The following is a 56,754-nucleotide window of genomic DNA, read 5'->3' on the forward strand; positions in this document are numbered from 1 at the left end:
CGAGGGGCTCAGAAGTTTCCCCGCGCAGCCTCCGTCAGGATCAGCTTGTCCAGCGTCAGATCCGCCACCGCCTTGCGAAGCCGTTCGTTCTCCTTCTGGAGATCCTTCAACTGCCGAAGCTGGTCACGGCTCATGCCGCCATATTGCTTACGCCACCGGTAGAACGTCAGCTCGGAAACGCCGATCTGGCGAACGGCATCCGCCATCGCCATGCCTTGGCCGCGCAAAACCTCAACCTGCCGAAGCTTCGTGACGATCTCGTCGGGCTTGTGTCGCTTGTTTGCCATTGTGGTCCTCCTTCAGGGTCAAAACCATACTTCAAGGTGGACCCGTTCAATGGGGGTGGATCAATCTTGGCAATACGGCTGGACGAAGCCAGCGCGTGGCCAGCTTCGGCGCCGGTGCCGTTGACGATGTTGAGCACGCCTGCGGGGAGCAGGCCGCCAATGAGTTCAGCCAGCAACAGAATGGCCGCCGGGGTCTGTTCGGCCGGTTTCATCACGATGCAGTTGCCCGCAGCCAGGGCCGGAGCCAGCTTCCAGGCTGCCATCAGGATGGAGAAGTTCCACGGAATGATCTGGCCGACGACGCCCAGCGGCTCATGGAAGTGATAGGCGACCGTGTCATGGTCGATTTCGCTCATGGTGCCCTCCTGCCCGCGCAGCACACCGGCGAAATAGCGGAAGTGATCGACGGAGAGCGGAATGTCGGCGGCGGTCGTCTCGCGGATCGGCTTGCCGTTGTCCCAGGTTTCGGCGGCGGCCAGCACGTCGAGATTGGCCTCCATCACGTCGGCGATCTTCAGAAGGATGTTGGCGCGGTGGGCGGCAGAGGTCTTGCCCCAGGCCTCGCGCGCCGCATGGGCGGCATCGAGCGCCGCGTTGATGTCGGCGGCATCGGAACGGGCAACCTCGCAGATCCTGGCGCCGGTGATCGGGGTGATGTTGTCCATGTAGCGGCCGTTGACCGGCGGCACGAACTTGCCGCCGATGAAATTGTCATAGCGCTCGCGGAACGGTGAAACGGTGCGGAAATCCGCCTGTGCCTGAATGTTCATACTTGTCTCCTCCAACGGGCCGCCCCCTCGCGGCCATGGGAAGAGCTTGACGCACGGCGGACGGTCTGAGGAGCCATGGCCGGGAACGGCTGCCCGCGCCTGTCGCAGTTCTGCGACAGATGATGGCGGGTATGTGGGAGGTGTCAGATGGAAGCACAGTCGCGCCCCATATCCGGCGTCACCCCGGGCGGAGCGAAGCGCAGACCCGGAGCCGACTCGCTTGCAGAGCAAGCATGGGGACGGCGAAAGCTGAGACAGGCGCAGGAGGCTGCCCGTATTTTACCGCCAGTGGACTGCGGCACCTCTCTGCAAATGAGTGGGCCCCGGATCTTCGCTTCGCTCCGTCCGGGGCGACGCTGCGGTGAGGGGCAAATCCATGCCCGCCTGACAGGCCCCGGCCTATCCTTGGTATTTTGGACCGGGGCTGAGCGTGGCAAATGCCCGAGCGCGCTCGCCCCCTCACTCCTTCGCCAGTTTGCGGTGAAGCGTCGCGCGGGAGAGGCCGAGGGCGCGGGAGGCGGCGGAGACGTTGCCGGCGGCCCGCGCCAGCGCCCGGTGCAAAACGGCGCGCTCCGCATCCTCCAGCCGCTCATGCACCGGCAGGCCGAGAAGATCGGCGAGCGGGCGCGGGTTTGCAGCAGGATCGGCAGTCAGCCCCAGCAGCGCACGGGCACCGCGTGTTGCGCCGATGACGAGATCATCCTCATCCACCGCCACAAGCGCGGCGAGGCTGTGATTGCCACCGCCCGGCACCAGCACCACTCGGGCTTTCGGGAAGGCGGCGTGGAAAAGATCAGCCTCCACCTTCTGCGCCGTATTCTGCACCGTCTGGCTGATCAGGCCGAGAACGGCGGAAGACACATCCTGCTCTGCCGTCGAGACGTCGATCACCGCCGCAAGCTGACCGTTTGCATCATGCACGGGGGCAGAAGTGCAGGTCAGGCCGATGTTGCGGGCAAGGAAATGCTGGTCGCGGTGGATCGTCACCGCCCTGCCCTCGGCAAGGCAGGTGCCGATGCCATTGGTGCCAGCTTCCGCTTCCGACCACACGGCCCCGGTCCACAGGCCGGATGCAGCAAAGTCGCGGTCTTCGGAAGGATTGCCGCGCCGCTCCACCGCGATGCCTTCCGCATCGGCCAGAACAACACAGGCGCCAAGGCCGCCGATGGTCTGGAACAGCCAGTCGAGATGGGGCGCGGCGGTGGCCACAAGCCCGCCCATGCGCTCGCGCACCAGGGCAAGCTCCTGCGCCGTCAGGCGCGGCTCCACCCGGCGTTTCACCGGATCAAGGCCATGAAGATGGGCCGAGCGGGCCCAGGATGCGGCAATGGGCGAGCGCGCCGCCTGCCCGCTGGCAAGCGCCGCCTCGATACGGCTCTGATGCTGAGACGCCACCGTGGGCATGTCTGGCTCCTCCCGCAAGGCTCTGACAGCCTGCACCCAGCCCGAAGGAACAGGACACAGGCCGAAGCCCCTGAGGCGGCAGGCACCACTCCCTGCGGGCCATTGTTGCAAGGACGCGGATCTCACCCTTCCGCGAGCCTCAAGCCCCCGATGCGCACCATGCCGCAAGGAAAGACTAGCAGCTTCGCCGCACCCACGCCACCGGAGGATTACACGGCCGGGCGCACCCACACGGCGCAGTCATGGAAGGCGGCGCCGCCATAGGGGGCAATGGGCTCGGCTCCGATCAGCGTGTTGATGCCATTGCCGTTTTCAAAGGCCGTGTTGGGCCAGATGCCTTCCGACACCACCGTTCCGGGGGCCAGCCCCTCCACATGGCGCAGATGCAGCAGCACCTCGCCGCGCCGGTTTCCCAGGATGACGCGGGCGCCATCCTCCAGCCCCGCAGCGGCGGCTTCATCGGGGCGCATCCACACTTCCGGCCGGCCGCCTTCCTTCTTGGTGGAGCCCGGCGTTTCGGTGAAGCTGGAGTTGAGGAAGGAGCGGGCCGGCGCCGTCACCAGCCGGAACGGATGCTCCGCGTCGGCATTTTCCACCGCGTCCCAGTAATCCGGCAGGCGCGGCATGGCGGCGTGGGCACCAAAGGGCTTGCCGTCTTCCGGCCGGTTGGGCGCAGCGGTAAAGCCCCAGTCCACCTTGAAGTGATACTTGCCGTCCGCATGGCCGAAGCCATCGAGAAAATGGGCGGTGCGGAAGTCCGGCTGCAGATCCTTCCAGCGCCCGGCCTCCAGTTCGGCCAGCGTGCCATAGCCGGAATTGACGAGCATCCAGTCCACGTGCTCGCGGGCGCTCATGTGGAAGCCGGGATGATCCTTTGCGCCAAGACGCTTCGCCAGTTCGTTGATAACGAATATGTTCTCCCGCGCCTCGCCCGGCGCTTCCGTCAGCTTCGGGCCAAACAGCATGTACTGGTGGCCGCCGCCCCGGTAGATGTCGTCATGCTCCAGAAACTGGGTGGCAGGCAGCACGATATCAGCACAGCGCGCCGTGTCCGTCATGAATTGCTCATGCACCACGGTGAAGAGATCCTCACGGGCAAAGCCCTGTTTCACCAGTGTCTGTTCCGGCGCGACGGAGACCGGATTGGTGTTCTGGATCAGCAGCGCCGTCACCGGCGGGCCGCCGGCCAGCGCCTCCCTGTCCCCCGTCAGCACGCGGCCGATGAGGCTCTGGTCGAGGAACCTCGTGCCGCTGCGTAAGGAACTGCCCTCGATCATCGACTTGTCGAGCCTGTAGATCGCCCCGTTGTTGTGGAAGGCGCCGCCCCCTTCATACTGCCAGGAGCCTGCAACAGCTGCAATGCTGGCCGCCGCGTGCATGGAGACAGCGCCGTTGCGGCTGCGGGTAAAGCCATAGCCCAGGCGGATGAAGGTGCGCTTCACCTCGCCGATCATCCGGGCGAGCTGCGTGATCTCTTCAGCCGGAACGCCGGTGATCCCTTCCGCCCATTCCGGCGTGCGGGTGGCAAGATGGGCCTCCAGCTCATCCGGGCAATCGGTGTAGCGGGCAAGATAGTCCCGGTCGGCGAGTCCATCGCGGAACAGCACATGCATGATGGCACAGGCCAGCGCCGCATCGCTTCCGGGCTTCAGCACGATCCCGATATCCGCCTGCTTCATCGTTTCGGTGCGGTAGACGTCAACCACGATGATCTTCGCACCACGCGTCTTGCGGGCGGTGATGGCGTGGGTCATCACATTCACTTGGGTTGCCACCGCATTGGTGCCCCAGAGGATGATCTGGTCGGCCTTCATCATCTCGCGCGGATCCGGCCCGGCCAGAAGCCCGGTTCCGGCCACATAGCCGGTCCAGGCCGGATTGGTGCAGATCGAGGAAAACTGCTGCGAATAGCCCTTGGCATGGCGCAGGCGGTGGATACTGTCGCGCTGCACCAGCCCCATGGTGCCGGCGTAGTAATAGGGCCAGACCGTCTCCGGCCCATGCTTCGCCTCCGCCTCCAGGAATCGCGCGGCAATAAGGTCCAAGGCCTCGTCCCAGGAGATGGGCTCGAACCGCCCCTCCCCCTTCGCACCAACGCGGGCCATTGGCGTCAGCAGCCGGTCCGGGTGGTACAGCCGCTCGGCATAGCGGGCGACCTTGGCGCAGATGACGCCCGCCGTGTAGGGATTGTCCGCCGCCCCGCGCAGGCGGCCGATGCGGCCCTCTGCCGTCACCTCCACATCCAGCGCGCAGGTGGAGGGGCAGTCGTGCGGACAGGCGGAATGGGCGGTGATGGTGACAGGCTTGTTCATCTTCGGTCTTTTCGGGGTCCCGGTGGCGCCGCCCCAGAGCAGAATGCCGACTAAGGCAGGGTGAGGCCGCCTGCGGGGCGCAGGCAGCGCGGGAGCTGTGTTTTCTTCGTTCGCCAGCTTTCGGGACACAGGCGCATGAAGTCAAGCCGGGCCCGCAGGCAATTGTACACAAGGTACCGTTCTGCCGGCAAAAGGCGCAGCAGCGGTGTGTTGCCTTGAGTGCATGCGACAGGAACATCCCGCTAACCTCACCTTAAGACTTGTGGAACACAGTGAGAACAGCTAAGGTAAGTTCATGATTTGTACCAGACCCTCCAACGGGGACCTCACATGCTGACGCGCAAGCAACACGAATTGCTGATGTTCATTCATGAGCGCCTGAAGGAATCCGGGGTTCCGCCGTCTTTTGACGAAATGAAGGACGCACTGGACCTGCGGTCCAAGTCCGGCATTCACCGTCTGATCACGGCGCTGGAGGAGCGCGGCTTCATCCGCCGCCTGCCCAACAGGGCGCGCGCCATGGAAGTGGTCCGCCTGCCGGACTCGGTCACGCCGGGCCTGTCTTCGCCGCGCGGCAAGGGCTTTGCGCCGTCGGTTATCGAGGGATCGCTCGGCAAGGCCTCTGCCCCGGCCGCCGCTCCGTCCGCCCCGGTGGCGGAAACCGCACCTCACTTCACCTCCATCCCGGTCATGGGCCGCATCGCCGCCGGTGTTCCGATCGAGGCGATCCAGACCCACAGCCATTCCATCTCCGTGCCGCCCGAGCTGATCAGCCGCGGGGAGCACTATGCACTGGAGGTGCGCGGCGATTCGATGATCGAGGCCGGTATTCTGGATGGCGACACGGTGCTGATCCGCAAGACCGACACGGCCGAAAGCGGTGACATCGTCGTGGCACTGGTGGATGACGAGGAAGCAACGCTCAAGCGCCTGCGCAAGAAGGGCGCTTCCGTTGCGCTGGAAGCTGCCAACCCGGCCTATGAAACCCGCATCTTCGGCCCCGGCCGCGTGCGCATCCAGGGCAAGCTCGTGGCCCTGTTCCGCCAGTATTGAGCCGCTGCCCCCCTTTCAACACGCTTGAAGAATGCCGGAGACACTGTTTCCGGCATTTCTGTTTATGGCAGCACGCGGCACGCACCCGGCAGACTTGCCTCACCGGCAACTGGCTGGGCCCGCGCGGTCCCAGAGCACGTGTGATAACCATTCCAGCCAAGGCGGCACCGGTTTTGCATCCGGGATCGCATGAAAACAGGCAGCCAGAGCACGGCCGGCCGCTCCGTTTTCATCGAAAGGGTGCCAGGCATGTTGCGCCAGCCACTCAAAGCCTTGATACGGGCGGTGCAGAAGCGTCCGGACCAGGTTCCCGCCGGGCACAGGAATTGCTGACCTGCCCTCCCCTTGCCCCCTGCGTCAAAACGCATCTTGCTCCGGACGCGTCTGCGCCGCAGTTAGCGGGTAAGGAATTATCCTGATTTGCCGCAAGCCGGCCAGCACAAGGAGGCCCTCATGACCATCGAGACATCCGGCCAGTGGCCAGCCCAGTCACCCGCACATGTCGGTGTGCGTGGACGTTGCCCGCGCTGCGGTCAGGGGCATCTGTTCAAGGGCTTCCTCACCCTTGCCCCGTCCTGTGAAGTCTGCGGCCTTGACTACAGCTTCGCCGACCCGGCGGATGGCCCGGCCTTCTTCGTCATCTGCTTTGCCTGCGTTCCGAGCGTTGCCTTCGCCATGTGGCTGGAAATTGCCTACACGGCGCCCTATTGGGTCCACCTTTTCACAACGCTGCCGCTGCTGCTCCTCACCTGCATTCCGCCCCTCCGCCCCCTCAAGGGCTGGCTGGTAGCAAGCCAGTATATCTACAAGGCCGAGGAAGGCAGGCTGGTGACGGATACCCCGGCCGAAGACAAAACGGCGGGAGGAGCAAGGCCCGGTCCCGAAACCTGAAAAGGCCGGCTCATTCCAGGAATTTCGATACTCACACCTTACGCCTTGAAAAGGCTCTTGCGCCGCAAGGGTTTGTCCAACTCTCAATGAGTCAGGCGGATCGGGAACCGGCAGCAAGCTCCGGAGCAGACCGGACTGCTTCAGCCCGCCCTTTGACCATGAAGGGCACCGCTGTGAGGATCATCAGGCTGAACCACCAGCCCTGCCATGCCCCATGACTTACAACCGCGACACTGTAGGTGACGGCTAGAGTGACGGTTGCCGCCGCGAGGCTCGCGCCCTGAAGGTGGCCCGCGCGGCGGAACAACAGGGCAAGCGCTGCAGCGAACAAAGCCGCCCCAGCCAGCCCCAGTTCGAACCAGATTTGCAACGGCGCGTTATGGCTGTGCCCGAAACCAAGCAGGTATTTTCTCTCAGGTGAATATCCGGCAGCTTCGGGCAATTCGTCTGCCACTTTCGAGGCTTCCATCCCATATCCCAGCCAGACATGCCCGGGCAGCAAATTGGCATATTCCGTCCAGATGAGCCCGCGTATGGTCAGCGAGGTGTAGCCGACCTTTTCGTGGATGGCCTGAGGGATCATGTCATTCACATGGCCGACAATGAGCGGCATGAAGACAAAGGTCACAAGAGCGCCACCGGTCACGACCCTGTAGATAGCCCGCGGCCAGACGAAGGCCGGAACGGTCAGCAGCAGGATGACAAGCACGCCGAGCTGCGCCGACGAGCTGTCGGATTGAAAGCATGACACAGCTGCAAACACCAGCAGTCCGGCCAGGGGCAAGCGGCGGCGCTGTTTCAAGATCACGAGAGCTGCAAACGGCAGGAACATGGCGATTGCAACGGCTGCGCGGTTCAGAACGTAGTTGTCAGGATCGCCGCGAAGTTCTGCATTCAGCACGCCGCCGGTCAGGAAATGAACAAAAATCAGAACAGCCGTCAGCGGCAGAGAGATGGCAAGTGCGGCTCCGATCCGCCCTGCAAGACGCTCAAGCACCGGAACCGGCAAGGCACAGACACATAGCCACAAAAGGCCTGAGACCAGGACCGAGAAGAGGAAACCCCATGCCGAACTCAGCCCCCTCGCCTGTACCGGGACAGGCGTCCAGGTAACGGAGATCAGCATGAAGGCGGTACAGGTGAGGCCCGCCAGGAGCAAGGGAGACCGGATCTTCGAGCCCAGGCCCTCAAACATTGCCTGCCCGCGGTAACACCACGCAAGCCCGGCAAGAAAGACAGCGGCCAGCGCCAGAAACAAGGGCGGAGACACCCGGGCGACCGTCAGGACAGGCGGAAGCGCTGCAAATACCGATACGAAGAGGAATTCGAGCGCCTGCACCGGCTTGCCGCGGTTTCGCCCGGCCAGTTTTTGAGCAACCTCGGTCAAAACGGCAATTCCCTTTAAAAAAGTCTCTTAACTCAGGTCTTTCGATGCAGGCGCATCATGCTTTGAAATTGCCCAACCGCACCACAGCAGCCGCCACCCGGAGCTTGCAGCTTAACGCATTCGGGGCATCGCGGCCTGAACGGGGCTTCCGGCCTCGACTTCACCCAGCGCGGCGATCAGCATCGCCTTGCACTGATCTTCCCCACCAGCGGCCGCACTGTTGCCGAGGCGCTCAAGATGCCACATCAAACGCTCGAGCGGAATGATGCCGGCGGAGGCGACAAAGAAGCCCTCTGCATCGTGAGGGGCCGTCATCTCGTTGGCGTCAAACAGCTCTTCATAAAGCTTTTCCCCCGGACGCAGACCGGTGAACTTGATCGCAATGTCCTCATCCGGCCGCAGTCCCGCCAGGGAAATCATCGTTCGTGCCAGTGTCAGGATCTTCACGGGCTCGCCCATGTCGAGGACAAAGATGCGTCCGCGTGTCTCTTCGCGTCCGATTTCGGCCGAAGCGGCGTGCAGCACCAGTTCGGTCGCCTCCCGGATTGTCATGAAATAACGTGTCATTTCCGGGTGCGTGACCGTGATCGGACCGCCGGCGGCAATCTGCCGCTTGAAAAGCGGCACGACCGAGCCGTTGGATCCCAGCACGTTGCCGAACCGCACGGTGATGAACCGGGTGTCGACGCCGCTGATGTCCAGTGCCTGGCAATAGGCTTCCGCGATCCGCTTGGTCCTGCCCATCATGCTGGTGGGCCGCACGGCCTTGTCGGTCGAAATCTGAACCATCGCACGGGCACCACAGGCAACGGCCGCATCAGCCACATTGCGGGTCCCCAAGACGTTGGTCAGCACACCTTCACAAATATTGTTCTCCACCAGCGGCACATGCTTGAGGGCCGCGGCGTGGAAGACAACGGCAGGCCTGCAGGCCTGCATCACCTCATGCACACGCCGCCTGTCGCGCACGTTGCCGATGACGGCCTGCCGGGGCAGGTCCGGATTGAGTTGGGAGACTTCAAGATCGATTTCATAAAGAGCGTATTCGCTTGAATCGAACAGGATGATTGAAGCCGGGTTGCAGGCCACCACCTGCCGGACGATCTCCGAGCCAATGCTGCCGCCGGCGCCGGTGACAAGCACCGTCCGACCACCAATCAGGGACCTGATCGCCTCCAGTTGCAGTTGCACCGGAGGCCGGCCAAGCAGATCTTCAAGCGTGATACTGGCCAGATCCGGCTCAGTGCCCGTGAGCGGCCTGTTTACAACGCGGCGCAGGGGCAGCTTGAGCCGCGCGGCACTGGCGGCAAGAGACTGCATACCCGCCTCACCGGCGCGGGGCGTTGCCAGAAGCAGCGCCGAAACCGGGACACCGCCCATTGCAAGACGGCCAACAATCCGCTCCAACTCATCAGCCGAGCCGATAACCGGCACCCCCCGCACGGCTCTGCCGCTGCGCTTGCCTGCACCAAGCTCGACAATGCCTTCCACTTTGTAGAGGCGGGAGGACTCGAGCTTGTAATTGCGGATGACGTTGTCAGCATCGCCGACATGGCCGACGATCAGCACATGTTCGCGGTTCTGTATGTCCCGTTTCCGGAACCCGACCCCGCCAAGATGCCCGTCTTTATAAGCGCGGTACATGATGCGGGGCGCGCCCAGCAACACGATCAGCACGAACCACAGGATGAGCGGCGTTGCGCGCGGAAAGCCGGCCAGCCGGTCGACGAGGAAATGAAGAATCAGAAACGCGAAGATCGCGGCCGTACTGCTCAGCACGATGCTCCGCAGATCGCTCAGCGAGGCAAAGCGCCAGATTCCTCTCCCCAGACCGAAAAGAGCAAACATCACGCCGGCGATGGCCGCGAATGAAAGAACCCACCACGCGAGGCGGCTCATGGGCGGCAGGGACTGAAGATCGTACCGGGCCAGCAGCGCGATCGTCATGGCAAGGCCGGCCATGATCACGTCATGCAGGCGCGCGAGCAGTTGCTTCGTTGATGCCCGCGTTAACAGCACGCCTGGCCACTCCTGACACTTGAAGCCATATGGTTCTCTCCTGACCAGGCTTCATTAAACTGCTTCGCTTTTGCCCTGACCAGTGTCGCGGCGTCAAGGCCAAGACAGGTGGAGGCGCAAAACACCCCGGACAGACATTTAGCGAATGCACAATTTATAGGCGCGTTATCCTCTGCCTGCTCCAGAACCGCAGTCCCGCAAGCGTATCGGGTTAGACATCCCGGCGGATATTCAAAACATGATTAATTCAATACAGATTACGCACAATCAATATCTTGCGCGGAAGGGTGTCACTCTCAGATAAAAACTTCAACTTCACTTCTTCTCATGATTGAAGCGAAAGATATAACACCCACTTTCGAATGATTAATATTTTGTTAAAATTCAAGCCGTGGCCGCGCTTGTTCAGTGAGTGAACCGGCGGCTTCCAGACTTGCACCTCATTCAAATGCGTTTGCGGGGGCCAAATGCGTATCAACCGACTTTTCACCAAAGCCGGAGCGCCGGCATATTGCGATGTTCGTTTCCGCCAGCACCAGAGCGAAGTTCGCACACAAGGCGGCAAGGTTCTGTCGCGGCAGGCGGTATCGGAAGTGCCGGAGCGCTTTTCCCAGGTTGCCGCAGATGTGCTGTGCCAGAAATATTTCCGCAAGACGGGCGTTGCCGCCCGTCTGAAGAAGGTGCCGGAGGACGATGTCCCGGTCTGGCTGCAGCGGTCGGTTCCCGACGAGGAAGCGCTCAAGTCTCTTCCCGAAGAGGCGCGCTTCGGGCCGGAAACCTCGGCACGGCAGGTCTTTGACAGGCTTGCCGGGACCTGGACCTACTGGGGCTGGAAAACCGGCACCTTTGACAGCGAAGACGATGCCCGCGCCTTCTTCGACGAGATGCGCGTCATGATGGCGCTTCAGGCCGCCGCTCCGAACTCGCCGCAATGGTTCAACACCGGCCTTTTCTGGGCTTATGGCATCGAAGGCGCTGCACAGGGCCATTGGCACGGCGATCCCGTCTCCGGCGAAGTCGTCCCCTCCCGCACGGCCTATGAGCATCCTCAGGTGCACGGCAGCGTCATCCTCTCGGTGGAGGATGATCTGGTCAATGAGAACGGCATCATGGACCTGTGGGTCCGGGAGGCGCGGCTCTTCAAATATGGCTCCGGAACCGGCTCCAATTTTTCACGCCTGCGCGGCGCCGGCGAACCGCTGGACCATGGCGGCCGCTCTGCCGGGCTCCTCTCCTTTCTCAAGGTCGGAGATGTGGCAGCCGGATCGCTGAGACTTGGCAGCACGACCCGTGCCGCGGCCAAGATGGTCGTCGTGGATGCCGACCATCCGGATATTGAAGCCTTCATCGACTGGAAGGTGGCCGAGGAAGAAAAGGTCGCTGCGCTCGTTTCCGGCTCCCAGCTGGCCAGACAGTGCCTCAACCGGATCATTGCGCTGGTCGGGGCCATCAGCGGCCATCATACCACGGGCGAGCGGTTCAAGACGGAGCTCGACGCAGCCATCCAGGACGCGCGCGCCGTCCAGATACCCGACAGTTTCATCGACCGGATCCTGCGCAGCGCCTCGCAGGGGCACGAGCTGCCCGAGCTGAAAACCTACGACATCAACTGGGATTCGGAAGCCTACCGCACCGTCTCCGGCCAGAATGCGAACAACTCGGTCAGGCTTCCGGACAGTTTCCTGCATGCCCTGGAGACAGGCGGCGACTGGCACCTGTCTCCGCGCCGGAACACGGCGGCACAGGCAGGACAAGGCCGCAGCATCAAGGCCGAAGCGCTCTGGCAGCGGATTGCGCGCGCGGCCTGGACTTCGGCCGATCCCGGACTGCAGTTCGATACCACCATCAACGGCTGGCACACATGCCCGGCTTCGGGCCGCATCAATGGCTCGAACTCCTGCTCCGAATTCATGTTCGTGGATGACACGGCCTGTGTGCTCGCTTCCCTCAACCTCCTGGCATTCGTGCAGGAGGATGGTGAGATCTGTCTTGAGCTGTTCCGCCATGCGGTGCGGCTGTGGACGGTCAGCCTCGATATCTCCACCGCCATGGCGCAATATCCTTCGCGTGCCGTGGCGCATAACACGCTGCGGCACCGGCCGCTGGGCCTCGGCTTTGCCAATCTGGGCGGGCTCATCATGTCGCTTGGCCTGCCCTATGACAGTTCCGCCGCACGCAGCCTTGCAGCCGCACTCACCGCCGTTCTGACGGGCACCGCCTATGAGACATCGGCGGAACTTGCCAGAGATCTGGGGCCGTTCCCTGCCTTGGCAGAAAACCGGCAGTCCATGGAGCGGGTGCTGCAAAACCATGCGGCCTGCGCCAAAGGCCAGAGCGATCCGGCGCAATATGATGGATTGTGCCGGCCACCCTACTCGGCTGGCTTCGACATATGCCCGAGCCCGGACCTTGCCGCGGCTGCGGCCACGGCCTTTGACCGGGCGCTTGAGCTTGGCCGGCGCTTCGGCTGGCGCAATGCACAGGTCTCGCTGCTGGCCCCGACCGGGACAACCGGGCTGGTGATGGACTGCAGCACGACGGGCATCGAACCGGACTTTGCCCTCGTCAAGTTCAAGACACTGGCGGGCGGCGGCTTCTTCAAGATCATCAATGCGATGGTGCCGCTGGCCTTGCGCAGGCTCGGCTATGGCGAGGATGCCGTCACCCGCATCGTGCAGCACATCGTCGGACACGGGTCGCTCAAGGATGCGCCGGGCGTCAATCTGGACAGCCTGCGCCAGCGGGGGCTGACCGAAGCCTGTCTGACACGGATCGAGGCCGCGGTGCAGGGCGCAAGCCATATCCGCGATGCTGTAAGCCAGTGGGTCACCGGTCCGGAGGAACTGACCGGCTGCCTCGGGATCACGGCGGCAGAAATGGAGCAGCCGGGATTCGACCTGCTGAACTGGCTGGGCTACCTGCCGGAGGAGATCGAAGCGGCCAACGCCCATGCCTGCGGTGCGCTGACCATCGAAGGGGCTGCGGATCTGGCCGCGCAACATCTGCCGGTGTTTGACTGCGCGACGCCTTGCGGCCCCAAGGGCGTGCGTGCCCTCAGCCTGGAAGGCCACCTGATGATGATGGCTGCGCTGCAGCCCTTCCTCTCCGGTGCCATATCCAAGACGGTCAACATGCCGCGCGACGCCTCTGTCGCCGATTGTTCCGCTGCGTTTCTCAAGGCGTGGGAACTGGGCCTCAAGGCCATTGCGATCTACCGGGATGGCTCCAAGCTGTCGCAGCCCCTGTCGGCGGGCAGCCTGGACCAGCTTCCGGCCGTCAACACAGGCGGCAGCAAGGCGGACCGGGCGGAAATGCCCCGGGAGCCTACAGCCCAGTCTCCTCAGGATCAGGCCGCTTCTGCCGATGCCCCGGTTTCATCGCGCTCGCCCGTCAATGCCTGAGCGAGCTCGATAAAGAGTTTGCCGGGCAGCGGCGGCGCAAAAAGATAGCCTTGTGCCGCCGTCACTCCCAGTTCCCGCAGGCGCTCCACCTGCTCGACCTTCTCAACGCCTTCGGCGATGATGCCCATGCCGAGATTGTCGGCGAGTTCCACCATCGAATCAACAATCGTGGTGGAGCTGTCATCCGTGCCGATGGCATCGATGAACATCTTGTCGATCTTGATGATGTCGATGCCCAGCTTCTGCAGATAGGCCATGCCGCCATGGCCGGTGCCCACGTCATCCAGCGCCACACGCACGCCAAGGGCCTGGATCTCCGCGATCAGCTTGCGGGCGAGCTCCAGATCCTCCAGCGGCATGCGCTCGGTCACTTCCACCACAAGCTGCTGATAGGCGATGGCGGAGTTGCCGTAGATTTCCTTGATATCGTCGATGATCCGGCGGTCATTGAAGTGGCCTGCAAACAGGTTGATCGACAGCTTCAGATCCGGGTTTTCCGCATAGAGCGGCCCTACCTCGCGGACGGTCTCGCGCATCATGATGCGGGTCATTTCAAAGATATGCCCGGTGCTTTCGGCGTAAGGCATGAACTGCGCCGGCGGGATCAAGGTTCCGTCCCGGTTGCGCCAGCGCATCAGCACCTCGCAGCCGCGCAGGCTTCCGGTTTCGATATCCATGACCGGCTGGTAATAGGGAATGAACTCCTTGCGCCGGATGGCGGCGGCAAATTCGTCATCCGCATCCTTGTCGGGCCGCCAGAAGAACCAGACGCCGATCGCAATGAAAATGATGGCCAGCCCTGCGCAGACCACGGCCACCATCATCTTCAGCCCCGCGACCAGACTGATGGCGGCAGAGCGTGGCACCGCGATGACGGATTTCAGCGGATAGCGGTCCGAGCGCACCTCGACCGTCAGAATCTCGTCGCTCTCCAGGAGCTCGGAGCTGAAGCCGCCGGTGGAGAACCATGGCACATCATTGCCGAGCCGCAGTTCGGCACGGCGGAAGGCCCGCAGATACTCCGGCCCCGGATCGATCGACACCGCAGCCGGCGATATTTCGGCAAAGAGACGGGTCGAATTCATCAGGTCCCAGCTGACGATGGCAACATGGGTGCCCAGAAACTGGACGCCCATCACGCCGATGCCCACCAGCGGCGCATCCGGCTTGGCGGCCGGCAGGATCGCCTCGCCGTCGATCTGACCGTCGGGAACAACACACATGCGCACGCCGTTGCGGTCGACAAGGCCGATGCGCTGCAGAAAGCCAAGCTGGCCGACGGCGGCCAGAAGCATCTGCCTGTCCTCGCGCGAGCAGCTGGTGGCCGAACTGCGCTCGAGGCGCTGCAGTGTGGTCACCGCATCATTGATCGCGAACTCGCCGCGCATCACATAGCGTCTGGCCATCGCCTCCAGTTCGGTGCGGGCGTTGGTAATGGCATAATTGTCGAGGACGAAATTGGCTGCGACAAGGGGCGCCAGTGCCAGCATCAAGGCGACGCAGACAGCCCTGATAAAGATCATGTAGCGTCGTGTCATTGCGCGGCCTGATTCCCGAGGGGTTGCTGACCACAATGGTACAGGCCAGTAAAAAAGAACTGAACACTCCATACGCGGCCGAATGTGCCGGCCGCAGCGGATTACTGCCAGGAGGCGTACACTATGAAGGCACTTTTCATCGGGCAGGCCTATATCGACATCACGTTCCTGGCCGATCAGATCCCCACCGGCGACGAAAAAGCCATCGCGCAGGACTATGCCGTGAGCTTCGGCGGCAATGCGGTCACGGCCGCCTTCTGCTGCGCGAAACTTGGGACCGCTCCCGATCTTCTGTGTTCACTTGCCGATGACTGGCTCGCCCGGATGTTCCTCGACATGGCCGCGCGCTACGGCATCTCCGTGCATGGGCGCAAGGTGCGCGAGTCGTCCCTCTCCTTCATCATGCCGCATGACGGCAAGCGCGCCATCGTTCGCTGCCGCGACAATGACTTCCTGCATCCCTTCCCGCCGCTGAACCTCAATGGCTGCAAGGCGCTGCATCTGGACGGGCACATGCCCGATGCCGCGCTCCACTATGCAAAGACCTGCCGTGAAGCGGGCATTCTCACCTCGCTCGATGGCGGTGCCGTGCGGCAGAACACCGATGAACTTTTGCATTTCATCGACGTGCCCATAGTTTCGGAACGGTTCTGCGAACAGCTGAAGCTCGACATTCCCGGCACCCTCGCCTATCTGCGCGCCCATGGCTGCCCCGTGGGCGGCGTCACTGCCGGGCACCGCGGACTCTACTGGTACGAGGGCGATGGCCCGGTGCAGCACATGCCCTCCCTCGCCGTGCCGAAGGAGAAGGTCGTCGACACCAACGGGGCCGGCGACACATTCCACGGCGCCTATGTGGCGGCCTATCTGCAGAACCCGGAAGGCAGCTGGGAAGAGCACTTCCGCTTCGCCCGCGCCGCCTCGGCCCACGCCATCCAGCACCTTGGCAACGAGGCCAGCATGCCCACCCGCGAAGAAGTCCTAGCCGCCATGGCCACCTGGCCGGAGCGGGAAGAGTAAAAAGAACGCGGAAACCCCTCCGGGGCACACCTCCCTATGCTTCGGAGAGCCCTATTGAGACCGCGGCGGCCAAAGACTTTTTGACCCCAATAGGCACAGACTGCTTCCATTTTTAATGCCGGATTCTTTTGCTTTCGCAATTCAAATAAAAATGGTGAAGGCATTGCTCTTAATGCCATATCAACGCATATTGCTTTTGCTGATTTGATTGACATGGCTTTGCGATGCAAAAGCCTTGCTGTGTTCTCTCAAACTCCGGTGACTGGGCGCGCCTTGTGACGCATTCGGCGAACTGGCTTCAGGACCGGAACATTTTTCTGCGCTGACCACGGAGGTACTGGCAGACAGACAGCGTTCCGGCCTGGAATGGCACTCGCCAATCCGGCATCCGGGCCGTCCGGAGGCCTCACCTTCAGATAGACAAACTGTTCTATTTCCCCAGCACGCTGCCGGGCTGCGTCTTACGATGTGCGCATATGCCTGCGCTTTTGCCTTGCATGGCGGCGGTACAGCACTGATACCCGTCACCGGGGAACGGCGCAGCTGAAAGCTTCTTCGGTTGCCGGGTAGCGGGGCAAGTATGCTGCCAAGGCCCGATGCCTCTGCACCTGACGCAGTTTCCGGCCGGCATCCGGCAAGCTGCCGGGCAGATCCCTGAAAGCCTGATTGACCGGCACATGGTCAAGCCCGTGCGGCGTCTGAGCATTTTCAAGGCGTGATGCGTAAGCATCTCAGAGCCTTGGTATAATGCGTCAGCACCGGAAGGCTTGGTAGGAGTGATTGGGCGGGGCTGGATCAGCCGCCGCCCGGTCCTCCGGCTTTTGGCTTTTCTGCACCAGGCCCAGGCAGGTCAAGCGCCGACATCAGCACACCCTGCCCCCGGCGGTAAAGCGTGGCATAGGCTGCAGTTTCCAGAAGATTGGGCCATTGCACGAAACCGGAAACGACCTTGTTGAAGGGAATGGCGCCACAGCCCGGCGTCCCGCAATCGGGCTTGCCCTTCGGGCATTGACTGAAACTGCAGAGCCGCCCGAGATACCGGTCCGTCTCCGGCTCGAACAGGAAGACCTCGGCCTGATGACCGGTGACGGCCAGCGGAAGCGGACCAAGCCCTTCGCGGAAAAGGTTCCGCCCTGCGGCCGCAAGAGACTGATCGCGGGCCTGCCGCATCTTCTCCAGCCGCTCACACGAGGTCACCCACACAGCAAGATCCAGATCGCCGCATTCATGCCAGATCATGATCTGCTTGCGCCGGAAGACCCCGAACTGCGGCACTTCCTTCCACAATGGCCGGGCCACCGACCCGATAACCGCCACGGCCTCGACCTCGGCAAATTCCGACAGGGCCCCCGCCACAACATCGGCCGCCACACGGAAGGCCTGTTGCCGGCGGACCATGCGGAAGTCCTCCTCCTCAATCCGGGAACGGCGCATGTTGTCGCTCAGGTCTCTGCGAGACAGCCTGATGCTGCCTCTTCAACAAACTGATACGAAACCGCACCCAGTGGCAACCCGCTTCAGATCACTCCCACTCGATCGTGCCGGGCGGTTTGGAGGTGATGTCGTAGGTGACGCGGTTGATGCCTTCAACCTCGTTGATGATGCGGGTCGCGGTTTCGCCGAGGAATTCGTGGGTGAAGGGGTAGTAATCCGCCGTCATCCCGTCCACGGAGGTCACCGCGCGCAGGGCGCAGGCGTAGTCGTAGGTGCGGCCATCGCCCATGACGCCGACGGTGCGCACCGGCAGGATGGCCACGAAGGCCTGCCAGATCTCGTCATAAAGACCGTGCTTGCGGATCTGGTCGATATAGACCGCATCCGCCTTGCGCAGGATCTCCAGCTTGGCGCGAGTGATCTCGCCCGGGCAGCGGATGGCAAGGCCGGGGCCGGGGAACGGATGGCGGCCGATGAACTTCGCCGGCAGGCCAAGCTCGCGGCCGAGGGCGCGCACTTCGTCCTTGAAGAGCTCACGCAGCGGCTCGACCAGCTTCAGGCCCATCTTTTCCGGCAGGCCGCCCACATTGTGGTGGCTCTTGATCGTCACCGACGGGCCGCCGGAGAAGCTGACGCTTTCGATCACATCCGGATAGAGCGTGCCTTGCGCCAGGAACTCGGCGCCATCGATTCTACTGGCGTATTTCTGGAACACGTCGATGAACAGCTTGCCGATGGTCTTGCGCTTCACTTCAGGGTCGCTCACGCCTTCCAGCGCGCCCAGGAACAGCTCCTGCTCATCCGCATGGATCAGCGGGATATTGTAATTGTCACGGAACATGGTGACGACTTCTTCGGCCTCGCCCTGCCGCAGCAGGCCGTGGTCGACGAAGACGCAGGTGAGCTGGTCGCCAATTGCCTCGTGGATGAGAACGGCAGCCACCGAGCTGTCAACGCCGCCGGACAGGCCGCAGATGACCTTCTTGTCCCCCACCTGCGCACGGATCTTGGCAATGGCCTCGGCGCGGTAGGCGCCCATGGTCCAGTCGCCCTTGAAGCCGGCAAGGCGCACGAAATTCTCGTAAAGCGTCCGGCCATTCGGCGTGTGGTGCACTTCCGGGTGGAACTGCACCGCATAGAAATGCCGCTCCGGATCGGCCGTGATCGCAAAGGGCGCGTTCGGCGAGGTGCCATAGACCTTGAAGCCCGGCGCGATGCGGCTGACATGGTCGCCGTGGCTCATCCACACCTGCTCGCGCCCTTCGGCGAACCATCCGGCGATGAAGGCATCGCTCTGACCGGACGGGGTCACATAGGCGCGGCCGAATTCTGCCGTGCCACCGCCGCCGGAAATCTTGCCGCCATCCACCTGGCCGCCCAGATCCTGCATCATCACCTGCTGGCCGTAGCAGATGCCAAGGACCGGCACGCCGAGGGTGTAGACCGACTTCGGCGGACGGGGCGAGCCCTCGCGGGTGACCGAATCCGGCCCGCCGGAGAAGATCACCGCCTTCGGCTTGAAGGCCGCCAGAAAGTCATCCGTAACGTTCTGATAGGGGTGGATTTCGCAATAGACATTCAGCTCGCGCAGACGCCGGGCGATGAGCTGCGTCACCTGGGAGCCGAAGTCGATGATAAGAAGACGGTCGTGCTGGGTCATGAGCAGCTTCTAGCGGGTCAGAGGGTGGATTTGAACCGGAATCTTGTGCCTTGCAAAGCTTTTGTGAAGGGCAGCGCCCTGCCCTGTCCCGGCTCTTGAAACGGCAGCCGCAAGCGGCGCGGCGTCAGGTGTTTTCCCTGGCCTGCAGAGCGCCCAGAAGGCTGGCAAGGCGGATGCGGTCCGGCGTGCCGAGGCCTTTCATGATCTCCGCCTCCAGCGGCACCAGACGGGCGCCGATTTCATCGGCAAGGTCGCGGCCGGCCTTGGTGGGCTTCAGCACCACAAGGCGGCGGTCCTGCCGGTTTTCGCTCTTCTTCAGGAACTTACGGTCGGTGAGGCGCATGGCGGCACGGCTGATGGCCACCGCATCCAGCCCGGTCTTCGCCCCAAGATCGCGCACCGAGCCTTCGCCCGCCTCGATCAGCGCCGCCAGAACCAGCCATTCGGCCAGGGCCAGGCTGTGCTGGCTCTGCAGCGCCTTGACGAGGCGGCGTTCCACCAGCCTTGCAGCCGAAATGATCTTCAGCGGCAGAAAATTGTCGAGCCCGGTCTCGGGTACCGTGTCGAAAAGGCTGACCTGACCAGCCGCCTGCGCCTGCGCCGGTGCCGGCCTGGCTGCGGATTTGGCTCGGGGCTCTTTGCTGCCTGACTGTTTCATGTTCCGTGCCCTTCCGGCGCAGGCCGCGCGTCCTTGTGAGGATCCGTGAGAAGATCCGTGGGGCGGCCGGTGATGCAGCCATAGAAGGCCCCGAAGGCGGTTCTACGGCTTGCAGGCCGCCCGCTTAAAACAATTTCAGTTCATCTGAAAAGGCTTTGCGGCATGACCCGCCGTGCTCCTCCACAGAATTCGCGCAAGCTGTATTTCACGCGCGCAGCAGTGGTCTTTTTCATGCCGGACAGGAAAAAGCCGCGCCATGACAGGCAGTCAGGCGCTCAAGGGATCACAAATGCGGGTGGACAGGCACGCCTTGGCCCCGTTCCGCCTTTTGACCGCCTCAGAGTGAGTGCTTAGACTGAAGGCAGCTCATGCTTTTTGATTCGATGCGGAACGCATGGGGGTCAGGGGGCAGAAACAGGAATGGCAAGCAAACAGGAGCCAGACGGTGGCAGCACCGGTCAAGCTCCGGAAATGGTCGTCTGACATGACGGATGCGGAGGACACCCGGCAGAAGGAAGGAACAGCCACCGGCCGTGATACCGGTGGACGGGAGCCTGTGCCTGCAAACACGTCCTCCGCCGGCCCGCAAGGGGACGCCACTGGCCTTGGCCCGATCAGCGCCAGCAGCATCGAGAGCGCCCACCGGCTGGCGCGCCGCCTGCTGCGCGAAGGCCAGTTCGAGGAAGCGGCCACGCATCTGCGCAAGATCGTCTTTGCCGAACCTGCCAACACGCGGGCGCGCGCCAGCCTTGGCAACTGCCAGCTGATGACCGGCGACCTCGTCAATGCCGAAGCCTCCTTCCGTACCGTGCTGGAGACCGACCCCAAGGACCAGAACGCGCTTTATGGCCTCGCCACACTGCTTCTGCGCCGCGGCGCCTATGACGAAGCGGCCATTCATGCGGCGAAGCTGGTCGAAGTGCTGCCGGACAGTGCGGCCGCGCTGTCATTGCTGGCCGAAACCGGCTCCCAGGATGCACGCCCCGGTGCCGCCATTGCCAATTACCGCCATGCCCTCCGGTTTGATCCGGATTACCAGCCAGCTCTCCTTGGCCTTGCCAATCTTCTGTTGAAGCGCCACCGCTTCGATGAAGCGCGGGAACTGGCCGAGCGTGCTGCCCAGGGCGGCGCCGGACCGGTGGAAGCGCTTGTGGTGCTGGGTGACGTGATGGCTGCCCAGGGGGAGCTGGTCGGCGCCCGCCGCGCCTTTGAGGCTGCCCTTGGCCGCGATGCGCAGCATCATGCCGCCCGCGTGAAGCTCAGCTCGCTGGCGCGCCGCGCCGGTGACATCAAGATGGCCCTCCGGCAGGCGGATGATGCCTGGACCGAGGCTCCCGACTTCCGCGAGGCGGGCAATGCCGTGGGGGCAGCCCTTGCCGCGCTGGGCGAGCGGCAGGCGGCCCGCGAGGTGCTGACCAGCGTCGCCAATGGAAGGCAGGCACCCGACTGGGTGCGCCACGTCATCGAAACCCACCGCAAGGTGGACATGCCCTCCGTCGACTGGGTGGCCAGCGAGGAAGCGCTTCACGCAGCCAAAGCCAGCAAGACGGCAGCCATGGCCGCGCTGACGGCTGCCGCCGATGCCGGCAAAGCCGCCGCAATGGCCCGGGCAGCTGCCACAAAGGCACTCGCTAAGGGCGCCATTATGGCTGCAAGTACACAGCCGGACGAAGATCCTTTGCCGGCTGATGAAAATGATGAGCCGGCAAATAAAACTCCGGCAGAGACAGCCTTGGCCGGAGAAGCAGAGAGCGCTTCGGGTGCAGTCCATGGCGAAGACAGACCTGAGGAAAGTCCCGCAGAGCCCATGGCTGCCAGTGAAGCTGTCAGTGAAGCTGCCTGTGAAACGGTAGCGGAAACCGGCAGCGGCGGGCCGGAGGGTCTGGATTCAGGTCCTGCAGCGGAAGCGGAGGCCAAGCTGCCCTTCCCTGCCGATAACGCCGGGTTTGAAGCGGAAGCGGAGCTTGAGCTTTTGCCTGCGCCCCCGCCGGAGAAAGAGGCCGGGACGGACACCACGGCTGATGACGAGAACCAGCTTGAGACCGGCGCGGATCCTTCCGGCGGAGTGGTGCCCGTGCTGTCAGACGATGAGAGGCAAGAGGCTGACGTTGCGCGGGACGAGACAGCTGACGGCAGCACGGGCGCGCCGGAGCCGGATGAGCCGCTTGTCCTCTCAGAGGAAGTCCTGGAGAGCGAGCTGGTCTATGAGCCGGAGCCGGATGAAAGCTGGACAGACGAGGATGATCTGAACGACCTCAACCGTCTCGACGGCAGCAAGACCTGACGTTTGAGCACTTAGCCATCCTGAAATGCCAAAAGGCCGCCTGAGGGACATTCCCCGCAGGCGGCCTTTGTTTTCATTCCGGGCGGTTCAGATCAGTGCCAGCGAGAAGGCCGGCACGAAGGTGACCAGCAGCAGCGCCACCAGAAGCGTGGCGAGGAAGATCCAGCCGTCGCGCAGGAACTCGACCAGTTTGGCGCCCGTCAGGTTGCACACCATCAGCAGCACCGTTCCCACTGGCGGCGTAAGCGTGCCGATGGAGAGGTTGAGGATCATGACGATGCCGAAATGCACCGGATCGATGCCGAGCTGCATGACCACGGGCTTGAGCAGCGGCACGAGAATGATCATCAGCGCCGTGCCCTCGATGAACATGCCCAGCACCAGCAGCAGAACGTTGACGGCGATGAGGAAGACCCAGGGGTCGGTCGTCAGGCTGGTGATGATTTCCGCCATGGCAACACCGGCCCGCTCCACCGAGAAGATCCAGGCAAGGGCCGACGAGGTCATGATAACCAGCAGGATCGAGGCGGTCTGGCGGCCGGTTTCGGCAAAGGCGCGGCCCACATCCGAAAGCTTCATTTCCCGGTAGATCAGGAAACCGATGGCGAGGGTGAAGACCGTCGCAACGGCCCCGGCTTCCGTCGGCGTGAAGATCGACAGGCGGATACCGCCGACGATGACCAGCACCAGGAAGATGGCGGGCCATGCACCGATGAGCGTTGTCTTCGTTTCGGCGGCTGTGGGCCAGCTTTCACGCGACGGCTTCAGCCCCTTGCGGCGGGCGTTGATCCACACGGCCGTAATCAGCAGGACGGCGCAAAGCAGGCCAGGAATGATGCCGGCGGTGAACATGGCGCCGATGGAGACATCGGCCACCAGCGCATAGATGATCAGCGCGATGCCGGGCGGAATGATCGGGGTGATCAGCGAGCCGCAGGCGGTGATGGCAGCCGCCGCACCGGCGCTGTAGCCCTGGCGGCGCATTTCCGGCACCAGAATGCGGCACATCATGGCGGCATCAGCAAGGTTCGAGGCCGAGATCCCGCCCATCAGGGTGGAGAGCATAACGTTGGTGTGGCCGAGGCCGCCGGTGAGCCGCCCGACCATCAGATCCGCCAGCTTCATCAGGCGCCCGGCAATGCCGGTGGTGCCCAGAAGCGTGCCGAGCAGCACGAAGAAGGGGATGGCCAGCAGCGAGGGGTTCTGCGTCGGCGCAATGATCCGCTGCACGGAGATCTGCAGGGGCACCGAGGAGAAGAACACGAAATAGGCGACCACAGCCGCGAACATGGCGAGATAGATGCGCATGTTCAGGGCAAAGAGCGCGAACATGAGAGCAATGATGATGAACCAGGTCATGGACGTCTTTCTGAACGCGAATATGTGGCCGTCAGGAAAGGCTGCGGGCGGGAGGGATCAGGCCTTGTGCTCGGGACCGGCGGGCGGGCTTGCCGCCGCATCAGGCCGGTAGAGACGCCAGGCCATGACAAGCGCGGTGCCGCCGGCGCCGATGACTATGGCCAGATCCAGCCAGAACCACGAAATGCCAAGGATCTGCGTCTTCTTGAAAGCCGTGGCCTTTGCCAGCGCCCAGCCCTGCCAGGCCATGAAGGCAAGAAGCCCCACGGAGGCCAGATTGACCGCAAACACCATAAGACGGCGCGGCAGGCCCTTCAGCGCATTTTCCAGAAGATCGATGGTCAGATGCTGCCGGTTCGCCTCGCAGGCGATGGCACCGATCATGACGATCCAGATCATCAGGATGCCCGAGACCTCTTCGGTCCAGGCAAGGGGCGTTCCCATAAGATAGCGCGCGATGACGGCTGCAACGGTCATCAGCACGAGCAGGGCCACGCATACGGCCCCGAAGGCCGAGGCAGCACGGAAAATGAGGGACATGACAGTCTCCGCAAAGAAGAAGGACCGGCCGCTTGCGGGAAGCGGCCGGCCGGAAGGATCACTTGGCGAGTTCTGCCTGGATCATGTCATAGAGGCCAGGCGTCCATTCCGGGAACTGGGTATAGAAGGGCATGGTCTTCTCGCGGAAGGCTGCCACATCCGGCTGGGTGACGTTGACGCCGGCCGCCTTCATCTCGGAGAGAATGCGCTCTTCTTCCTCGGCTGCGATCTCCTGGCTGTAGAGGCCGGCCTCATAGCCGGTCTTGTGCAGCATTTCGAGAACCTGCGGATCGAGGGGGGAGAAGAACTCTTCACCGCCCAGCCACAGGGCCGTGTTGGTGAGATAGCCGATCATGGACAGTTCCTTGGCCGGCTCATGCAGCTTCTGGCCATAGAGCACCGGCAGCGGGTTTTCCACGCCGTCGATCACGCCCTGCGTCAGGGCCGGATAGACTTCGCCCAGCGGCATCGGCGTCGGGGTGGCGCCCATCAGCTCGATGGCCTTGATCTGCATCGGGTTGTTCGGAACGCGGATCTTCAGGCCCTTCAGGTCCTCCGGCTTTTCCACCTTCTTCGTCGCCAGCAGCTGGCGCGTGCCATAGAGGTAGTTCGGGATGACAATGTGGATGCCCTTGGCGCGCAGCTCCTGATCCTTCTGCTTGAACCAGTCGCTCTCATAGATCTTCAGCAGCTGCTGCGGATTGTCGGCGAGATACGGCCCGAACAGGATGCCCAGATCCGGATCGAAGTCGGTGAGGAAGCCGGCGTCGGCAATGGTCACCACGTTCACGCCCAGCATGGCCTGCTCGATCACGTCCTTCTTCGCCCCCAGCTGCGAAGACGGGAACAGCTCCAGCGCCACCTTGCCGCCGGAAGCTTCCTTCACGAGATCGGCCCAACGGTGCATCACCTTGTCGACCGGCTCGCCTGGATTGTTCTCATAGGCCACCTTGACGACCACTTCCTGCGCCGCCACCGGCAGAATGGCCGCGACGCCCATGAGCGCGGCAAGCGCAAGCGATTTCAATTTCATTGCAGATCCTCCACTTGGATGAGTTCAGACGGGATCGCCCGCCTGTTTTGCGAGGGCCGCGAAGACGGCGCCCGAATAGTCGAAATGGGTGTTGAGACTGGCCGTCAGCCCGGCGGCATCGCGGGCACGCAGCTTGGCGATGATGGCCTGATGCTGGGCATGGGACTCGACCGTCTGCGCCGAGCGGGACTTGCCCACCTCCATGTAGAAGCGCAGCGGCACCGACAGCACCCGGTACATGCGGATGAGCACCGTGTTGCCCGTCGCCTCCACCATGGCCATGTGAAAGTCGTAGTCGTGCCCCGCGGCTTCCGAAACGGTCATGGCCCGGCGCATGCGCTCGTTCGCCTCGGTCATCTGGTCGAGATGGCTGTCCGTCACGCCGATCGCGGCCAGAGGCGCTGCGCCGGTTTCCACGATGCGGCGGAAATTGAGCACGTCTTCCAGCGTCTTGGCGGAATTGTCGAAATGCTGGGCAAAGACGGAGAAGATCGGATCGAAATCCGGCTTGCGCACCTTTGCGCCGCGCCGCGTCTTCTCGATGAGGCCGAAGGCTTCCAGATGGATCATGGTCTCGCGCACCGTGTTGCGCGCCACGCCAAAGCGTTCGGCCAGATCCCGCTCGTTCGGCAGCAGATCCCCGACCTGCATGCGCTCCACGATCTCCCGGCGCAGAACCTCGCGAATGTCCTCGACTGCTGAAAGTCCCGCCATGGCCTCCCCTCCATTGGCACTTGGTCCTATGGTTGGACCAAACTCGGCGCTATGAATTCACCGGCGCGTGCCGGTTGTCAAGCCTTGTCAGACAAGCTGACCGGAGATTTCTGCAAGGACGCTCACGCCGGACCGGTGTCTTCCGGCCAGATCACCGAGGCCATCAGCGTGCGCCGGGCGGTGGCCAGATGGGCATCCAGCGCCGCCGCAGCCCGCTCTCCATCACCGGCCTGAACCGCCTCGATAATGGCCATGTGCTCGGAAATTGCAGCGCGGTTGCGGTGCTGTTCGTCACGCTTGTTCCAGCGGTAGTGGAAGTGCACGATGATGGAGATGGTGCGGCTGAAATCGATGATGAAGCGGTTGCCGGAGGAGGCGCAGAGCAGCTGATGGAAGGCTGCATCAAGCTGTGGAAAGGCATCAAGCCCCTCATCCGGCCCGGCCGCCAGAGCCTGATGCGCCAGCGACAGCGCCTGCAAATCCCCTGCCCGCGCGCCGCCCGGTCCGCAGACGCTCATCATGCCGGCCAGCGCCTTGCGCTCGAACATCTCGCGCACGGTGAACATTTCCTCGGCAAAACCACGGGTGAAGCCCTTCAGCACCCAATGCCGGTTCGGTTGCTTTTCGATCAGGCCAAAGGGCTCGAAGCGGATCAGGAATTCGCGGACGGAGGCCACATTCACCCCGAAGCGGCGGGCAAGCCCCGCCTCGCTCAGCACCGTGTTGGGCCGCGGATCGCCGCGCAGCACCCAATCGAGAAACTGGCTCTCCACATGCGCCTGATGGGAAAGGGTTTCTGATTCCTCGAACCAGTCGGCCGCTTCCGGCAGGCGGCGCAGGACCTTTTCGCGCCCGTCCCAGTCGAGAATCCCGGCGTCAGCCAGATGCGCCAGCACGGCGCGCACGGTGGTCCGGCTCACGCTGAGAGCCTCGGCCAGTTCTGCTTCCGAGCCCAGCCGTTCGCCGGGCGCCATCAGCTGCAAGCGGTCCAGAATCAGATTCACACGCAGTTTGAAGAGGTTGCGGTTGCGCGCCACGGACAGGCCTCTGGTTTTCAACCGGGATCAACCGGATTCAGTTTGACGGAAACGGATCTTTTTCAATAAAAAACCGTAAGCGATGCAAGCGCGCAGATCAAGAAACCCGGAAACTGTCCCATGTCCCTGATGAAGACCCTTGTGTGTGCCGAGCCTGGCAAGTTCGAACAAGCCCAGCGTCCGCGACCCGAGGCAAAGCCCGGCCACGTGCGGGTGAAGATCGGCCATATCGGCATCTGCGGCACGGATTACCACATCTATGGCGGTCATCAGCCCTTCCTCGCCTATCCGCGCGTCATGGGCCACGAGCTTTCCGGCACGGCAGAGGAAGCCTCTTCCGATGGCCGGATTGCCAAGGGCGATCTCGTCGTGGTGAACCCCTACATCACCTGCGGCAAGTGCCACGCCTGCACCATCGGTAAGCCCAACTGCTGCGAGGCCATCGCGGTGCTTGGCGTCCACACGGACGGCGGCATGTGCGAGGAAATCGTAGTGCCGGAGGGGAACCTCTACCCGGCGGAAGGCCTGTCACCCAAGGCTGCGGCCATGGTCGAGTTTCTGGCCATCGGCGCCCATGGCGTGCGCCGGGGCGGCGTCAAGCGCGGCATGAGCGCGCTGATCGTGGGCGCTGGCCCCATTGGCCTTGGCGCTGCGATCTTTGCCGCCATTGAAGGCGCAGACGTCACCCTGCGCGACACCTCACAGTCGCGGCTGGATCTTGCCCGCAAGGCGCTCCCGTCTGCCCGCTATGAATTGGTCGGCGAGGAGACCCCGGGCGCCTATGACGTGGTCTTCGATGCCACCGGCAACATCAAGGCTATGAATGCAGGTCTTGCCCACGTCGCCCATGGCGGCGCCTATGTGCTGCTGTCCGTGGTCAAGGGCGATCTGGTCTTTGCCGATCCCGAGTTCCACAAGCGCGAGACGACGCTCTTCGCCAGCCGCAATGCACTGAAGGAAGACTTCGAGCACGTGATTGCCAAGATCCGCAGCGGCGAGGTTCCGGTGGATGCCCTGGCAACCCATGAAACAAGTTTCGAGGACGCCGTGACCAACCTGCCGCTCTGGGCAGAGGACCGTGGCACTCTGATCAAGGCCATCATCAAGGTCTGATTCACACACCGCTGCGCCGGATCAGCCTTGCGATCCGGCGCGCCGCTTCCGGCACCGGCTCGATGATGGGCACGGAAAACTGTCCCGCCAGAGCCCGTGCCGCGACAGCCAGCGGCCCGCCGCCGATGACAATCGCCTCGGCCTCATCTTCCGAAATGGCGAAGCGGATGACCTCTGCCAGAGCCGCTTCCAGCCTTTCCGGGTCTGCCATCACCTGATGCACATCGCCCGCCGTCAACCGCACGGAGGTGAGGCTGTCCTCAAGGCCATAGGCTTCTGCCCGCGCCTTGATCGGCGCGGCCAGTTCCGGAGTCGTCGTCACCACGCAGAACCGCCGCCTGCCCTCAGCCGCTGCCAGCATGCCCGCTTCGGCAATGCCGGTAACGGGCACGGCGAGCGCTGCACGCAATTCCTCCAGCCCCGGATCGCCGAAGGCTGCCGTGATGACGCCGGAAATACCCTCCGGCAGATGATCCGCCAGCGCCGCCACATCCGCTGCCGCTTGCGCCAGCGCCTTTGGTTCCGTGATCACCGGCGGGCCTTTGGCAACGGTCACGGGCAGAAATTCGATCTCCGGCATGGCATCGGCCGCAAGCCGCACCATGGCCAGCGTCGTCGCCACGGTGGTGTTGGGGTTGATCAGCGCGACGCGCGGCTTCATGCCAGCCTCCTTATGCGGCGGACATGCGGCGGGCAAAGTCGAGGATCATCTCCTCCCCGCCCCTTGCGGCCACCAGTGACAGGCCGACGGGCGCGCCGTCCACGGTGGCGCCGGGAATTGTCAGCTCCGGCAGGCCGCTGAGACCGGCAATGCAGGTGACCGGCATGGTGGCCCTGCGGTAAAGCTCCAGATCGGACTGGCTGGCATCACGCAAGGGCGCCGGGCCGGGAGCCGTTGGCAGCAGCAGGATCACGCCGCCGGAAAGCGCCTCATCCATGGCGGCTCGGATGACAGACCGGTCTTGTGCAACCTTGGCAAAGGTTTCTTCCGAAACGGCTTTGGCAGCGGCAAGCCGCTCGCCGACGCCGGGGCCGAAGTCCGGTTGCTCTGCCTCGATCCAGTCCCCCAGCGAAGCCCAGGTTTCATAGGCCTGATGCAACCGGAATGTCTCGAACCAGTCGATCTCCCCGTAAAGCGGGATGGCATGGGGGAGCGCAGGCCCCAGCAGGCTTTCAGCCCGGGCGACACCCGGCGCAAGCGCGCTGCGCATTGAGGCATCCAGCGTCGCCCATATGGTTTCCGGCATCCACAGCCGCGCGGGGGCTGGCGCATTGTCTGCCTTGATGCCGAAGACGGCGCTGATCCGCAGCATCAGATCGAGCTCCCGGGCAAACCAGCCCGGCACATCGAAGCTGGGGGCAAGAGGTTTCAGCCCCGTGCCATCAACGCGGCCATGGCCGGGACGCAAGCCGTAGAGCCCGCAGAAGGATGCAGGAACGCGCACCGAGCCGCCCGTGTCGCTGCCAAGGGCAAAGTCCACGAGGCCTGCGGCCACCGCAGAGGCTGAACCGGACGACGAGCCGCCCGGCACCCGCAGCGGCGCGGCACTGTTCAGCGGCGTGCCCGTATGGGCATTGCTGCCGATCATGCTGTAGGCAAGCTCATCCATTTTGGTGAAGCCAGCGAGCCCCGCCCCGGCATCCAGCACCGCTTGCAGCGATGGTGCCGTCACCGTGTCCGGCGCATGGCTCGCCTTCCAGGCAGGGCTCCCGTTACCAGCCACACGTCCCGCAAAGGCGTAATTGTCCTTGGCGGCAAAGGTGAGGCCGTTCAGCGTGCCTTGGCCCGCCACCAGCGGCGTCTCCAGAACCTCGATGAAAGATTCAGCCGTATCATTGATCATGAAATCATCCTCCTCACGAGGTCAGGTCTATTCCGGCGCGCCGGGCGGCGCCCTGAATGTGGGCAGCCATGGCGCGGCAGGCGGCATCCCCGTCCAGCCGGTCCACCGCTTCCATAATGGCCAGATGCTCGGCTGCGGTTTCCACCATGCTTTCCATACGCACCATGGGCACCCACTGGCTGCTCTGGAACTCCCGCGCCATCAACCGGTGCATGGACTGGAAGATGCGGTTGCCGCAAGACTCGACGATCAGATCATGGAACAGGGTGTCCTGTGCCGCCACCTCGACACTGCGGCCGGTGCGGGCCGCCGCCATCAGCGCCTCGACCGAGCGCCACAGCCGCCATTTCACATCACCGGTGAGCGCAGGCATGGCTAGGCGCAGCACCTGCGGCTCCATCGCCATGCGGAATTGATAGGTCTCTTCAAGCGAATAGCCTCTGCCGTGCGACCACAGATCGGCCGGCTGCAGGCCGGATGCGCCCGCAACAAAAAGCCCGCGCCTCTGCTCGACACGCACCAGCCCCAGCGCTTCGAGCATGGAAATCGCCTCGCGCACCGAAGGCCGCGATGCGCCCAGAATGCCGGCAAGATCGCGCTGGGACGGCAGGGCATCACCCTCCTCCAGCCCTTCATCGGCAATCATCGCCTGGATCGCCCGGGCCACACGCGCCGGAACCGAGGCGGATGCATCATCCTCCGGCAGCGCCAGTGTGCCGTCTGCGTCATCTGGTGAAAGAGCGGTCATACCTGCCTAAATCTTCGCCTTGCATCAAAAATGCGCTGTTCATACGCTCATCTGGTCAGATCAGAATGATTTGGTAGCGCACGAAAACCTGACCTTCAAGTCAAAAATTAAAATGACTTCCAGACACCGCGCATCCCGCAAGTTCTGAAAAGTCGTTCAATAAGAAACACATCAAAACTCTCAGAGAAGGAACACATTGATGGCGTTGAAGACATTCCGAAGCGCAGCACTTGCGGCCCTTTCGCTTGCCGCCCTTGCCGGCACGTCAATGCATGCTTTGGCAGCAGGCACGCTGCGCATCGGCATGACCGCGTCGGATATCCCTCTCACCACCGGTCAGGTCGATCAGGGCGGCGAAGGCATGCGCTTCATCGGCTACACGGTCTATAACTCGCTGGTCGAGTGGGATCTTTCGAGCGCCGACAAGCCTTCCGTTCTGACGCCGGGCCTTGCCACCGAATGGAGCGCCGATCCGGCCGATACCACCAAGTGGACCTTCAAGATCCGAGAAGGCGTGAAGTTCCATGATGGCTCGGACTTCACTGCCCATGACGTGGTGTGGAACCTCGACAAGCTGCTGAAGACCGATGCGGAACAGTATGACCCGCGTCAGGCCGCACAGGGCAAATCGCGCATTCCCGCGGTCGACACCTACCGCGCCATCGATGATTACACGCTGGAAGTCATCACCAAGGCCCCTGACGCGACCCTGCCCTATCAGCTCGCCTGGATCTTCATGAGCTCCAAGGCCAACTGGGAAGCCAAGGGCAAGAACTGGGAAGAGGTTGCCAAGGAGCCGTCTGGCACCGGACCATGGAAGCTTGCCAGCTTCGTCCCGCGTGAGCGTGCCGAACTCGTGCCCAACACCGGCTATTGGGATGAGGCCCGCATCCCGAAACTCGACAAGATGGTGCTGGTGCCCCTGCCCGAGCCGAATGCCCGCACTGCGGCCCTGCTCTCAGGTCAGGTGGACTGGATCGAGGCGCCCGCCCCCGACACGATCCCGGCCATCAAGGCGCAGGGCATGACGATCACCTCCAACGCCTATCCGCACAACTGGACCTGGCACCTGTCGCGCGTGGAAGGCTCGCCGTGGAATGATATCCGCGTGCGCAAGGCTGCAAACCTCGCCATCGACCGTGACGGCCTGTCCGAACTTCTGGGCGGGCTGATGATCCCGGCCAAAGGCTTCGTGCCGCCGTCCAACCAGTGGTTCGGCAATCCCACCTTCGACGTGAAGTATGACCCGGAAGAGGCCAAGCGCCTGCTGGCAGAAGCCGGCTATGGCCCGGACAAGCCGCTGAAGGTGAAAGCACTGATCTCGCCCTCCGGCTCCGGCCAGATGCTGCCCCTGCCCATGAACGAATACATCCAGCAGAGCCTTGCGGAAGTGGGCATCGAGGTGGAATTTATGGTGGTGGAGTGGAATCAGATGATCAACCTGTGGCGCGCCGGCGCCAAGGACCCGAGCGTCGAGGGCTCCCATTCGATCAACTTCACCTATTTCATCCAGGATCCCTTCACCGGCTTCCTGCGGCACCTGAGCTGTGACCTCGTGGCGCCGAACGGCACCAACTGGGGCCACTACTGCGACCCGGAGATGGAAGACCTGTTCAAGCAGATCAAGACCACCTTCGACCCGGAAAAGCAGGATGAGGTGATCCGCAAGACCCACGAGAAATTCGTCGATGACGCCCTGTTCCTGATGGTCACCCATGACGTTGCCCCGCGCGCCATGACAGGCAGGGTGAAAGGCTTCGTCCAGCCGCAGAACTGGTACCTGAACTTCTCCTCCATCACGATGGAATGAGGCTCCCTGCCCGGCGGAGAGGCCCCCGCCGGGCAGGCTCTCCCGAACATAGCCCACGATCCCGGCCGCAAGAGCCGGGGCGCAAAAGACACCGGTTTCCCGAGAAGAGCAGCCCCCGCCCATGTTCACCTATCTTCTGCGCCGTCTGATCTATGTGCTGCCGGTCGCCTTCGGCGTCAGCCTGATCTGCTTCCTCCTGGTGCATATCGCCCCCGGCGACCCGCTGACGGCGATCATGCCGGTGGATGCGACACAGGAACAGCAGGCGGCCATGCGCTCAGCCTACGGGCTCGACAAGCCCCTGCCCGTGCAATACGGCATCTGGGTCGGCAAGGTCGTGACCGGCGATCTCGGCAAGTCCATCGCCACGGGCCGTCCGGTGGCGCAGGAAGTGTTCGGCGCGGTCAAGAACTCCATGCTGCTCGCCTTCATGGCCAGCCTGATTGCCTTTCCCATCGGCCTGACGCTGGGCTTCCTTGCCGGATACTGGCGCGGCACCGCCTTTGACCGTCTGGTGACGGGCGTTGCCATCACCGGCGTCTCCGTGCCCAATTACTGGCTCGGCATCGTGCTGGTGATCATTTTCTCCGTCCAGCTCGGCTGGCTTCCGGCCATGGGCGCAGGGCCGGGCGGTTCGGGCGTTTGGGTCTGGGACCTTGAGCACTTCAGGTATCTGATCCTGCCCTCGGTCACGCTTGCGGTGGTGCCCATCGGGCTGGTGGCCCGCACGGTGCGGGCGCTGGTGGGCGACATTCTCACCATGGATTTCGTGCAGGCACTCTATGCCAAGGGCATGCGCCACCACGAGGTGCTGCGCCACGTGCTGTGGAATGCCGCCCCCACCGGGCTGTCTGTCATGGGCCTGCAGCTCGGCTATCTGCTCGGCGGCTCGATCCTGATCGAGACCGTGTTCAACTGGCCCGGTTCCGGATTCCTCTTGTCCAACGCCATCTTCCAGCGCGATCTGCCGCTGCTGCAGGGCACGATCCTGGTGCTCGCCATGTTCTTCGTCACCATGAACCTCCTCGTCGACGTGGCACAGGCCGCCATCGACCCGCGCATCAAGAGGGCCTGAGCCATGAGCGTGACAAGCCCCGCAGCAAGCCCTGCCGCAATCACCGCACCTGTTGTGCAATCCGCCCCCGGCTACTGGTCCGGCGTCGCCCGCCGTTTCCTGCGCGACCGGCTGGCCGTGATCTGCCTCGTCATTCTGGCGGCGCTCATCCTGGCGGCCATATTCGCCCCTTACCTCGGCCTTGCCGACCCGTACAAGGCCAGCATGATCCGGCGCCTCAAGCCGATAGGCTTCGACGGTCATCCGCTCGGCACCGACGAGCAGGGCCGCGACATGCTGGCCCGGCTGATCTACGGCGGCCGCCTCACCCTGTTTGTCGGGCTGATGCCGGTCGTCTTCGCCTTCTTCATCGGCTCGGCGCTGGGCATCATCGCCGGCTATGCGGGCGGCTGGCTCAACACGGTGATCATGCGCACCGTGGACGTGTTCTTCGCGTTTCCCTCCGTGCTGCTGGCCATCGCCATTTCCAGCGCGCTGGGCGCGGGCATCGTCAACAGCCTGGTGTCGCTCACCATCGTCTTCATTCCGCCCATCGCCCGCGTTGCCGAAAGCGCCACCGCCAGCGTGCGCTCGCTCGACTATATCGATGCGGCAAGGGCGAGCGGCGGCGGGGCGCTCACAATCATCCGCGCCCATGTGATCAGCAACGTCATCGGCCCGATCTTCGTCTATGCCACCAGCCTCACCAGCGTGTGCATGATCCTTGCCGCAGGCCTCTCCTTCCTCGGTATCGGCGTGCGCCCGCCCGAGCCGGAATGGGGCCTGATGCTGAACACCCTGCGCACGGCGATCTACGTGAACCCCTATGTCGCCGCCCTGCCCGGCCTGATGATCTTTGCCACCTCTCTCTGCCTCAACCTGCTCAGCGACGGCCTGCGCAGCGCCATGAACGTCAAGGACTGAGGAACACGCAAATGACAGCCACCAACGCCTTGAACGCAGAAACTCTTGCGCAGACCGAAGACAGGGGCGGCCCGGCCCAGCCCCTGCTGATGGCGCAGAACCTGACGAAGCACTTCCCCATCCGCTCCGGCCTTCTCAACCGGCGCACCGGCACGGTGCATGCGGTGGATAACGTTTCATTCCATGTGAAAAAGGGTGAGACGCTCGGCATCGTCGGCGAATCCGGCTGCGGCAAGTCCACCACCGCCCGCCTGCTGATCGGCCTCATCCCGCATGATGCCGGGGAGATCATCTTCGATGGCGAAGCGCTGGGCACGGATCTGGCGCTGAAGGACCTGCGGCGCGGCGTACAGATGGTGTTTCAGGACAGCTACGCCTCGCTCAACCCGCGCCTGACCATCCTCGACTCCATCGCCTTCGGCCCGAAGCTGCATGGCATGGACGATCCGGAAGGCAGAGCCCGCAAGCTGATGGAAAAAGTGGGCCTTGACCCGGCCCGCTTCGCCCACCGCTACCCGCATGAACTGTCCGGCGGCCAGCGCCAGCGCATCAACATCGCCCGGGCGCTGGCCATGGCCCCGCGCCTCGTCATCCTGGATGAAGCCGTCTCTGCCCTAGACAAGTCTGTAGAAGCGCAGGTGCTGAACCTGCTTAACGATCTCAAGGCAGAGCTGGGCCTCACCTATGTTTTCATTTCTCATGATCTGAATGTGGTGCGCTACATTTCCGACCGGGTGATGGTGATGTATCTGGGCGAAGTGGTGGAAATCGGCCCTGCAGAGAGCATCTACGAGCAGCAGGCCCACCCCTACACAGCCTCGCTCTTTGCCGCCATGCCCTCCATGGACCCGGACAACCGCACGCAGGAACCTCCGCTCGCAGGCGATCCGCCCAACCCGGTCAACCCGCCCACCGGCTGCCGCTTTCACACCCGCTGCCGCTTTGCCGAAGGCGTCTGCGCTGCGTCCAAACCTGCGCTTGCCGCCCTCCCCGGTGCCGAGGAACACATGGCGGCCTGCCACATGCTGGAGCCCGCCTCCGGCCACAGCCTTGCCGTGAAGGAGGCCGCAGAATGACGAGCACAGTGACTGGCACAATGACCTCCGCCGCCCCCCTGATGGAATTCGACAATCTCACCGTCCGCTTCAAGGGCGAGCGCACGGTTCATGCCATCAACGGCGTCAGCCTGACCTTGCAGCAGGGCGAAACCCTCGGGCTGCTGGGCGAGTCCGGCTCCGGCAAGAGCGTGACGCTCAAAACGCTGCTGCGCCTGCTGCCGCCGCGCCGCACGGACATCGAAGGCAGCGTGCGGGTGAATGGCACCGACGTGATGAAGCTGCAGGGCGCCGCCCTTTCCGCCTTCCGGGGCAGCGAAGTCTCCATGGTGTTCCAGGAACCGGCGCTGGCGCTCGATCCGGTCTTCACCATCGGCGACCAAATCGCCGAAACCGTGATGCGCCACAAGGGCGTGAGCAAGCTGGCCGCCATGGATGTGGCGCTCGACATGCTCACCCGCGTGCGCATCCCCTCGCCCGAGCGTCGGCTGAAGAACTATCCGCATGAAATGTCCGGCGGCATGCGTCAGCGCGCCATGATCGCCCTCGCCCTCGCCTGCCGCCCGAAGCTGCTGCTGGCCGACGAGCCGACCACCGCCCTTGATGCCACCGTGCAGATCCAGATCCTGCTGCTGCTGCGCGAATTGCAGAAGGAATTCGGCATGGGCGTCATTTTCGTCACCCATGACATCGGCGTTGCCATTGAGGTGTCGGACCGGATCGCGGTCATGTATGCGGGCAATATCGTGGAGATGGGCCCGGCGCGCGAGATCATCCGCAACCCGCAGCATCCCTACACGCGCGGCCTTCTGGCGGCAAACCTGCATGATGTGGTCAAGGGCCAGCGGCTTGACGCCATTCCCGGCTCCCCGCCCGCGCTGGAAACGAAACCGGTCTCCTGCTCCTTCGCCCCGCGCTGTGCCTTTGCAACCGGCATCTGCCGGGCGCAGAAGCCGGAGCTTGTCCCGGCCAAAGGCCAGACCGCCCATCTTTCCGCCTGCTTCCACGCGCAGGCGGCAAACGTGGCGGCTTGAACCCATCCCCAGCGCCGTCCCCGCCTTCTGCGGGGACCTGCCGGGGAGGCAAGGCATTGCGCCCCTCTCAGGCGGCGCGGTTGGGCTTCCAGCCGCTACTGCGCGTTCTCCATGATCAGATCCGTCATTTCAAAACGGATGACATCAACGAGCCCGAGATCGGAAATGCGCAGTTCGGGGATCACGACCAGCGCCAGCAGCGAGTGCTGCATGTAGGCGTTGTTGAGGGTGCAGCCGCAGGCGGCCATGGCTTCTACCATCGCCGCAGCCTTGGCTGCGACATCCACGGCGGGGCTGTCAGACATGAGCCCGGCGATGGGCAGCTCCACCAGCGCCAGTTCCTTGCCATCCTTCCAGACGGTGACGCCGCCGCCCACTTCACCCAGCCGGTTGGCCGCCTTCGCCATCATCTCTCGGCTGGTGCCGACAACGATCATGTGATGGCTGTCATGGGCGACGGTGGAGGCAATCGCCATGTCTCCCGTGTAGCCAAAGCCAGAGACAAAGCCGTTGACCACCTTGCCCGTGGCGCGGTGGCGCTCCACCAGCGCGATCTGGCAGACTTCGCCTTCCGCTTCCACCAGCCCGCCGGAGACAGGAAGCTCCGCCGTCAGCGCCTTGGTGGGGGCCTGGTTTTCGACAACGCCAATGACACGGGCCTTCACCGCATTGGCCCCGGCAGGCGCGGGAATGGCGAAATCGGCAGCCTCCAGCACCTTGCCGAGCCGCACGGTCTCCCGTGCGCTCTGCGGCCAGTCATAATGCGGGCACTCCGCTAGCAGCTTGCCCCCCTGCGCCACCAGAACGCCGCGGGCATAAACATCCTCGATGGGCAGATCCGTCAGGCTGGAGGTGAGGATCACATCCGCCCGCCGCCCCGGCGCGATGGAGCCAAGCTCCCGCTCCAGGCCAAAGTGGGAGGCCGTGTTGATCGTGGCCATCTGCAGCGCGATCACCGGATCGCAGCCGCAGGCGATCGCATGGCGCACCACCCGGTCCATGTGGCCATCATTGACCAATGTCCCGGAGTGGCAGTCATCGGTGCACAGGATGAAGTTGCGCGGATCGAGCCCCTTCTGTGTCACCGCCGTGATCTGGCTTTCCACGTCATACCAGGCCGAACCCAGTCTCATCATGGAACGCATGCCCTGCCGCGCGCGGGCGATGGCATCGGATTCCGCCGTGCCCTCGTGGTCATCCGCCGCGCCGCCCGCCACATAGGCATGGAAAGGGATGCCCCGGTCGGGGCTGGCATAATGGCCGCCCACCGTCTTTCCGGCGGCCATGGTCGCGGCCATTTCGGCCAGCATCTGCGGGTCGCCGTTGATGACGCCGGGATAGTTCATCATCTCGCCAAGGCCGATGATGCCGGGCCAGTTCATGGCCTCGGCAACATCTTCAGCCGAAATCTCGAAGCCCGTCGTTTCCAGCCCCGGCGCGGAAGGGGCACACGAGGGCATCTGCGTGAACATGTTGATCGGCTGGAGCATCGATTCGTCATGCATCATCTTCACGCCCGCCAGCCCCAGTACGTTGGCGATCTCGTGCGGGTCGTGAAAGATCGTCGTGGTGCCATGGGGAATGACGGCGGCGGCGAACTCCGCCGGGGTCAGCATGCCGCTCTCCACATGCATGTGGCCGTCAAGCAGCCCGGGAATGAGGAAGCGCCCCTCCGCCTCCACCACCGTCGTGCCTTCGCCGATACAGTGCGAGGCATCAGGCCCCACATAGGCAAAACGGCCCTCACTGACCGCCACCTGCCAGCCGTCGAGGATTTCCCGGCTCTGCACGTTAACGAGCCGCCCGCCCCGGATGACGAGATCCGCAGGCGCCCGCCCCGCCGCCACCGCCACGAGCTTCGGAGCCGTTTCGGCCCAGGATTTGAAGGTGGACTGGCTCATGGCGGCAAACTCCTGAAAGACCTGACTGTTGCGCCATGGTTCGGTGCGGCGCCCCGGCTGTCAAGCCACAGACCGGCCCGAGAAACAACCGGCAATTGATCTGGCGCAAGGATGATACCGCCTCATCGCTGGCACCTTCTTGGCAAGCCGCTGCCCGGGAACTCCAGTTTCCGCGCGGTGCAGCCATTTCCTGCTGGACGGAAGGAGACAGCACATGTCTGCAAAGATGAAAGCAGCCGTCGTCAGGGCTTTCGGAGCCCCGCTCGACATCAGCGAGGTGCAGAAGCCGGAAGCAACGGCGGGCAAGATCGTCGTCAAGATGATGGCGAGCGGCGTCTGCCACACCGATCTTCACGCCGCCGAAGGCGACTGGCCGGTGAAGCCCAATCCCCCTTTCATTCCGGGCCATGAGGGCGTCGGCTACGTCTGCGAGGTCGGCTCCGGCGTCAAGGGCGTCAAGGAAGGCGACCGGGTGGGCGTGCCCTGGCTGCATTCGGCCTGCGGCCATTGCAAGCATTGCATGGGCGGCTGGGAAACCCTGTGCCATGACCAGCACAACACCGGCTACAGCGTCAACGGCGGCTTTGCCGAATATGTGCTGGCCGATCCGGACTATGTGGGCCACCTGCCCGACGGCCTCGAATTTGCCCCCGCAGCGCCCGTGCTCTGTGCCGGTGTCACGGTCTACAAGGGCCTCAAGGAAACCGAGACAAAGCCCGGCGAAACCGTGGTCATCGTCGGTATCGGCGGCCTTGGCCACATGGCCGTGCAATATGCCCGGGCAATGGGCATGAAGGTGATTGCCGTCGATATCAGCGACGACAAGCTGAAGCTCGCCAGCAGCCTTGGCGCAGATCTGACGATCAATGCGCTGACCACCGATCCTGTGGCGGAAGTGCAGAAGCTTGGCGGCGCGGAGGGCGTGCTTGTCACTGCCGTCTCCACCAAGTCCTTTGCGCAAGGCTTCGGCATGCTGGCCCGGCGCGGCACCATGGCCCTGTGCGGCCTGCCCCCCGGCGATTTCCCTCTGCCGATCTTCGACACGGTGCTCAACCGCAAGACCATTCGCGGCTCCATCGTCGGCACGCGCAATGACCTTGCCGAATCCCTCGCCTTTGCCGCCGGCGGCAAGGTGAAGGCGCATTACGCCATGGACAAGCTCGACAACATCAATGCGATCTTTGACAGGATGCGCGCCGGACAGATCGACGGCCGCATTGTCATGGACATTTCCTGAAGACCCCAACCTTCAGGAGATCCCTCCGGCCGCGGGGCCGGTGCATGAAGGACAGGCAACCGGGTTGTCTCACGGCAACAAGCTGCCTATAGTCCCGCGTGCACCGGGGCCGGAGGGTTTCTTTTCAGAAGCGAGGCTGCGGTGCGCCTCCGCCGTGACGTTCCCCGACCCCCAGCACCCCCGTGTCCCGACCAGACCCTGCCCCTGAACAGACAGGCCCGGAAGTCTCCGGCACAGAAAATGCGCGCGCCCTGACGCCGGACGTGCTGCGCCGCATTGCCTTTGGCGCGCTGCTCGGGGCTGCGGGCGGCATCCTGTTCTGGCTGGCCCATATGCCGCTGCCGTGGATGCTGGGCTCCATGCTCTTCACCATGGTGGCATCGATCTTCGGCGCACCGATCCTGCCGCCGAACCGCATCCGCCCTGCCCTTGTGGCGGTCATCGGCGTGCTGCTCGGCTCCGGCTTTTCGCCCGCCCTCATGGGACAGCTCGGTGACTGGGCCATCTCGCTTGGCCTGCTGGCGCTTTATCTCGTTGTCTCCGGCGTGCTGGCCGTTCCCTTCTACATGAAGGTGGGCGGCTTTGACCGCATCACGGCCTTCTGTTCCGGCATGCCGGGCGGGCTGATGGAAATGGTCAGCCTCGGCAAGGACCTGGGCGGCGACGATCGCAAGATCATTCTGGCGCATGCCGCCCGCATCGTCGTCACCATCAGCCTCATCTCCTTCTGGTTCCGCATCATCGAAGGCCAGAACGTGGGCACCGCCATCACCAAGGGCGGCAGCCCGTCCTGGCAGGACCTTGCCATCCTCGCGGCCTGCGGCGTCATCGGCGCCTTCACGGCGCTGAAACTGCGCCTGCCTGCCGCAACCCTCGTCGGCCCCATGCTGCTGAGTGCCGCCGTCCATGTCACCGGCATCACCGCCAGCGCCCCGCCGCAGGGGCTGGTGATTGCCTGTCAGGTGCTGATGGGTACCATCATGGGCTGCCGGTTTCTGGGAGCCGGGCGGCGCGAGGTGATCCACGCCGTCTCCCTCAGCTTCGGCGCCACCTTGATGACCCTGCTGGTGACCTTGCTGTTTGCCCTCGTTTTCGGCGCGTTCATCGGTCAGACCACCTCGCAGATCGTGCTGGCCTATGCCCCCGGCGGCCTCACCGAGATGAGCCTCATCGCCCTCGCGATGAAGGCGGAAGTCGCCTATGTGGCCAGCCACCACATCACCCGCATCGTGCTGCTGATTTCCTTCGCACCACTGGTTCTCTCCCTCATCGACCGCCGCCCGCCCGGCCGCATCAAGCCGCGGGACTGATTTCTCCCCTTACTTACGGCAGTGCTTGCACGCCGCACAAAGCCGGGGCACAAGCAGTGCGGAGCTGATTTGTTTTGATCCGGATACCGGGAGGAACGCGGATGATCTTGTGTTGCGGCGAAGCGCTGATGGATATGCTGCCCAGGACTTTGGGCACGGAAGGCACAGCCTTTCTGCCGGTGCCGGGGGGCGCCATCTTCAACACGGCCCTTGCGCTTGGCCGCCTCGGCAATCGTGCAGGCTTCCTCTGCGGTGTCTCGACGGATCTCTTCGGCGAGCAGCTTCTGGCCCATCTTGCCGCCTCCGGCGTCACGCCGGACCTGTGCATCCGCTCTGCCCGCCCGACGACGCTTGCCTTCGTGCGGCTGGTCGATGGGGACGCCACCTACACCTTTTATGACGAAAACTCGGCCGGGCGGCTGATCACGCCGGAAGACCTGCCGGTGCTGCCGGAAGGGACAAGTGCCCTGCATTTCGGTGCCATCAGCCTGATCGGCGAGCCCTGCGGCACCGCCTATGAGGCCCTGCTGACGCGCGAGGCCCCCGCCCGCGTGATCTCGCTCGATCCGAACATCCGCCCAGGTTTCATCACCGATGAAAGCGCCTACCGTGCCCGTCTTTCCCGCATTATTCCGCAGGCGGACATCATCAAGGTCTCGCATGAGGATCTGGAATGGCTGGCCCCCGGCGAGCCGTTCGAGGCGCTTGCACAGGACTGGATCGCCAGCGGCGCGAAGATCGTCATCCTCACCCTTGGCAAGGATGGCGCAAGGGCTCTGACCCGCACGCTCGACGTGACCGTTCCGGCCCGCAAGGTCGAGGTGGTGGATACGGTCGGTGCCGGCGACACGTTCAACGCAGGTTTCCTGTCGGCGCTGGATGATGCCGGTCTCCTGACCAAGGAAGCTGTTGCAGGCATCTCGGAGCAAAGCCTTGCAGCCGCGCTGGCCCGTGCGGTGGCAGTCGCCGCCATCACAGTTTCACGCGCGGGTGCCAATCCGCCTTTCCGAAGCGAACTTTCCGGCATCTGAGACCACTCTTCGCCACGAGGAGAAGAAATCAGCCTCCCCATAGGGCGGCTGTTTCCTTGTGCGCCGCAAAATAGAACCGGAAGACCTGCCTCATCACATTAAGCAACCAGAGATTTTACCGTAAGAATTGCACGCAACCTAAAATTACAAATCTGCCAGAAAACCTGCCCTCAACGTCACATAGCTGTCATCTTCATTTAAATCTTCAGTAATCACCACATCCTATCGTTACGGCCAGTTTCTTCCGCTTCGGCAGAAAGGCCTTACCGATGGCACTCAAGCATATTCCGATCGTCCAGAAGATTCTGGCGGTCCTCATTCTCATGGGACTTTGCGCGACCGGAATCGCGGCCGTCGCCTGGACGCAGATCAACGCTCTCAGTCATTCCTTCACGGAAGTCGGCGCCTCCGAAGAAGCGGCCCGCGAAGCAATGGACCTGCGGATCGACATCATCGCCATCAGCCGCATGACCTATCAGCTGGCCCTCGCGCCGGAAAAAGCCTCCGACTTCCGCGCCGAAACAGACCGCCGCTCCAGGGAAATGCTGGACCGCCTGCCGGTTCTCGAAGCGGTGGCCGACACGGCGCAGAAGCAGCAGCTGGCCGATGTGCGCAAGGCAATGGATGCCTATTTCAAGACCATCATTGCCATGGTGGACGTGGCCGCCAAGGATCCGGCAAATGAGAAAGCCATCACGGGCGCCCTTGCAACCGCCCTTTCCGGCCAGAAAAACGTAACGGACGCGGTCAAGGTCTACAGCACCTATTCCGATAGCATGATGAAGAGGCAGCGCGAGACTGCCTCCAGTTCCGCCATCTCCGCCGCAACCACCATGGTGGTCACAGCTGTCATCGCCATTATCGCCGGTATCGGCATCGGCCTCTATGTCAGCCAGTATGGCGTGGCCAAGCCGATTTCCGCGATGGTCGAAACACTGACCCGGCTTGCGGATGGCGACAACTCGGTCACTGTCGAGGGCACGGACCGCCGCGATGAAATCGGTGCAGTTGCCAGGGCTACGCTGATCTTTAAGGAAAACAGCATCGAGAAGGAACGCCTGCAGCGGGAAGCCGATGCGGAGAAGGCCAGCGCCGAAGCCCGCCAGAGGGAAATGATGGCGCGCATCGCCAAGGAATTTGAAGATGCCGTTGGCGGCATCGTCAGCAACGTGACGGTGGCCGCGAACCGTCTCGAAAAGGCGGCACAGGCCATGTCCTCCAACGCGGAACACACGTCCCAGCAGTCCATCACCGTGGCAGCGGCCGCCGAGCAGGCCTCGGCAAACGTCCAGACCGTGGCAGCTGCGACCGAGGAGCTGACCGCTTCCGTCCGCGAGATCGCCGGTCAGGTCGACCAGTCCAACCGCATGTCGAATGTGGCCGTGGCAGATGCCGATACGGCCGCCCGCAAGGTTCACAGCCTGTCGGATGCGGCCCAGAAGATTGGCGACATCGTCGAGCTGATCAACGGCATCGCCAGCCAGACCAACCTGCTCGCCCTCAACGCCACCATCGAGGCGGCCCGTGCGGGCGAAGCCGGCAAGGGCTTTGCAGTGGTTGCCGCCGAAGTGAAGCAGCTCGCCGATCAGACGGCCAAGGCCACCACGGAGATTGCATCGCAGGTGGCCTCCATCCAGCTCTCGACCATGGACTCAGCCGCAGCCATCACAGACATCGCCGAATCCATCCGCAAGATGAGCCAGATCAGCGGCGCGGTTGCCGCCTCGGTGGAAGAGCAGTCCTCCGCCACGCAGGAAATTGCCCGCAACGTGCAGCAGGCTTCCAGCGGCACCGCGGAAGTGTCCAGCGCCATCGCCACGGTGACCCGTGCGGCACAGGAATCCAGCTCCGCCTCGACGGACGTGCTGCATTTCTCGGCCGATCTTGCCAAGCAGGCGGATCAGCTCAACCGCGAGCTCTCCCGCTTCCTCGGCACCATCCGCGCCGCCTGAAAGCCGGGCGTGCAAGAACAGGAAAGGGCGGGATGGTCACCATCCCGCCCGTTGTTTTTTTCCTGTTGGCTGAGGTTCTGCGTTCAGATCGTGGGATCCTGGCGCTTTTCCTTGAAGATCAGCCACAAGTTCCGGATATAGATGATCAGGCCAAGGGCTTGTCCGGCGATGAACACCGGGTCCTGACGCTGGATCGAGTAGATCAGCAGCAATGTTCCGCCGCCGATGGAGAAAAACCAGAAGGCCACCGGCACGATGGACCGCCCTACCCGCTCCGATGCAATCCACTGCACCACAAAGCGCATCGAGAACATGAACTGGGCGACGAAGCCCAGGATGATCCAAACATCCAGCTGCTGCACGAAAACCGTATGCAGCCAGTCAAGCAAAGCGTTCATCTGAATTGCGGCTCCTGTGATCCGCTCCGGCGTGGTCTTAACGGGGTCCGGCGGCCGGTTCGATGGCCGAAACCTCGGGGATGGATTTGCGGCGGCGGCGCAGCCACCACACACCGAACAGATCGAGTGCGCCGATCAGGGCCCGGTCGAAAATGCCATATTTGGACGTGCCATGGCGGCGGTGCCGGTCCAGCACATCCACATGCACCACACCGTAGCCCTCGCGGATCACCAGCGCGGGCAGAAAGCGGTGCCAGCTGTCGAAATACGGCAGCTGCAGAAAGACCTCGCGGCGCAGCGCCTTGAGGCCGCAGCCGCTGTCACGGGTGTTGTCCTTCAGCAGCGCGCCGCGCAGGCGGTTGGCAAGCCGCGAGGCGATGCGCTTGGTCCGGCTTGCCTTGCGCCCCACCCGCTGCCCGGCGGCGAGCGCCACGGACGGCCCACCCGCTTCCAGCGCAGCCATCAGTTCCGGGATATAGGCCGGGTTGTTCTCGCCATCGCCATCGATCGTGGCAACAATCCGCCCGCGGGCGTGGCGCAGCCCGGTGCGCACGGCGCAGGACTGGCCGCCGGACCGGGCATGGCGCAGTGGGCGCAGCCAGGGATGGGAAGCGGCGTAGGCGGCGAGAACCTGATCGGTGCCATCGGTCGAGCCATCGTCGATCACCAGCACCTCGAAGGCGCGGCCCTGCAGCGCCTCGGCAATTTCGTCCAGCAGGATGGGCAGGTTGTCGCGCTCGTCCTTGGCCGGCACGATCACGCTCACCTCAAGTCCGGGCTCTGCCGTGCCCTGCTCTGCACCGTTCATCGGCATCTCACTTTTCATCCTGTGCAGCGGCTGGATGCGCGGTCATAGACCGGCGCCCAAGGGCCGCATTCCAAAGCGCCCGGAAGGCTGCCCGCGCCGAAAAGGCATTGGCAATGGGCCGGATCCGTCCACCGGGGCGCAGCACGAAGCCGATCCGGCGCTTCGCCATCCAGCGGGCGCAGTATAGCGTTGTCGCGGCCCCGAGCAGCAAGCCCGCCGCAACGTCCGAAGGGTAATGCGCCCCGACCATCACACGGCTGAAAGCCGCCCAGAAAGCCACAGCGGCGATCAGCCAGCGCCAGGCCGGGAAAATCAGCGCCAGTGCCAGCGCGAAAGCGGCGACCGTGGTCGAGTGGCCCGAGGGAAAGCTGGTGTAGGTGCTGTTAAAGGCGAAGAGGCTGAACTCGACCGGGCCCGCCACCTCATACAGCTTCGGCCGGGCGCGGCCGATACTCCACTTCAAGATCACCACCAGGAGGCCGCTGAGCGCGACGGAATAGAAGACGAAGGCTGCATAGGTCCAGATCATGACTCCGGCCATGCGCACCCGCACCGCGAGAACCTGCGCATTCACGAGAGCCAGACAGGCGAGGCAGAACAGTCCGGTAGACCACAGGATCCAGTTTGACTTGCCCAGATCCGTGACCCAGGAGAACACCACGCCATATTCCGGTGGCAGTGCCCGCACCCATGGAATGGCGGGAATGTCCAGCATCACCACGCCGAAGCCTGCTGCCAGCAGCAGGATGGCCAGAAAGTCCTGCGGGCGCTGGCCGGCCGGCAGTGGCTCATGCGGGCCCTTCGCCCGGGTACGCCGGTTTGCGAGAATGGTGCGGATGCTGGCCACATTCGCCACAAAACGCTGCCGCACCTTGGAAAAACGTCCGGATGCCATCAGGGGCCTTACCTCTTGCTCGCTCATCTTGCAGACGCTCCGGGCACATAAATCCCCAGATCGAGCTGCCGTCCCCCGTTGATATTCAGGCCCTGTACCCTGCCTGCCAGCACGGGCACAAGCCCATCCTTGCTGGCGGCGTCCAGAAACGCCTGTTCATGCCGGCTTTCCACCACGGCGGCACGGCAAGGGGCCGGGTCCTGCGCCAGGAAGGCTGCGGACCGTTCAGCGCCGCCCAGCAAGGTGTCCGTGCCTTGCAGGAACACAAAACTTGGCTCGCTAAAGCCGGTCGAGGCCACTTTTACAGGGGCGCAGCCTGCGCCTTCGGAAATCGCGGCCACAAGGCGCGGACTGACCCAGATCGCCGACAGTCCAGGCCCCGCAAAGCCCCAGAAGCCGGTGGTCATGGCAACCGCAGCCGCGCAGGAGCGCCAGAGCGCACCCGTCATGTCGCCGCGCAGCAGGCGCATGGAGGCCCAGACGCTGATCACGGCCGCAATGACACAGAAGACCACGCCCGGAGGAGACGGCCAGTCGCCAAGGAACAGCGGCCCGGCAACGGAAGCTGCGGCAATCACCACCGGCAGCAGTGCCAGCAGCACCGCCGCAATCCAGCGCAGCACCCGCCCGGAAGCCGGCCGCTCGTCCACGATCACCAGGGCAACGGGCAGCGCAAGGGCGGGCAGCAGCGGCATGGTGTAATGCGGCAGCTTGGTCGCCACCAGTTCAAAAACCACCCAGGCCGGGAAGAACCAGGCGGCACAGAACTGCACCAGCGGCAGGGAGCGCAGCGCCCAGATACGCGGGGCTGCCAGCGCCAGAAAAGCCGGCAGCGGCCAGAACACGGCAAGCATTGCAGCCATATGGGCGAGCGGCGGCGCGCCGTGGCTTTCCTGCCCCTCGGCCACCTTGCCCATCAGATCGCGGCCGATGGCTTCTTCAAAGAATGTGCCCTTGGAGGCAATCCAGATCGCCACAAACCACGGCAGCACCAGCAGGAGCGCCAGAACGGCACCCGGCAGCGGCGCGGCGGCGCGGAACCAGCCGATCCGGCGGCGCATCAGGGCGAGCGCGGCAACTGTCAGGCCAACGATCATCGGTGCCACCGGCCCCTTGACCAGAATGCCAAGCGCCAGCGCCACCCAGAAGACCAGTGCCAGCCCCCAATGGCGGCGTGTGGCGTCATCCGCCAGATAGATCCGCGCCAGCGCCCCTTGTGCCAGAACGATGGAGGCGAAAAGCGTGGCGTCCGTCTTGCCGAGGCGGCTTTCCACACCAAGGATCAGCGCCAGGGCCACCAGCATGGCAGCCACCAGCGCGGCTGGCGGCCCGGTGAAGGCGCGTGCCGTCCAATAGACCGCCAGCACCACCGTCAATGCCGCCAGCAGGGACGGCAGCCGGTAGACCCACAAGGGTGCGGAAGCGTCATGTCCCGTGATCTTCACGGCAGCGGCCTGCAGCCAGTAGATGCCGATCGGCTTCTTGTAGCGCGGCTCCTCCTGCAGGCGGATGTCCATGTAGTCGCCGGTTTCCAGCATCTGCTTGGTGGCCTGGGTGAAGCGCGGCTCATCCCGGTCAAGCGGAGGAACGGCCGACTGGCCCGGAACAAACATGAACAGCCCCAAAATAAGCAGCAATGCGGGGGCAAACAGGTCATGGCCAAGCAGCTTCAGCCAGGCCGTATGCGGCCGTGGATCGCGCGCCTGTGCCATGCCGGCTGCACCGCCGTCGATGCTCTCGCCTGTCTGCTGCTCGGTCTCATGCATGTGACTGTTCCGGAACCGTTTGCACCTGCCATGTGATGCTGCACCGCTTCCTACAGGAGAGCAATCCAAAGGGGAACCTGAGACTTGCGCGAAACGCGGTTTCCACTATCGTCCTCCCGCCCTTTCCATGGAGCTGAACCCAAGGCCGATGACCCTGATTGTCCAGATAACCGACCTTCACCTGCGCCCGCGCGGCCTTGCCTGTTACAGGGTGAGTGACACAAACATGCTGGCGGCCCGTGCGTTCCGCGCCATCGCCGCCCTGCCGCAGAAGCCCGATGCCGTTGTCATCACCGGTGACCTGACGGACGGCGCCGATGGGCGGGAATATGCCCTGCTGCGCCAGCTCTGCCGCCAGCTGCCCTGCCCGGTCTATGTGATGCCCGGCAACCACGACCTGACAGGCACCATGCGCAGCGAACTGCCGGATTTTCCGGGTGTCGGGGATGCGCCCGCCGGGGACAAGCTGCATTATGCGGTCACCATCGGCGGACTGCGCCTCGTGGTGCTGGACAGCAGCGTTGCGGGCAAGCCCTATGGCCGGCTGGGCGGGGAGCAGATCGCGTGGCTTGACCAGACGCTTGAAGCCGATCACACGCCCACCCTCGTTGCCCTTCATCACCCGCCCAAGGTGACCGGCATCGCCCATATGGACGTGATCGGCCTGGCGGACACCGAGGCGCTCGCCGCAATCCTCTCACGCCACCGCCACGTGGAGCGGCTGATCTGCGGTCATGTGCACCGGACAATCATCGCCCGCTTTGCCGGAACCGTCATGACCCTGTGCCCCAGCACAGCCCATGCCTGTGTTATGGACTTTTCGCCGGACGCTCCTGCCGAATTTGTGATGGAACCGCCTGCGTTTTTTGTGCACCGGCTCGACCCGGAGGCTGGTTTGTCCAGCCATCTTCACTATGTAGAGGCATATCCGGGTCCCTATCCCTTCTTCGCGGACAAGGGCGTGAGTTGGCCCGGCGAAAAATAATCATTTTTTTCAAAATCCTGAGGGATGATGCTGAGACAAAACCTTACCCGGCGCGACGCCCTGCGCCTTACTTTGCTTGGTGCAGCCGTTCTTCCCCTTGCGGCCTGCGGTGGAGGATCAGGCAGTCAGTTCGACCGCAATGTGCCGATTGAGCCGGTTTCGGTAAACCGGGATGAGATGCTGCAGAGGCTGAACAGCTTCCGTGCGGAAAACGGCTTGCCGCCGCTGCGCGCTGACGGGCGCCTGAATGAAATCTCGGCATGGATGGCCAATCACATTGCCCGGTGGGACAGCATGGATACGCGTGAACACCGGGCCATCTCCCTCGCCCGCCGCCTGGATGGGCATGGCTACGAACATTACGCCGCTGCGGAAAACCTCGGTGCCGGCTATGACAGCCTCGATGCCGCGATGGCCGGGTGGAAGGGCTCTGCCGGCCACCGCCGCAACCTGCTCAATCCCTATGTGACCCGGGCCGGCATTTCGCGGGTGCGCCGCCCAACCGGCAAGTGGCACCATTTCTGGGTGCTGACGCTCGCCCGGCCCAAGGAAGATGGCCGCCCGGGCTGACAGCGCCCAAAAGCTGAATAAAAAAGAGGCGGGCCAAAAGCCCGCCTTTAAAGTCTGGTTTCCAGAGACCCCAAGAGGGGAACCGGCACGAAGCCGGTGAGAGCGCCGCTCCAAAAGTGGAGTATCAGTCTCATGTTTTTTCTAGCCCCTCAGACCGGACCTGTCAAGCGCTCTGCCATCCGGATTTCCACGCATCTGACTGCGGCAAACAGGCCGGACTTCACATGCAACGGCAGCCGCCGGTTCAGAACGGATAGAGCCGTCCGGCAAACGCGCCTTCGTCTGCAGGACCGGGCCTCAATCCCCACCGGACCGGGGCTGTGAAAAGCCGCGGATTGCCGAAGCGGGGAAGCCAGGAGCACAGATCCGGGCTGATGGCCTTCACGCAGGCAAGCCCGGTCTCCGCTCTTGAGCAATCCGCAAGCCAGATCCGGACCTTCTGCGCCCTCAACGAGGCTTCGAACTCCTGCCAGGAAAACTCGCGCTCCAGCGCCCTTGCGGCAGAGACCGCAGGCGCCTTCATCCTCAGATCCTGCCGCACGTCCCTGGCTGCATAGGACTGCAACGCAGAGACAGTTCCCCCCTTTTTGCCGGACGCAGACCTCCGGCCTGCAAGCTCCAGCGCAAATTCACCTTGTACGAGTTCTCCGATTGCAGACTGAAGCACAGCCCCTGCCTCCAGCCCGCCAGCCACCCCGATCACGCCGGATTTCCCGTCTTCACCGTGGGAAACGGCGGCTATCACATGCAGCGAAAAGTCAACTGGCAAGTAAAGAAAATGAGTGACGCGCGCGCGCGCAGAGAGCCAATCAGCACATATTTTAGGCAGAAACTCCCTCGCCTGAGCCCAGGGTAAGGGGGTTATCCCCAGCCGGTTGTGCCACCAGATGCCGGCGGCGTCCCGTTCGGCAAGTTCCAGCACCGCCCGCCGGGCCGCTGTCTCCCGATCCGTCCAGACGGCTGCCCCCAGCGTCGATCCAAGCGCTGGCGCAAGTGGGAGCTGCGGTATCCCTGCATTCCGCCCTTCGCCAAGGAGAACGGCAAAGGCGGGAATCAGCGCTGTCTCATGCGAGAAGGCAGAGGTGACACGCATCCGCCGCCGGGACAGCCGGTTCCAGCCGATCCTCTCGCCTTCCCACACCGCGGCAAGCGCGGGAACGCGGTTGGCCAGCTCCTTCTCCTGAGCGGCGCTGAACTGCAGGAAGGCCCCGGCCAGCAGATCCCCGTCATCTTCACCTTGCCGCTCCAGCACGAGCGGATCCTCTGGCCCTTGCGCAATCAGACTGAGCCTTTCCGCCAGTTCGCCGAGGCAGCCGAGCACGGCCCGGTGCCGATCCAGCCCCTGCCCGCCACAGGCCAGCTGCGTCACAAAAGGCTGGAGCGCCTCCCGACGCCAGCCCTCAGGCAGCGGACCTGGCATGGCCGTACAGACATGGACCGGACAGTCCGCCAGCGGTGCAAAGGCGATCCGGGGGGCAAAACGGTCCAGAAACCCGGCAAACAGGCGCAGGGTCTCAGGCGGGACGCCCTCAGCGGCCCGCAAACTGCCGCCGCGCTGCTCCAGAAGGCCGCAGGACAGGAGGAAGGCCAGAGCCTGCGCCGTCCAGTCCGTCCCGCCATTTCCCTGCACCGCAGATCTGAACGCACCATGAGGGTCCGCTTCTGCCGTTTCGGCAGCCCGCAGAAATGCCCCTTTTTGTGCCACTGCCTTGTCCACAAGCCTTCACCGCTCAAGAGTTGCATTGCTGGGGAGCACCGGCCCGCCTCTTGCCGAAGAGCTCCGTCCGGCGCAGCCTGATTGAGCAACGGCACCCCGGCCAGATCATCTGACGGGAACACGTGAAACCAGCATCAGGCAAGGCCCTTTGACCCTGGAACATAACAGTTTCCAGGAACAGCTTCGCTTTACCCGGTGCCAGCAATTCAAACACCAGACTGAAGAGGTTCGTCATGAAGCAGGAAGCCATTCTCGACAGCAAGCTCTCCCTTGGCGCGCTCATCGGCAGGACCGTGAATGACGCGGCCACTGCCAGCGAAGCTGCGGCCGCTGCCGCAAAGCACCTCTCCGGCGTCACCGTCCATGCGGACAGCGCTGACACCGTGCATCTGGTGGTTCCGGCCGCGGTTGATACGGCCCGCCTCGCAGCGGCCGACGAGAGCTATTTCGAAGAGCTCGGCCGCAAGGCTCTGGGTGCGTGCTTTTACGACATCCTGCCCGAATAAAACCGGGATACAGGTCAGCCCGCGCATTCGCGGGCTGACCTGTCCATCCCGCATCCAGCTGCTCTTGCAAGGACAGGTGCCATGGCGCGTTTTCCCCTGCCCGCCTCCAAGATCCCGGTGCTTGGCCGCATTCTGGCAGAAGCAGCATCAGATCCGGACAAGCGTGATGCACTCTGCCGGAACCCGGCTGCGGTCCTTGCCGCTGCCGGTTTGCCCGCCAACCTGACAGCGCTGTTTGACTTCAAGATTCTCGTGGAGACGGCAGAGACCCGCCAGGTGGTGCTTCCATTCCGCTACAACGCCGAAAAGCTGGCACGCGGGGATGCCGCCTATCTGCAGGAAATCGAAAGCGGCCTTGGCCAGAGCACCGCAGCAGGTCCGCTGCATTGATGCCGCTTGCCAGCACACCGCTCGCTCCGCGTCATTCCTCAGGCGTGCCGTGCCAGCCCGACAGTTTCACGCAGACTGTTCATGGCCAGATCAAACGAGGCCCGCGCCTCCGGATCCTGAAACAGGTTCACGCTGTCCAGCCATTGCCGCAGCTGCAATGAGCTCTGCCAGCGGGTACTCGCCCCGAGCTGCCGCTCCATGCATTGCAGCAGCAGCGCGCGTGCTGCTTCCGCATCCTGCATATGTCCGGCCCGGTACAGCGCGGCAAAACGGGTGGCCAGACCATGCAAATTGTCGAAGGGGCCGCGCCTTGCGTAGTCAGCCGACCGCTCGTAGTCGCCGAGCGCAAAGAACACATTCGCCAGATATCCATAGACGATGCGCGGCGTGACAATCAGCCCGTCAAATCCCCTCTCGGCCGCCTTCAGTGCCTGTTCTCTTTCGCCGATATAGGCCAGGGCCTCGGCCGCGGATATCATGTTCATCGGATCAAGCGGGTTCAGCTTCATTGCCTGGACAAAGGAGCGGCGGGCGTCATCTGGCCGGCGCGAGTGGATCAAGGCCCAGCCGTTCACACGGTGGTTGACCACCTGCCACGGATCCAGAGCCACGGCCTTTTCCGTCAGAGACAGCACATGTTCGGCATCAGCCAGCGGCGTCTCGGCTGTCGGATAAAACAAGGCCTGTTTCAGCAGGATGGAGGCCTGCCCGGCATAGGTGAGACTGAAGGACGGATCACTCGCCTGCAGATCCTGCATGATGGCCAGAGCCTTGCGGTCGGCAGCGGCATTGAATTCCCAGATGAGCGACTCAACCTGGCACCAGCGGCCAAAGGGACTGCGGCCCGGCCGCTGGCGCAGGCGCCCGATGATATGGCTGTGGATGCGGCTGACCGTGCGGTAGACGGCTTCGTGAAGCTCGTGGCTGGACCTGACCAGATCGAGATCTATCAGTTCATGAAAAGCGATCTGCCCGCTGGTCCGGTTCTCCAGCTGGATGCCAAGCCGGTTGAGCGTCCGGTCCCGGTGAAACCGCAGCAGAAAACTGCCCAGATCCCCGCCGTCCACGCGTATCGGGGCTATGCCACCGTCACCCGCCCAATAGGCGGCCTCATAGAGCTCGAACGACCGGTAGGCAGAAAGCCCCGTCACAACCTCTTCCCGGACAGCAAAAGCCGTCTCATCTCCTGCCGTCTCGTCCCAGGCCATGCTCGAAATCGAAATGACCGGCAAACGCAGCTCGCCGGGGACAGCGGCCTCGATGCTGCCAGCGGCAGAAAACCGGCCAGTCTCGCTGCCGGCCGCCGGCGCCATGGCCGGGGGCGGCGCAGACGCGATCCTCTTGCCCGTGGGAAAGGCTATGACGCTTTTCTGGACCGTCTCTGCACCGGCGCCAGAGCCAGAGCTTTGCGCAGGCGCAGCCAGATGCCCCTCAGAGCCGGCAGCATCCGGCACATCCTCCAGCAAGCGGCGCGTTTCTGCCGAGGGCTCGATGTCGAGAAGATTGCGCAGCTCCCGGGCACAGTCCCTGAACTGCTGCTGCGCTTTCTCCTTCTGCCCCTGACGCAGAAAATGCCGGATCAGTTCCTGGTGCCCATATTCATTGGCCGGATCAAGCAACAGGAGAAACCGCGCCAGCCGCTCGCGCTTGACACAGGCAACATGGCCAATCCCCGTCCGGCTTTCTTCCAGCACCTCCATGATTTTCTTGCTCAGGACCGAGCGCACCCGCGCCTGTTCAACGGCAAGCCATTCGCCGAATGCCGGGTCAAGCACATCAAAGCCATGCAGGAAATCGCCGGCCCAGAGCGAGCTGATGCGGTCCAGCTCACCGGGATCGGCCCCGCCCATGCCCCGTGTCAGCACATCAATGTCGGTCTGGATGTTTTCACGCAACAGCGACAAGGTGGAAGGTGTTGCCACCACCAGCCGCATACCCGCCTCCTTCTCGGCCTGGCGGATGTGACTGAGGGCTTGACGCAGGGACATGGCGGAACGGGAGCGGTCACCGTCGCTCCATAGCAAGGCGGACAGCTCGCCGCGCGTCTCGGTTCCTCCGGGGCAGCGCACCAGATAGCCGAGAATAGCCAGGGCCTTTCGCGTCTTCAGGCTCAGCCCCCTTCCGCTGCTGTCCTCAAGCTGCGGCACCCCGAGCGTCCTGAAAAACAACCTCGTCATGCTGTTTATCCCACAATCATTCCGGATCAGAAGCAAGAAATTCCGCCGCAGACGCACCGCCCCTCAGCCGTTCCCTTGCTATTTTTCCTTATGCACCAGGATAGGTTTCTCAAAGCACCCGCACAACCTGCAACTCAAGAGTGCTGACTCTTCAGCATTACCGCAATCATGGTCAGCCTATCACGTTCATTTCACGCTACAACCCGATGATCAACGTACCGGTGCCGTGGCAGGCTGGCTTTCAGTGAGCCGGGAAACCGGCTGCCGCCCAAGAACTGGGTATTTCACGCAAGGCCGGAGAACCGGTCAATATCAGAACGGTAGGTTGCACATGTCGAAAGCTGCAGGACTGACGAAGGCTGAAGCAGCCGCGGAAACAGTGCATGGCCATGAAGCCATGCAGGATATGTCTGCGGAGTCCCTCAAGCGCATGATCTATTTCACCCGCCGTGAAGCTGAAAAGGATGGCCGCACGTTCTGCGCCTATCTGCTGACCATGGCGGCCAACGCACTTGACGATGATGCTGCCGATGTGAACGAGGCACTCAGGGCAAAGCTGTCGCCGGGTGATCTGCTGCGGAGCACGAAAGCGGGCTGAACAAGGTTCGCTGCCGTTCCCTGCCGGCTGACCGTCCGGACATGGAATCGCAGCCATTCTTCGTATCTCAGGCATTCTTCCCGGGGCAGGCCAACGACTGTTGGCCTGCCCCTTTCGTTTTATGACGACAGCAGGCCGCAAGGCGCCAGCCCAAAGCGGCAGCGAACGGCTGCAGCACAAACTCTAAGCCGCACCCCATTCCCGGAACGGCCGCACCTATAGCAAAATCAATCGGTAGGATAATGGTTTGGCGACCCCTGCAGGATTCGAACCTGCGACCATTCGCTTAGAAGGCGAGTGCTCTATCCAGCTGAGCTAAGGGGCCGTTTGCGCGGATCAGGCCGCGCGGGGCACGCCGGAGGAACGGCTTTGCCCGGTGTCGATTTCACAACCCGCCCGGAAGGCGGGACGGGCGGTATCAGTGCCCAGATCTCATTGAGGCAGGCTTGATCTGGTCAGGCGCCTCAATGCGTCCACGGCGCATGCCGGTCGAAGCGGAAATTGTCCGAATAGCTTGCACCGCGAATGATGCGGTCCTTCGGCTTTTCCACCCGGTAGGCAATGCCCTTGCGCTGTGCATAGGCTTCGGCTTCTTCACAGGTTTCGAAGAAGAGACGCACCTGCTGCTTCATGTCAGAAGAGGAGGTGTAGCCCATCAGCGGATCGATGCTGCGCGCAACCTCGGGCTCGTAATCGAGCACCCAACGCTGCGTCTTGGCCTTGCCCGACTGCATGGCCGTCTTCGCCGGCCGGTAGATTCGCGCCACCATTGTCTCTGTCCCGTCTCGCATAGGTGCTGCAAGCTGCTGGTTTGCCGGAGTTTTCCAGGCTGCAGCACGACCGCGGCGCTGCACCAGCCATTCACGGCTGTTTTCTGCGGGAACGGAGCGAATGTCAACATGACTTGCGCATCGCGGGGGCCGCACAACCGGTTTTGACACAGGCACCGGCATGCAGGACCGGCAGCTGAGGTCAAGCGCTGACGCGATTTGGCACAATTTGCAACCTTAGGGATCACTCTTGATTGCTATGACAGCTTTGAATCTGGACCTATTCTAACAGTCGCACTCAAGGATTGCGCTTGATGCCGGCGCAATCGCGGCCCGGTATTCCGTTCCAGGCATACCTTCGACGCGCTGAACCGGACTTGACTGGAAAGACTGTCATGCCCCGCTTTGACGTGAACAGACTGCAGCATGAGCACAAGATGCCGGCCGGTAACAGGGCCGGGCGGCTGCATGCGGAAGCACAGCATCAGGATCTGGCTGTGCTCTGGGACATGATCCTGGCGGTCGATTACCATGCAGCGAGTGTTGATGCCCTGTCACCGGATGCCCGCGAGGACTTCTGCGATGTGATTGAGGTGCTGTTGCGTACTCTGGCGCAGGACTGACCCCGCCGGAAGCCATAGGTACCAGCACGTTTCATCTTCACTTCACGCTTCCGTTTGCAGGATGACTAGGGCATCTTTGTCCGTACATATGCCCTGCGGCAGACGCCCCGAGCCGGGAGGCGCACGCCCCGAGAAAGTTGACAGGTCCGATGCTCGCCAGACCCCGACAGCTCTTTGCCGACCTTGGCAGCAGTGCGATCGAACGCGGTCTTGCAGCCCCCCGGCTGTCTCAATTCTATGAAGACATGATCAGGGCCGGCTCTGTCGCAGGGCCGGAGCTAAAGAAGCATCTGCCCTATCTCAGCCTCTGCGCATTGCCGGATGACAGCGGAACGGCACCGCCGATCGTCTATGCGGGACGGCTTTCCTCGCAGGTCCAGCTTTTCGGCAGCGTGTGGAGCGAGCAGCCCGGCGAGGCGCTGGTGACACCGGATCCCGAACTTGAGCGGGCCGCGGCAGCGGGCTACCTGAGCGCTCTGGAATCCGGCACCTATTATGGTTATGGCCGCACCGGTATCCGGCTGGGTGGACGGATGCATGACGTGGCCTATGAACGGCTGATCATGCCCCTGCGCCCAAGACCCGATTCTCCGGTGCGGATGCTGGCCTATTTCGGCGTCATACAGGCTCTGGTGCCGCAAGGCCCCGCGCCAGCGTGACGAGATCGGCCCGCGTCGCCCAGACGAGCCAGTCATCGGGCCGGATATGGGCAGGGGCTGAGATCCAGTGCGTCCCGG

Annotated in this window: 47 protein-coding genes, 1 tRNA gene and 2 pseudogenes (1 of these 50 only partly in view); 22 read left to right on the forward strand and 28 right to left on the reverse strand. The window is 63.5% G+C overall.

Annotation, left to right across the window (positions count from 1 at the left end; translation table 11 throughout):
• Positions 1-17 precede the first annotated feature (17 nt).
• The 4 genes and pseudogenes from ASC48_RS16030 to ASC48_RS16045 form a co-directional block, all read right to left on the reverse strand.
• Positions 18-287, reverse strand: a pseudogene (locus tag ASC48_RS16030) (transposase); the annotation flags it as partial.
• A 62-nt stretch (positions 288-349) separates the two neighbouring features.
• Positions 350-1,057, reverse strand: a pseudogene (locus tag ASC48_RS16035) (aldehyde dehydrogenase family protein); the annotation flags it as partial.
• Positions 1,058-1,516: 459 nt separating this feature from the next.
• On the reverse strand, positions 1,517-2,461 hold the full coding sequence (locus ASC48_RS16040; protein WP_055456736.1) for a helix-turn-helix domain-containing protein: 945 nt from the start codon (positions 2,459-2,461) through the stop codon (positions 1,517-1,519).
• 209 nt (positions 2,462-2,670) lie between these two features.
• Positions 2,671-4,773, reverse strand: a complete 2,103-nt coding sequence (locus tag ASC48_RS16045) for a molybdopterin oxidoreductase family protein (protein WP_055456737.1) — start codon at positions 4,771-4,773, stop codon at positions 2,671-2,673.
• 330 nt (positions 4,774-5,103) lie between these two features.
• On the opposite strand from ASC48_RS16045, the gene lexA reads away from it, so the two are divergent.
• The gene (gene lexA / locus ASC48_RS16050) at positions 5,104-5,826 is read left to right on the forward strand and encodes a transcriptional repressor LexA (RefSeq protein ID WP_055456738.1); all 723 of its coding nucleotides are present in this window, start codon (positions 5,104-5,106) and stop codon (positions 5,824-5,826) included.
• A gap of 453 nt (positions 5,827-6,279) precedes the next feature.
• On the forward strand, positions 6,280-6,717 hold the full coding sequence (locus ASC48_RS16055) for a DUF983 domain-containing protein (RefSeq protein WP_055456798.1): 438 nt from the start codon (positions 6,280-6,282) through the stop codon (positions 6,715-6,717).
• 91 nt (positions 6,718-6,808) lie between these two features.
• Here the strand turns inward: ASC48_RS16055 and ASC48_RS16060 are convergent, their stop codons facing one another.
• Positions 6,809-8,104: an O-antigen ligase family protein gene (locus tag ASC48_RS16060; protein ID WP_055456739.1), complete on the reverse strand. Its 1,296-nt coding sequence runs from the start codon at positions 8,102-8,104 to the stop codon at positions 6,809-6,811.
• Positions 8,105-8,215: 111 nt separating this feature from the next.
• On the reverse strand, positions 8,216-10,123 hold the full coding sequence (locus tag ASC48_RS16065; RefSeq protein WP_208975771.1) for a polysaccharide biosynthesis protein: 1,908 nt from the start codon (positions 10,121-10,123) through the stop codon (positions 8,216-8,218).
• A 467-nt stretch (positions 10,124-10,590) separates the two neighbouring features.
• Between ASC48_RS16065 and ASC48_RS16070 the strand changes: the two genes are divergently transcribed.
• Positions 10,591-13,524: a vitamin B12-dependent ribonucleotide reductase gene (locus ASC48_RS16070; protein ID WP_208975772.1), complete on the forward strand. Its 2,934-nt coding sequence runs from the start codon at positions 10,591-10,593 to the stop codon at positions 13,522-13,524.
• Here ASC48_RS16070 and ASC48_RS16075 read toward each other — a convergent pair.
• On the reverse strand, positions 13,470-15,062 hold the full coding sequence (locus ASC48_RS16075; RefSeq protein WP_055456740.1) for an EAL domain-containing protein: 1,593 nt from the start codon (positions 15,060-15,062) through the stop codon (positions 13,470-13,472). The two genes, ASC48_RS16070 and ASC48_RS16075, sit on opposite strands and share 55 nt — an antisense overlap.
• Positions 15,063-15,185: 123 nt before the next feature.
• Here ASC48_RS16075 and ASC48_RS16080 point away from each other — a divergent pair, with 123 nt between their 5' ends.
• Positions 15,186-16,082: a sugar kinase gene (locus tag ASC48_RS16080; protein WP_055456741.1), complete on the forward strand. Its 897-nt coding sequence runs from the start codon at positions 15,186-15,188 to the stop codon at positions 16,080-16,082.
• Between the two features lie 795 nt (positions 16,083-16,877).
• On the opposite strand, the gene ASC48_RS16085 is transcribed toward ASC48_RS16080, so the two are convergent.
• The 3 genes from ASC48_RS16085 to ASC48_RS16095 all read right to left on the reverse strand — a co-directional run bounded on the left by ASC48_RS16085 (position 16,878) and on the right by ASC48_RS16095 (position 19,834).
• Complete coding sequence (locus tag ASC48_RS16085) at positions 16,878-17,516, reverse strand: hypothetical protein (protein ID WP_055456742.1); 639 nt, start codon at positions 17,514-17,516, stop codon at positions 16,878-16,880.
• 88 nt (positions 17,517-17,604) lie between these two features.
• Complete coding sequence (gene guaA, locus ASC48_RS16090; protein WP_055456743.1) at positions 17,605-19,176, reverse strand: glutamine-hydrolyzing GMP synthase; 1,572 nt, start codon at positions 19,174-19,176, stop codon at positions 17,605-17,607.
• A 124-nt stretch (positions 19,177-19,300) separates the two neighbouring features.
• The gene (locus tag ASC48_RS16095; RefSeq protein WP_055456744.1) at positions 19,301-19,834 is read right to left on the reverse strand and encodes a MarR family winged helix-turn-helix transcriptional regulator; all 534 of its coding nucleotides are present in this window, start codon (positions 19,832-19,834) and stop codon (positions 19,301-19,303) included.
• A 445-nt stretch (positions 19,835-20,279) separates the two neighbouring features.
• On the opposite strand from ASC48_RS16095, the gene ASC48_RS16100 reads away from it, so the two are divergent.
• Positions 20,280-22,118, forward strand: a complete 1,839-nt coding sequence (locus ASC48_RS16100) for a tetratricopeptide repeat protein (RefSeq protein WP_167345149.1) — start codon at positions 20,280-20,282, stop codon at positions 22,116-22,118.
• 87 nt (positions 22,119-22,205) lie between these two features.
• Here the strand turns inward: ASC48_RS16100 and ASC48_RS16105 are convergent, their stop codons facing one another.
• The 5 genes from ASC48_RS16105 to ASC48_RS16125 form a co-directional block, all read right to left on the reverse strand.
• On the reverse strand, positions 22,206-23,477 hold the full coding sequence (locus ASC48_RS16105) for a TRAP transporter large permease (RefSeq protein ID WP_055456746.1): 1,272 nt from the start codon (positions 23,475-23,477) through the stop codon (positions 22,206-22,208).
• Positions 23,478-23,534: 57 nt separating this feature from the next.
• Entirely contained in the window at positions 23,535-24,017 is a 483-nt protein-coding gene (locus ASC48_RS16110) for a TRAP transporter small permease (RefSeq protein ID WP_055456747.1), read from the reverse strand.
• Between the two features lie 58 nt (positions 24,018-24,075).
• Complete coding sequence (locus ASC48_RS16115; protein WP_055456748.1) at positions 24,076-25,050, reverse strand: C4-dicarboxylate TRAP transporter substrate-binding protein; 975 nt, start codon at positions 25,048-25,050, stop codon at positions 24,076-24,078.
• Positions 25,051-25,074: 24 nt separating this feature from the next.
• Positions 25,075-25,764 carry a FadR/GntR family transcriptional regulator gene (locus ASC48_RS16120; protein WP_055456749.1) on the reverse strand — a complete coding sequence of 230 codons (690 nt, stop codon included), beginning with the start codon at positions 25,762-25,764 and terminating at the stop codon, positions 25,075-25,077.
• A gap of 122 nt (positions 25,765-25,886) precedes the next feature.
• Positions 25,887-26,801 (reverse strand): GntR family transcriptional regulator, encoded by a 915-nt coding sequence (locus tag ASC48_RS16125; protein WP_055456750.1) that lies wholly within the window; start codon positions 26,799-26,801, stop codon positions 25,887-25,889.
• A gap of 129 nt (positions 26,802-26,930) precedes the next feature.
• Between ASC48_RS16125 and ASC48_RS16130 the strand changes: the two genes are divergently transcribed.
• Positions 26,931-27,914, forward strand: a complete 984-nt coding sequence (locus ASC48_RS16130) for a zinc-binding alcohol dehydrogenase family protein (RefSeq protein WP_208975779.1) — start codon at positions 26,931-26,933, stop codon at positions 27,912-27,914.
• A 1-nt stretch (position 27,915) separates the two neighbouring features.
• On the opposite strand, the gene ASC48_RS16135 is transcribed toward ASC48_RS16130, so the two are convergent.
• From ASC48_RS16135 to ASC48_RS16145, 3 genes are read right to left on the reverse strand one after another with little or no spacing between them, the layout of a single operon-like run.
• Entirely contained in the window at positions 27,916-28,575 is a 660-nt protein-coding gene (locus tag ASC48_RS16135) for an aspartate/glutamate racemase family protein (protein WP_055456752.1), read from the reverse strand.
• 10 nt (positions 28,576-28,585) lie between these two features.
• Positions 28,586-29,758, reverse strand: coding sequence for an amidase (locus ASC48_RS16140; protein WP_055456753.1), 1,173 nt, complete (start codon positions 29,756-29,758; stop codon positions 28,586-28,588).
• 13 nt (positions 29,759-29,771) lie between these two features.
• Positions 29,772-30,506 (reverse strand): FadR/GntR family transcriptional regulator, encoded by a 735-nt coding sequence (locus ASC48_RS16145; RefSeq protein WP_055456754.1) that lies wholly within the window; start codon positions 30,504-30,506, stop codon positions 29,772-29,774.
• A 199-nt stretch (positions 30,507-30,705) separates the two neighbouring features.
• Between ASC48_RS16145 and ASC48_RS16150 the strand changes: the two genes are divergently transcribed.
• From ASC48_RS16150 to ASC48_RS16170, 5 genes are all read left to right on the forward strand, one after another.
• Positions 30,706-32,316, forward strand: a complete 1,611-nt coding sequence (locus tag ASC48_RS16150) for an ABC transporter substrate-binding protein (protein WP_055456755.1) — start codon at positions 30,706-30,708, stop codon at positions 32,314-32,316.
• A gap of 121 nt (positions 32,317-32,437) precedes the next feature.
• Complete coding sequence (locus ASC48_RS16155; protein WP_055456756.1) at positions 32,438-33,391, forward strand: ABC transporter permease; 954 nt, start codon at positions 32,438-32,440, stop codon at positions 33,389-33,391.
• A 3-nt stretch (positions 33,392-33,394) separates the two neighbouring features.
• Positions 33,395-34,294 (forward strand): ABC transporter permease, encoded by a 900-nt coding sequence (locus tag ASC48_RS16160; RefSeq protein WP_055456757.1) that lies wholly within the window; start codon positions 33,395-33,397, stop codon positions 34,292-34,294.
• 11 nt (positions 34,295-34,305) lie between these two features.
• Positions 34,306-35,370: an ABC transporter ATP-binding protein gene (locus tag ASC48_RS16165; protein WP_055456758.1), complete on the forward strand. Its 1,065-nt coding sequence runs from the start codon at positions 34,306-34,308 to the stop codon at positions 35,368-35,370.
• Positions 35,367-36,383 carry an ABC transporter ATP-binding protein gene (locus ASC48_RS16170; protein WP_425270038.1) on the forward strand — a complete coding sequence of 339 codons (1,017 nt, stop codon included), beginning with the start codon at positions 35,367-35,369 and terminating at the stop codon, positions 36,381-36,383. The genes ASC48_RS16165 and ASC48_RS16170 overlap by 4 nt, the downstream gene beginning before the upstream one ends.
• 95 nt (positions 36,384-36,478) lie before the next feature.
• Here ASC48_RS16170 and ASC48_RS16175 read toward each other — a convergent pair whose 3' ends face one another.
• On the reverse strand, positions 36,479-38,284 hold the full coding sequence (locus ASC48_RS16175; protein WP_055456760.1) for an adenine deaminase: 1,806 nt from the start codon (positions 38,282-38,284) through the stop codon (positions 36,479-36,481).
• A 214-nt stretch (positions 38,285-38,498) separates the two neighbouring features.
• Between ASC48_RS16175 and ASC48_RS16180 the strand changes: the two genes are divergently transcribed.
• The 4 genes from ASC48_RS16180 to ASC48_RS16195 all read left to right on the forward strand — a co-directional run bounded on the left by ASC48_RS16180 (position 38,499) and on the right by ASC48_RS16195 (position 43,814).
• The gene (locus ASC48_RS16180) at positions 38,499-39,521 is read left to right on the forward strand and encodes a zinc-dependent alcohol dehydrogenase (protein ID WP_055456761.1); all 1,023 of its coding nucleotides are present in this window, start codon (positions 38,499-38,501) and stop codon (positions 39,519-39,521) included.
• Positions 39,522-39,703: 182 nt separating this feature from the next.
• Complete coding sequence (locus ASC48_RS16185; protein ID WP_208975773.1) at positions 39,704-40,831, forward strand: AbrB family transcriptional regulator; 1,128 nt, start codon at positions 39,704-39,706, stop codon at positions 40,829-40,831.
• A 101-nt stretch (positions 40,832-40,932) separates the two neighbouring features.
• Positions 40,933-41,862: a carbohydrate kinase family protein gene (locus tag ASC48_RS16190; protein WP_055456762.1), complete on the forward strand. Its 930-nt coding sequence runs from the start codon at positions 40,933-40,935 to the stop codon at positions 41,860-41,862.
• A 269-nt stretch (positions 41,863-42,131) separates the two neighbouring features.
• Entirely contained in the window at positions 42,132-43,814 is a 1,683-nt protein-coding gene (locus ASC48_RS16195) for a methyl-accepting chemotaxis protein (RefSeq protein WP_055456763.1), read from the forward strand.
• Positions 43,815-43,897: 83 nt separating this feature from the next.
• On the opposite strand, the gene ASC48_RS16200 is transcribed toward ASC48_RS16195, so the two are convergent.
• Genes ASC48_RS16200 through ASC48_RS16215 form a run of 4 tightly spaced genes read right to left on the reverse strand, consistent with a single transcriptional unit; the run spans position 43,898 to position 47,681 of the window.
• Complete coding sequence (locus ASC48_RS16200; RefSeq protein WP_050471610.1) at positions 43,898-44,212, reverse strand: lipid-A-disaccharide synthase N-terminal domain-containing protein; 315 nt, start codon at positions 44,210-44,212, stop codon at positions 43,898-43,900.
• Positions 44,213-44,249: 37 nt separating this feature from the next.
• Positions 44,250-45,020, reverse strand: coding sequence for a glycosyltransferase family 2 protein (locus ASC48_RS16205; RefSeq protein WP_055456802.1), 771 nt, complete (start codon positions 45,018-45,020; stop codon positions 44,250-44,252).
• Positions 45,021-45,027: 7 nt separating this feature from the next.
• Entirely contained in the window at positions 45,028-45,915 is an 888-nt protein-coding gene (locus ASC48_RS16210) for a phosphatase PAP2 family protein (protein WP_208975774.1), read from the reverse strand.
• A gap of 23 nt (positions 45,916-45,938) precedes the next feature.
• Entirely contained in the window at positions 45,939-47,681 is a 1,743-nt protein-coding gene (locus ASC48_RS16215) for an ArnT family glycosyltransferase (protein WP_055456765.1), read from the reverse strand.
• Between the two features lie 148 nt (positions 47,682-47,829).
• Here ASC48_RS16215 and ASC48_RS16220 point away from each other — a divergent pair, with 148 nt between their 5' ends.
• Both ASC48_RS16220 and ASC48_RS16225 read left to right on the forward strand, forming a co-directional pair.
• Positions 47,830-48,666: a phosphodiesterase gene (locus ASC48_RS16220; protein ID WP_055456766.1), complete on the forward strand. Its 837-nt coding sequence runs from the start codon at positions 47,830-47,832 to the stop codon at positions 48,664-48,666.
• Positions 48,667-48,693: 27 nt separating this feature from the next.
• The gene (locus ASC48_RS16225) at positions 48,694-49,236 is read left to right on the forward strand and encodes a CAP domain-containing protein (protein WP_208975775.1); all 543 of its coding nucleotides are present in this window, start codon (positions 48,694-48,696) and stop codon (positions 49,234-49,236) included.
• 244 nt (positions 49,237-49,480) lie between these two features.
• On the opposite strand, the gene ASC48_RS16230 is transcribed toward ASC48_RS16225, so the two are convergent.
• Positions 49,481-50,941: a YcaO-like family protein gene (locus tag ASC48_RS16230; RefSeq protein WP_141658994.1), complete on the reverse strand. Its 1,461-nt coding sequence runs from the start codon at positions 50,939-50,941 to the stop codon at positions 49,481-49,483.
• Positions 50,942-51,186: 245 nt separating this feature from the next.
• Here ASC48_RS16230 and ASC48_RS16240 point away from each other — a divergent pair, with 245 nt between their 5' ends.
• Both ASC48_RS16240 and ASC48_RS16245 read left to right on the forward strand, forming a co-directional pair.
• The gene (locus tag ASC48_RS16240) at positions 51,187-51,459 is read left to right on the forward strand and encodes a hypothetical protein (protein WP_055456769.1); all 273 of its coding nucleotides are present in this window, start codon (positions 51,187-51,189) and stop codon (positions 51,457-51,459) included.
• A gap of 81 nt (positions 51,460-51,540) precedes the next feature.
• Positions 51,541-51,849 (forward strand): hypothetical protein, encoded by a 309-nt coding sequence (locus ASC48_RS16245; RefSeq protein ID WP_055456770.1) that lies wholly within the window; start codon positions 51,541-51,543, stop codon positions 51,847-51,849.
• Positions 51,850-51,887: 38 nt separating this feature from the next.
• On the opposite strand, the gene ASC48_RS16250 is transcribed toward ASC48_RS16245, so the two are convergent.
• Positions 51,888-54,026, reverse strand: coding sequence for an AfsR/SARP family transcriptional regulator (locus ASC48_RS16250; protein ID WP_208975776.1), 2,139 nt, complete (start codon positions 54,024-54,026; stop codon positions 51,888-51,890).
• A gap of 331 nt (positions 54,027-54,357) precedes the next feature.
• Between ASC48_RS16250 and ASC48_RS16255 the strand changes: the two genes are divergently transcribed.
• Entirely contained in the window at positions 54,358-54,624 is a 267-nt protein-coding gene (locus ASC48_RS16255) for a hypothetical protein (protein ID WP_072242675.1), read from the forward strand.
• A gap of 248 nt (positions 54,625-54,872) precedes the next feature.
• Here the strand turns inward: ASC48_RS16255 and ASC48_RS16260 are convergent.
• Both ASC48_RS16260 and ASC48_RS16265 read right to left on the reverse strand, forming a co-directional pair.
• A tRNA-Arg gene (locus tag ASC48_RS16260) sits at positions 54,873-54,949 on the reverse strand.
• 139 nt (positions 54,950-55,088) lie between these two features.
• Complete coding sequence (locus tag ASC48_RS16265) at positions 55,089-55,394, reverse strand: ETC complex I subunit (RefSeq protein WP_055456772.1); 306 nt, start codon at positions 55,392-55,394, stop codon at positions 55,089-55,091.
• A 395-nt stretch (positions 55,395-55,789) separates the two neighbouring features.
• On the opposite strand from ASC48_RS16265, the gene ASC48_RS16270 reads away from it, so the two are divergent.
• Positions 55,790-56,017 carry a hypothetical protein gene (locus ASC48_RS16270; RefSeq protein WP_055456773.1) on the forward strand — a complete coding sequence of 76 codons (228 nt, stop codon included), beginning with the start codon at positions 55,790-55,792 and terminating at the stop codon, positions 56,015-56,017.
• A gap of 149 nt (positions 56,018-56,166) precedes the next feature.
• Positions 56,167-56,676, forward strand: coding sequence for a hypothetical protein (locus ASC48_RS16275; RefSeq protein WP_055456774.1), 510 nt, complete (start codon positions 56,167-56,169; stop codon positions 56,674-56,676).
• On the opposite strand, the gene ASC48_RS16280 is transcribed toward ASC48_RS16275, so the two are convergent.
• Positions 56,636-56,754, reverse strand: the final stretch of a protein-coding gene (locus tag ASC48_RS16280; protein WP_208975777.1) for a hypothetical protein. The gene runs 583 nt beyond the window's last position; only the last 119 of its 702 coding nucleotides appear in the window; its start codon lies off the right edge, out of view; it ends in the stop codon at positions 56,636-56,638. The two genes, ASC48_RS16275 and ASC48_RS16280, sit on opposite strands and share 41 nt — an antisense overlap.

It is taken from the genome of Pannonibacter indicus (assembly GCF_001418225.1).
Lineage (GTDB): Bacteria > Pseudomonadota > Alphaproteobacteria > Rhizobiales > Stappiaceae > Pannonibacter > Pannonibacter indicus.

What these genes read in the sequence shown, in the direction of transcription:
- ASC48_RS16140 (WP_055456753.1), bottom strand. Translation starts at nt 29,758, where the DNA reads ATGATCAATGATACGGCTGAATCTTTCATCGAGGTTCTGGAGACGCCG.
- ASC48_RS16215 (WP_055456765.1), bottom strand. Translation starts at nt 47,681, where the DNA reads ATGCATGAGACCGAGCAGCAGACAGGCGAGAGCATCGACGGCGGTGCA.
- ASC48_RS16200 (WP_050471610.1), bottom strand. Translation starts at nt 44,212, where the DNA reads ATGAACGCTTTGCTTGACTGGCTGCATACGGTTTTCGTGCAGCAGCTG.
- ASC48_RS16245 (WP_055456770.1), top strand. Translation starts at nt 51,541, where the DNA reads ATGGCGCGTTTTCCCCTGCCCGCCTCCAAGATCCCGGTGCTTGGCCGC.
- ASC48_RS16130 (WP_208975779.1), top strand. Translation starts at nt 26,931, where the DNA reads ATGAAGACCCTTGTGTGTGCCGAGCCTGGCAAGTTCGAACAAGCCCAG.
- ASC48_RS16265 (WP_055456772.1), bottom strand. Translation starts at nt 55,394, where the DNA reads ATGGTGGCGCGAATCTACCGGCCGGCGAAGACGGCCATGCAGTCGGGC.
- ASC48_RS16180 (WP_055456761.1), top strand. Translation starts at nt 38,499, where the DNA reads ATGTCTGCAAAGATGAAAGCAGCCGTCGTCAGGGCTTTCGGAGCCCCG.
- ASC48_RS16135 (WP_055456752.1), bottom strand. Translation starts at nt 28,575, where the DNA reads ATGAAGCCGCGCGTCGCGCTGATCAACCCCAACACCACCGTGGCGACG.
- ASC48_RS16150 (WP_055456755.1), top strand. Translation starts at nt 30,706, where the DNA reads ATGGCGTTGAAGACATTCCGAAGCGCAGCACTTGCGGCCCTTTCGCTT.
- ASC48_RS16115 (WP_055456748.1), bottom strand. Translation starts at nt 25,050, where the DNA reads ATGAAATTGAAATCGCTTGCGCTTGCCGCGCTCATGGGCGTCGCGGCC.
- ASC48_RS16250 (WP_208975776.1), bottom strand. Translation starts at nt 54,026, where the DNA reads ATGACGAGGTTGTTTTTCAGGACGCTCGGGGTGCCGCAGCTTGAGGAC.
- ASC48_RS16085 (WP_055456742.1), bottom strand. Translation starts at nt 17,516, where the DNA reads ATGCGCCGTTCCCGGATTGAGGAGGAGGACTTCCGCATGGTCCGCCGG.
- ASC48_RS16165 (WP_055456758.1), top strand. Translation starts at nt 34,306, where the DNA reads ATGACAGCCACCAACGCCTTGAACGCAGAAACTCTTGCGCAGACCGAA.
- ASC48_RS16120 (WP_055456749.1), bottom strand. Translation starts at nt 25,764, where the DNA reads ATGGCGGGACTTTCAGCAGTCGAGGACATTCGCGAGGTTCTGCGCCGG.
- ASC48_RS16105 (WP_055456746.1), bottom strand. Translation starts at nt 23,477, where the DNA reads ATGACCTGGTTCATCATCATTGCTCTCATGTTCGCGCTCTTTGCCCTG.
- ASC48_RS16040 (WP_055456736.1), bottom strand. Translation starts at nt 2,461, where the DNA reads ATGCCCACGGTGGCGTCTCAGCATCAGAGCCGTATCGAGGCGGCGCTT.
- ASC48_RS16195 (WP_055456763.1), top strand. Translation starts at nt 42,132, where the DNA reads ATGGCACTCAAGCATATTCCGATCGTCCAGAAGATTCTGGCGGTCCTC.
- ASC48_RS16160 (WP_055456757.1), top strand. Translation starts at nt 33,395, where the DNA reads ATGAGCGTGACAAGCCCCGCAGCAAGCCCTGCCGCAATCACCGCACCT.
- ASC48_RS16170 (WP_425270038.1), top strand. Translation starts at nt 35,367, where the DNA reads ATGACGAGCACAGTGACTGGCACAATGACCTCCGCCGCCCCCCTGATG.
- ASC48_RS16255 (WP_072242675.1), top strand. Translation starts at nt 54,358, where the DNA reads ATGTCGAAAGCTGCAGGACTGACGAAGGCTGAAGCAGCCGCGGAAACA.
- ASC48_RS16270 (WP_055456773.1), top strand. Translation starts at nt 55,790, where the DNA reads ATGCCCCGCTTTGACGTGAACAGACTGCAGCATGAGCACAAGATGCCG.
- ASC48_RS16095 (WP_055456744.1), bottom strand. Translation starts at nt 19,834, where the DNA reads ATGAAACAGTCAGGCAGCAAAGAGCCCCGAGCCAAATCCGCAGCCAGG.
- ASC48_RS16275 (WP_055456774.1), top strand. Translation starts at nt 56,167, where the DNA reads ATGCTCGCCAGACCCCGACAGCTCTTTGCCGACCTTGGCAGCAGTGCG.
- ASC48_RS16080 (WP_055456741.1), top strand. Translation starts at nt 15,186, where the DNA reads ATGAAGGCACTTTTCATCGGGCAGGCCTATATCGACATCACGTTCCTG.
- ASC48_RS16055 (WP_055456798.1), top strand. Translation starts at nt 6,280, where the DNA reads ATGACCATCGAGACATCCGGCCAGTGGCCAGCCCAGTCACCCGCACAT.
- ASC48_RS16110 (WP_055456747.1), bottom strand. Translation starts at nt 24,017, where the DNA reads ATGTCCCTCATTTTCCGTGCTGCCTCGGCCTTCGGGGCCGTATGCGTG.
- ASC48_RS16155 (WP_055456756.1), top strand. Translation starts at nt 32,438, where the DNA reads ATGTTCACCTATCTTCTGCGCCGTCTGATCTATGTGCTGCCGGTCGCC.
- ASC48_RS16225 (WP_208975775.1), top strand. Translation starts at nt 48,694, where the DNA reads ATGCTGAGACAAAACCTTACCCGGCGCGACGCCCTGCGCCTTACTTTG.
- lexA (WP_055456738.1), top strand. Translation starts at nt 5,104, where the DNA reads ATGCTGACGCGCAAGCAACACGAATTGCTGATGTTCATTCATGAGCGC.
- guaA (WP_055456743.1), bottom strand. Translation starts at nt 19,176, where the DNA reads ATGACCCAGCACGACCGTCTTCTTATCATCGACTTCGGCTCCCAGGTG.
- ASC48_RS16220 (WP_055456766.1), top strand. Translation starts at nt 47,830, where the DNA reads ATGACCCTGATTGTCCAGATAACCGACCTTCACCTGCGCCCGCGCGGC.
- ASC48_RS16210 (WP_208975774.1), bottom strand. Translation starts at nt 45,915, where the DNA reads ATGGCATCCGGACGTTTTTCCAAGGTGCGGCAGCGTTTTGTGGCGAAT.
- ASC48_RS16190 (WP_055456762.1), top strand. Translation starts at nt 40,933, where the DNA reads ATGATCTTGTGTTGCGGCGAAGCGCTGATGGATATGCTGCCCAGGACT.
- ASC48_RS16070 (WP_208975772.1), top strand. Translation starts at nt 10,591, where the DNA reads ATGCGTATCAACCGACTTTTCACCAAAGCCGGAGCGCCGGCATATTGC.
- ASC48_RS16240 (WP_055456769.1), top strand. Translation starts at nt 51,187, where the DNA reads ATGAAGCAGGAAGCCATTCTCGACAGCAAGCTCTCCCTTGGCGCGCTC.
- ASC48_RS16175 (WP_055456760.1), bottom strand. Translation starts at nt 38,284, where the DNA reads ATGAGCCAGTCCACCTTCAAATCCTGGGCCGAAACGGCTCCGAAGCTC.
- ASC48_RS16045 (WP_055456737.1), bottom strand. Translation starts at nt 4,773, where the DNA reads ATGAACAAGCCTGTCACCATCACCGCCCATTCCGCCTGTCCGCACGAC.
- ASC48_RS16145 (WP_055456754.1), bottom strand. Translation starts at nt 30,506, where the DNA reads ATGACCGCTCTTTCACCAGATGACGCAGACGGCACACTGGCGCTGCCG.
- ASC48_RS16075 (WP_055456740.1), bottom strand. Translation starts at nt 15,062, where the DNA reads ATGACACGACGCTACATGATCTTTATCAGGGCTGTCTGCGTCGCCTTG.
- ASC48_RS16205 (WP_055456802.1), bottom strand. Translation starts at nt 45,020, where the DNA reads ATGAACGGTGCAGAGCAGGGCACGGCAGAGCCCGGACTTGAGGTGAGC.